Below are 57,087 nucleotides of genomic sequence, written 5' to 3'. Positions count from 1 at the left end.
TGCGAGAGTTCGCAGCCAAGGTAACGGTGATGCATGAAGGGAAACTGCTGAAGGAAGGTACGATGGCGGAAGTGCAGGCAGATCCGAAAGTGGCAGAAGTTTATCTGGGCAAAAGGAGGGATGACCATGCTGTCGCTGCAACGAATTGAATCCGGCTACGGGGAGAGCAATGTACTTCGTGGTGTGAACCTGGATGTACAGCCTGGACAGGTGGTGTGTCTGATGGGCCGTAACGGTGTAGGGAAAACAACATTGATGAAAACATTGATGGGGCTGCTCAAAACACGTAAGGGCAGTATTCAGTGGCAAAATCAGGAGTTATCCACCTTGGACACTGCCAAGCGGGCAAGGGCAGGGATTGGTTATGTACCGCAGGGGCGGGAGATTTTCCCGCAGCTTACGGTGAAAGAAAATTTGTTGCTTGGTCTGGAGACAAGTGCGCCAGGTGTTAAAACGTTCCCGGAAGATGTGCTGGGGATGTTTCCAGTGCTTGCTACGATGTATGGACGGCAGGGCGGGGATCTGAGTGGTGGACAGCAGCAACAGTTGGCGTTCGCTCGGGCGTTGGCTTCGCGTCCAGGGTTGTTGCTGCTTGATGAGCCGACAGAAGGCATCCAGCCTTCGATCGTGGAGGACATTCGACAGGTTATTTTGCAGCTTAAGGCAAAGGGAGATCTCTCGGTTCTGCTGGTAGAGCAGAGTATTGATTTTGTACGCAGTGCCGCAGATTATATCTATATCATGGACAAAGGGGCCATTACCTTGCATGGGACACCGCAAGAACTGGATATGTCGCAGTTTGAACATCATCTGTCCGTGTAATTGCAGTAAGCGTGTTGATAGGAGAGCGGTTTCAGGAACGCTTGTCCAGGATATTCGAGTATTTCGGATATAACCGCCGGATACATTCCGGGCAGATGTCATGGGTGAATTCGGCGTGGGTATGCTTCTCCAGATAACTCTCAACGGAGGTCCAGTGCTCCTCTTCGTCCTTGATTTGCTTGCAGACAGCGCAAATAGGCAGTAGTCCGCGCAATGTGCGCACTTCAGACAATGCCTTCTTCAATTGGCGTTCTGTCTGTTTCTGTTCGGTAATATCCATGTGTGCAATCAGAGCGAGATCGGTATCCAGAATTGAATTCGCATGAGATAGAGGGGTGAGTTCCACACGAAACCACCTCTCTTCGTTGTATGCAGTGTCCACGCAGATGTCATATGTATGATTTCGGTTAAAGGGTATTCCGCGTTCTTTCAAATTCTGTGCGACAAGTGCCATATTTGCGTTCTTGCTTCGTATTGCCCAAGCTTCCGTCAGATGCAGGTAATGTTTATGATTACTGTTTGCATCAGGGTTAGGTAATGGTTGGCCGAGTCCATGTTGCCAGGCACGGTTACAACTGTGGATAATCCAATTGTGATCAACGATGATAAGCTGGTGACGTATGGACTGGAACGACAGCCTCTCCAGATCGGATGTAACATGTCTCATGGATGGGACCCTCCTTTGGCAGAAATCTTATCTCAGTTCATCTGGAATATCCAAAATATCAGCGACCATGTGCCTGAATCGGGTTGCTTTGCGTGTGCCGTGAATGAGATTGGATAAACGATAGGGAGGGATGCCGTGCTGTTCACAAAAGGTCTTCTGATCCACTTCAAGTTCAGTTAGCCGTCGTTTGATGGCCCATCCAAACGGAGTAACTGGTTTTTTCTTATTCTTGTTCTTGTTCAAAAGGGTTCACCCCTAGTTAGAATGTAGTATTCAGTCGCCCCTTCTTCAGGTAAAATATATAGAAATGCGAGCTGTATATTTCATTATATACGTAAATGCGTCATCTAACAATTAAAAAAGACGGAAAAAAGTGTATTTTGTGATGTTATATGGCGTAAATGCGTTAAATAAGTAAATAAAATGACAAAAAACACGTCGGCAAGGAGGTTGCCGCGTGTTTTTTGGTTGGTCTGAATGAAGGGGTCAGGCTTGAGGAGGAAGAGGATTAGGCCCTGTAGGCATGAAGTCCAGCTCCAAGCATATGGAAACTGGGGAAAAATGATTTCATGGACATCGAGGTTGGCTGTGCCAGTCCATCCGCAGCAGAGGCGCTGACGGTATTCCATTCATTCTCCAGATCTGCGGCCAGGCGGACCGTCAGATCTTTGGTTGTATCGGTGTTTAGAGGAATGACTTTGGAGGCTTCGGTTATGCAGGCATTCATGGCTGAATGCAGGTAACCAAGAACCGCCTCCTGGGCCGGGATGTCGAGGTGGTGGTTAATCCAGGCGTGAACAGTGGAGAGGCAGCCAACCGAATCGTATTTGGCGAAGATCTGTTCGAGCTGACTGAAATCAATCCAGGGGTGCAGAGCACGTGCGAGTCTGATCAATCGTTTACCCATGGCGGCAGCTTGTTCTCTGAGATCTCCAGGGGTTCGCTGAACATGGACCAGCTTATCGATCAGAGCTATCCGCCATGTATCCTTGTGATCTGCTGCGGTATAGATACCTTTAATGGCCATGCCTTCAAGACGAACCATGCTGGGATGCAACTGACAACGCATGAATGATTCGAGATCTTCGGCATTACGAATGGTACCCTCACTGAGATGGATATCCATGCCAAAGCAATGGGTGAACCCTCCAACCTGAATAGAGGAATCAAGCAGTTTGACATAATCGAGCAGCTTATTCCCACGGTTCACAATCATTCGCCTCCTGTGTTCGTTAAATGTCACTTTAAGTGACATTTATATTCCTTTTTGTTTACTTTATGTTTGAAAATCCGAATTATATGATAGTTATCATCCCATGAATGTCCGCTTTTTGTCAATAGTGCTTGTGAAATTTAATGTATTAAACCTAAAATTTAAAAACATGTGTCATATTAAATATCATTTAATGTTATGTGAGTGGAAAGTCGAAGGGAGAACTATATATTAATGAATCAACAAGATGGGCTTTAGCCAGAAAAGAAGGGATCGAATCTAATGATATGCATTTCATGGATAAACATGACGAGAATCTGCGTTTTTTGAGGAAAATGCATAGCTGAAAAAGAAGGTTTAAAAAAGACTTTACTTTTATTTCTGAACCCGGTATAATCAATTCTGTTGCCGATTATTTACGACATGCGGTCGTGGTGGAATGGCAGACACGCTATCTTGAGGGGGTAGTGGGCGTATGCCCGTGGAGGTTCGAGTCCTCTCGACCGCATCTTATGAACGTTTAAGAAGAAGCTTTCCATTAATGGAGAGCTTCTTTTTTTGTCTTTTTTTGCACACTCTGAAATCAAGGTTTGAGAAAAAAAGGCCATCCATTACCGGGGGCAACGGTGCTCTACCTTCCGGCTACGGGTGGCCAATGTACTATTTTTGGAGCAAATTCTTGATATCTTCTTCAATCTTGTCAGGTGTTGTTTTGGGAGCATAACGTTTGATGACCTGTCCGTTCTGATCCACAAGGAATTTGGTGAAATTCCATTTGATGGCTTTGGAGCCAAGCAGGCCCGGTGCTTCTTTGCTAAGGTGTTGAAAGAGAGGGTGAGCGCTTGAGCCGTTCACATCAATTTTCTCAAACATAGGGAAGCTCACGCCATAATTCATCTGACAGAACTCGGCGATCTCGTCGGAAGATCCTTTTTCCTGTGCAAACTGGTTGCTTGGAAAACCAAGGACTTCAAATGGCGCATCCTTGAACTTGTCTTGCAATTCTTGCAGACCTTTGAATTGAGGTGTAAGTCCGCATGAGCTTGCCGTATTTACAATCAGTAACACTTTATCGCGGTAGTTGGACATTTCAACTTCTTGACCGCGAAGGGTGTTCACTTTGTAATCGTAAACTGTCATCTAAATCGCCTCCATCATATCATCTGATATCTCTCATTATATTGGTTACAATTAAATAATGCAAAACTAATATAGTGTTAAAAGAATCAAAACAGTCAAGTTGTGCAGAATACGTGAATGAATTGCGAAGTGATTTTCGTCAGAGTGAGAATTAGATAGATTTAAAGAGATGGATAGAGTATGACCTTGTTGTAAGCGCTATTATATGTGAGTATTGGCGAAAATCTGTCGATTCGGTGATCTGTACGGACTTTACACCGTCATGGCACGGGTGTATGATTCATAACGTAATTTCAATTTAAACTAATATTGTACCTGAAAAACGAAACAAACGATAATATCGCTCGATCTTATTTTAAGATATACGAACGATGTTTTAATCGCTGAGTTTCCATTCATTCATGAGTGGAAAACGGGGGAACCAACAGAATGCGCTGTCCAGGACAGCAGGCATTCATGGGGTGAATTTTCCGGTGACAGCCGGAAATAGGGCGACTCTCGCGCCCGAATCCGTCAGCTAACCTCGTAAGCGTTAAAGGGAGAGGCAACAAGCCGTACGCTGGTTCATGGCGTTTTCGCCATGGGTTCTTTAAGAAGCGTTCGGGAGGCCTTGGTCCCCCACGCTTCTTTTTTGTTGTCTTTTCACGCCAAGGGAGGAACGAATGATGGATACTGAGATGATCTTAGTGACTGCTCCAAATGAAGCAGGACGCAAATTTATCAAATTGCTGATGTACAAAAAAATGCCGTTTGCCGTTCTAACCAACAGTGCAGGGGAAGAGCGCAGACTCCGTAGAATCGGAGTAGAACATGTCATTCGCATGAATACGGCTGCAGCTCAAAAATGGTTTTTGCCGCAGGGCAGCGTAGGCAACGTGTTTATTTTCGAGAACAGCCTGAATCTGACCTGTCGTTATTTACAGATCTGCCGTTCATGGACATCGAAATCCCTGTGCGTCATTACAGAGCAGAGTCATCCTAAGGGCATCTATCGGGGCATGGGCGCAGACCGGATTGTATATTCGCTCAATGGGGAAGTTGGCTTTCTCCTCAATGGGTAATGCCATAGCTTGTGATTGCTCAGGTGTAAGGTGCCTGTTATAATTGAATGTATTAGAATCAATTTCAGAATTGACTCAAGGTATTATGAATTTGATTCATCGATAAACGGAAATCTGAGGAGACTCATGCAAGATGGTGGGTCTTCTTTTTTATGGTTACAAGGAGGAATTGGCGTGCCGGATGTAGGTGAATTAAAGTGGTTGTTTTTTGATGTTGGAGATACGCTGGTGGACGAATGGGAGCCGGTTGATGATATTATCGGACAGTTCGTCCGCGAAGCCTGTGCTTTGGGTTATCCGGTGAAGATTGAGGCGGTGCGTGAACTGTTTGCGAATTGTTATCAGAAATACGAGCAATGGCCTATGAGAGTGGCGATTCGCACATTCGTTGAAGACGGGGGACACCAGAAACAGATTCAGGACAAGCTGAAGTTTCAAAAAGATCTTGAACGTCCTTTTCCTTCAGCGGATTCCGTTCTTCAGCAGTTGTCACGGTATTATCGTATTGGCATTATTGCCAATCAGAGTCCTGGAACGGAAGAAAGACTGGAGAGCTACGGCTTGCGGAAGTATGTTGATGTTCTGGCGTGTTCGGCTGAAGAAGGAGTGTCCAAGCCAGACCCTGAGTTATACGCTGTGGCCTTGAAGCAGGCCGGTTGTGAACCGGAGGAAGCCGTCATGATCGGCGATCGGATCGATAACGACATTATACCTGCTCGGAAGCTGGGCATGCGTACAATTCGGATTATGCAGGGTTACGGAAGATTCCAGCCAGACCGATCGGATGACGAACGTGCGGATTGGACTGTTAATTCATTGGATGAACTCCTGCCATTACTGGTGCCCAATCAGGATTAGATAATTGTTTATTAGAGTTTAGCGTTTTATTATAAAAGGAAACATGTTGCTGTATTGCAACAATAAAGGCTGATCAACTTGGGTATAGAATACCGCAGTTGATCAGCCTTTTTAGTATTTAGTCGATAAGAACGAGATTAGAATAACCGAATCGTCTGAATGATCAGATATACATTCAGCACAACGATAATCGCGGCAATGACCCATGAGATGATTTTGAGCCACAATTTGTTGGCGAATGCACCCATGCTTTTTTTATCACTCGTGAACATCACCAGGGGAATTACAGCAAAGGGTAATTGAAGAGACAGCACGACCTGGCTCAAAATGAGCAGTTCTTCTGTGCCATGTTCTCCTGCAATGGCTGTGACAATTACCGCCGGGATGATGGCGATCAGACGTGTGACCAGTCTGCGCAGCCAAGCCGGAATTCGAATGTTCAGGAAACCTTCCATAACGATCTGCCCAGCGAGTGTACCTGTAAGGGTGGAGTTCTGACCTGATGCTAACAGCGCCACACCGAACAGAATACTTGCAACCGTAGTACCCAATAGAGGTGTCAGCAGATGGTACGCATCTGCGATCTCGGCAACCTGTGTCATACCAGCACTGTGGAATACAGCAGCAGATACAATCAGGATGGCTGCATTGATGAACAGGGCCAGTGTCAGCGCGATTGTCGAGTCCATGGTCGAGTACCGAATAGCTTCTTTTTTACCCTGTGGTGTCTGTTCGATCTGACGGGTCTGCACAATGGAAGAATGCAGGTACAGATTATGAGGCATAACGGTTGCCCCTATAATACCAATCGCGATATAGAGCATAGCCGGGTTTTGCAGAATCTCAACATTGGGTACAAAACCATGGAGAACACCGCCCATATCCGGTTTTGCCAGGAACAGGTCAATCCCGAAGCAGAGGGCGATGGTCGCCATCAGTACAATGACAAGTGTTTCCAAGGCGCGGAAGCCTTTGTTTTGCAGTACAAGAATCAGGAGTACATCAACTGCAGTGATGATTACGCCGTATAACATGGGGATGTTAAATAACAGCTTTAACGCGATGGCAGAACCAATGACCTCAGCCAGATCGGTAGCTGCAATGGCAAGCTCACACAGTATCCATAACATCATGACAACAGGCATGCTGAAGCGTTCGCGACAGGCTTGGGCCAGATCCCGTCCAGTGACGATTCCAAGCTTTCCAGCCAACGATTGAAGTACAACGGCCATCAGGTTTGAGAGCAGGATAACAGATAACAAGGTATAGCCAAACTGCGAACCGCCTGCGATATCTGTTGCCCAGTTCCCGGGGTCCATGTAACCTACGGCAACAAGGTATCCTGGGCCTACAAAGGCGAGGAATTTTTTCCACCATGCAGCATTCTGCGGGACTTTCATGGAACTATGGGCTTCTCCAAGGGAAGGGGCCATGCCCGCTGTAGCCAATGATTCTCTTGAAGGAGCGTTGAACGGATTTTTTTTACTCATACGATAATCACCTGACTTTGGAATATTGATGCGGGACAAACCGCGCATGATATATCTAAATTTTTATGTTTATTGTTACATTGTACTCCTTCAATAATTTTTGTCTAGTGCAACTTTTATGTAGTAACACAAAATTTCGGTTCTAATTTGAAAATGCCCCTTCGTATATTACCCAACCTTGGGAAAAATACAGCCATGGCGTTGAAATGCATGAAAATAATAAAGTTGTAAAAGCTTATAAAGAACTAAAATGCGTTTCAAAATGAGCCAGAAGTTTATATTGAAAGGAAGGCAGTTAAAACTATATGGATAAGGGAGAGATTCTTAATGGAAGCTTTATATACAGCAGTAGCGACAGTTAAAGGTGGACGTACAGGTTCAGTAACTTCTTCGGATGGCGTGCTCAAACATGATCTGAAAATGCCAAAAGAGCTTGGAGGTTCCGGTGGTGAAGGTACCAACCCTGAACAGCTCTTCGCAGCTGGATATGGAGCATGTTATGAAAGTGCCCTTGCCAATGTTGCACGTAAAGCAGGTGTGAAATTGGAGAATGTGGTAGTTACAAGTAATGTATCCATTGGTAAAGACCCTGCGGATGACGGTTTTCAATTATCTGTTCGCCTGGACGTGAGTATGCCTGGTGTGGATCACAGTCAAGCAGAAGATCTGGCCCGCAAGGCACATGATTTCTGTCCGTATTCCAAAGCGACACGTGGCAACATTGATGTGGTACTAAACGTGGTCTAAGATTTGACTCCCGGCAAGTAAAGGGAACATATAGAGCAGGGTATCCCAGATACCTGATGTTCGACTACAAAGCCCTGCTGGCAATCGGCAGGGTTTTGTGTTGATTATAATTTAAGAACAGGATGCAGGAGATCAGATGCCGGATCGCGTACTATTTTACATAATTGCACTCCCACTTCATGTTACACATTCCATAAAGGGGGAACGAAGATGAGTATCGAAGAGATGATCGAGCGCCGATTTGTATGTACAAAATGCAGGGGCACGGATTGTAACATTAAGGAAGTTTCCATGTCAGGAGCAGGCCTGAGCAAGATGTTCGATATACAACATAACCACTACCTGTTTGTGGCTTGTGCTTCCTGTGGCTATGTTGAAGTATTTGATCCGGATGTTTTGAAAGGTAAAAAACAAGGGCAGGTAGGGACGATTCTGGATATTCTGTTTGGCGGGTAGACATGCGCGAGTTGACATTGAACTGAATTTTCTTTAATATAACTTAGTACTGAGTAGTGTCATTGCATGAACCAAATTTGAATTAAACAGGTGATATCCATGTCTTATAGACCGCGTATTGCAGATTTAGAATTAGCTTATGGTAACAAGGAAGACGGATTGTATGAATTCAAAATGAATTTGGTAGACGGTACAAAATGCCGTGTATTCTACTCCCGTTCTCCCGAATGGAAGATGACCAATATCAGCCGTCTGCAGAAAACGCCTTGTCCAGTATGTCGCAAAGATTTCATTTGCAAATGTATGGACCAGTGGGCAAGTGACCTGCATCAACAAATGATCGATGACCAATGGATGGAAAAGGCAATTGCTGAGTAATTGCCGGACAGATACGAGCGTGGGCACAATGCCTGCGCTCTTTTTCTTTTATTTTCCCATTAATGCGTGTTCAAAAAGAGCGGTTTTCAGTCTTTTTGAACTACCTCTAGAAATAAATTTAAAATTAGTGAACAAGAAGGCTCAGATTGGGTAAGTTACTCTAACCGCAACAATAGGAGGCAGCCAATATGACAGCAAATCAAACAGATGTGCATCAGGGACATCCGATCGTACTGGTGGATGGTGTCTGTCACTTCTGCCAGGGCTTAACAAAATGGATTATCAAGCGTGACCCGGAAGGGAAATATCATTTTGCTTCACTTCAATCCGATGTAGCCAAGGAATTGCTGGAGAAGGGAAATCTGTCAACAGACAGTATGGATACCTTTGTGCTGATTGAAAATGGAAATTGCTATACACGTTCCACCGCCGCACTGCGATTGGCTAAAGGTCTGAAGTTTCCTTATCCATTGTTATATGCGTTCATTATTGTACCGAAATTTATTCGTAATGCAGTCTATAACTGGGTTGCTCGCAACCGTTATCGCTGGTTTGGCAAGGATGAAGCGTGCATGTTGCCTACCCCGGAGATCAAAGATCGATTTTTATGATTAATAACGGTAATAATTGGGTAATGACTACAGATCATATCTATTTTGGGAGGACAACAACTTGAAGAAGTGGACTACAGTACTTATCGGGGCATTATTAGCAGTAAGCTTGGCAGCATGTAACGACACAGATAATACGGCAACGCCGCCAGCGACTAACAACGAAACATCTAACGAGGGCAATACACCTGCGGAGCAGGAAACAAAGATCCCTACCTTGGACGAATTGATTACCAAAACCAATGCAGCAACAAAAGAAATGAAAAGCTTCACAACAGAAGCAAATATTGATCAGAATCTGAAACTGGATGCTGGTGAACAGTCACAGGATCAACAGGTTAAAACATCGCTCAAGATGGATATTATCAAAGATCCAATGATGATTTATCAAGAGATGAATATGGAAATGTCGGGACAGGAAGCTCAGAACGTGAAGCAATATATCACGTCGGATAAAATCTACTCCCAAGTTGGGGATCAATGGGTTGCGATTCCTGAAGCTCAAACTGCTGCATTGATTGAGCAGATGAAAGCAAGCATGAATCCGGAAGGTGAATTGGAGCAATTCAAAAAGATTGAAGAAGATACTGAAGTGACCGAAGAAGGCGACAATTATGTGATTAACGCTGACGTATCCGGTGATAATGTGAAGGAACTGGCCAAAGCCGTGATGGAGCAGAACGGATCGGATGCCCAGATGCAAGCCATGCTTGATCAGATGAATATCACCAGCATGAAGATGAAATACATGATCAACAAAGAAACCTATTTGCCTGCAAGTACGGACGTAACCATGGTCATGGAGATGGAACAGAATGGACAGAAAATGACGATGGATATGAAGATGACCAGTACGTTCTCCAACCAGGATCAAGTGGAAGAGATCAAGATTCCACAAGAAGCATTGGATAGCGCTAAGTAAATTGGCTAGGGCAAATGATCTCAAGTGATATGTTGAAGATGAATTCAATGCGGTAAGGGATCATTGATGTATGCTGTTAGCAGCACCTCTGAACTGAATCTGTGTGAGCCGTGAGGCTTGGCGGATCAGAGTCAGGGGTGTTTTTCTTTTTGGAGGAGAATATGTTCAGGATCCAGGGTGTTATAGTATAGTCATATTGAAGTAGAGAGGGGAGATAAAAGATGATCGAATATGCACACATTCACCATGTTAGTCTGGCTGTGCGTGATCTGGAAATCGCGAAGAAATTTTATTCGGGGTTACTGGGAATGCAGGAGATTGAACGTCCGGCTTTCCGCTCCACAGGTACATGGTATGCCGTCGGTAGCCAGCAGCTTCATCTGTTACAGCACCCTGAGGGTCATACGTTGCGTGAGGCTGGGATTGATACAACAGACGGCCACTTTGCGATCTGGGTGACCAGTTATTCAGGGACTATAGCTTGGTTGGAGCAGCAGGGAATTGAGTATGAAGCGAGACCTGATAGTGTGGCTGGATTCGCACAGATTTTTGTACTTGATCCTGATCGTAACATTATTGAGTTTGATTCACCATATCAATCCTAAGGGTGAAGAGTTAGAATAAATCCCTTGCTCCCCCAGGAATTGTATGCTATATTATCCATACATTCATAGCACGTGACGGAAGCACCGTCCATATACTGCATATTCATGCGGTTATTGGACGGTGTTTTTTTTGTGCTTTTTGACAGGGAGGGAAAGAAAAATTGATTGTACTGAAGGTAGTTCTGGTTTCAAAAGATAGAGATTACATTAGCGCCTGGCTTGATTATGTACAGGGAAATTCGTCGGGTCTCCATGTTCGCTTTACGGCATTCTCTCGAGGAGATTCGTTCAGGGATCATATGAATGAGCAAGAAGGTCGGGAATTGCCAGATCTGGTTATTGCGGAACCGGAGTTTCTGAATGACTGGCTGAGTAACGGGGGAGAAGCAGCAGGTGTACCTTGGCTAATGCTTAGTGAAGGGATGGAAGTGGTGGATGAGGCCAAGCGGCTGATGAAATACCAACCCTTGCCTGCTTTGCTGGATGCTGTGATGCATGCTTGCCGGCAGCCACGCCGCAAGAAGATGCATCATCCGGGGCAAGAGACACTCTCCATCGGTGTCGTATCCGCTTCGGGTGGAAGTGGCAAAACGGCAGTAGCCCTGCATATGGCGAAGCAATTGGGACTTGCAGGTTATGCTGTTCTCTATCTGAATCTGGAGACGATGGACAGTACGCTCCCTTTTCTGGAAAAAGGACTAACCAGAAGCGGGCAGCGTAACCCGGATGCGGAAACGGGATTGTCGCGCCTGTTATACGATCTGAAGGTGGGCAGGAAAGAATCCGGCAAGCAGTTACAGGTGCAATCGAAGGGCGTAGATGGATATGTACTCCGGCATGAAGCGCTGAAATCTGATATGTTCTGGCCATTATTGAATCGGAAAGAACTGTTGCAAATGACTCGTGAAGATACGTCGAATCTGCTTCGTTTTTTAACGGATTGCGGACAATATGACGTGCTGATTCTGGACGGGGATTCCGGTTGGGATGGGCGCAGTGAAGGGGTACTGGATGCAGCAGATGCATTTGTCTGGCTGGTTGAGGATGATATATCTGCCATGCATCGCTGGGGACAATGGTTGCAGCATGCTGAGCGTACGAAGCCAGATTTGTATGAAAGTATGCTGGACCGTTCACGCTTTGTGGTTAACAAATATCGGGACAATGTCGTCAATGCACTCCCGCGCCCTGATCTGCATCTGGATGCAGTGTTACCCTATATCCCTTCCTGGAAGCAGCTCAGTCAGGAGGAAGTCATGCTTAGTTCTCCGATCTTCCAACGTGAAGTGAAGAGATTATGTGCCATGCTGGTACAAGATGGCGAAGAAGAATTGAAGCAGACGGGACGAATTCAGAAGCAGGATCGGTGGGCACTATGATGGATGAATCCAATCGAATATTGGATCGTGAAGAACAGTTTCAGATGATGCGCAGGGAGGTCAGGGCTGGCCTTGATTTAACCTCTTCAGCAGGAGATGATGAACTGTGGCAGGGGATAGAACGCAAAGTTCTCACTGACCCGAAGCTGGATGATCTGACCTCAGGAGAGCGTCATACGCTGGTGCAGCGATTGTTTGACTCCTTTCGTGGATTGGATATTTTGCAGCCACTCGTGGATCATCCCGATATTACGGAGATTATGATCAATAGTCACAAGGAGATTTTTGTGGAGAAGGAAGGTAAGGTCAGCCAGATCACCCTCGAATTTGAGTCCAGGGAACGGCTCGAGGATATTATCCAGATGATCGTGTCCGGGGTAAACCGGATTGTGAATGAGTCTTCTCCAATCGTAGATGCCCGTTTAAAGGATGGTTCACGGGTCAATATCGTGTTGCCTCCTATTGCCTTGAAAGGTCCTACGATGACGATTCGTAAATTCCCCAGTGAACCGATGAACATGTCCGATCTGATTGAAAAGGGAGCCCTGCATGAAGAAGCGGCAGAATTATTGCAGCAGTTGGTGCGGAGCAAATACAACATCTTCATTGGAGGTGGGACCGGATCGGGAAAAACGACCTTTCTGAATGCATTATCCCAGTTTATCCCTGCTGATGAACGGATTATAACGATTGAGGATTCGGCTGAGCTACAGATTGTTACGGTACCGAATCTGGTATCACTGGAGACGCGGAATGCCAACACCGAAGGCAAGGGGCAGATATCCATTCGGGATCTGATCAAGTCTTCCTTACGGATGCGTCCGAACCGAATTGTGATTGGTGAGGTAAGGGGCGCAGAAGCGCTGGATATGTTACAGGCCATGAACACAGGTCATGATGGATCTTTGTCAACTGGGCATGCGAATACCATCTCGGACATGATTAGCAGACTGGAAACGATGGTACTCAGCGGTGCGGATCTTCCCATTGCGGTTGTAAGGCAGCAGATTAGTTCAGCAATCGATATTTTTGTACATCTGTCCCGGCTGCGAGATCGTTCACGGAGGGTGACAGAGATTAGTGAAGTAATTGGCATGCAGAACGGTGCGGTTTTGCTGAATCCACTGTTTCGTTTCCAGGAACAAGAAGAGCGTGAAGGCAAAATTATTGGTGGACTAGTACAGGTTGGAAAGTTGAATCAGGTGGATAAAATTCAGATGGCTGGGCTTGGGGAATGGCTGGATGGATACATAGAACAATATAGTGTTGAAGTAAATTCATCAGATAACAACGTGAATTAAAGTCATTGGAAGGTGATTACTGTTGGGTGAAGCCAGACAGATGTTGACGGATTACACCGTATATACGCTTTCCCGGAGACAACGAATGGTCTGTATGCTGATTAGCGGTCTGCTGTTTTTTGGCATCGGAATTCTGTTCTACCATCACTGGTTGGCTGGAGCAATCCTCGCTGCGGGTTGCATATGGGTACCAAAACATTGGACTAAAGTGCTGTTGGAACGAAAAAGAATGACACTCAGTTTACATTTTAAGCAAGCGTTATATGCATTATCTTCAGCACTTGCCGCAGGAAAATCGGTGGAAAATGGATTCAAGGAATCTGTGGAGGATCTGCGGATGTTGAACCCGGAAGCAGATACCGATCTGATTCGTGAGTTCACGATATTGCGGACACGGATGGAGTATGGACAACCGATTGAAGAGGCATTACAGGATTTTTCGGATCGGGCGCAGATTGAGGATATTACGAACTTTGCAGATGTGTTTATTACTTGTAAACGAACGGGCGGGGATTTGGTTGAGGTCGTGCGTCGTACCTCTGCGGTGATTGGTGAGAAATTGGATATTCAGCAGGATATTATGGTCGCGGTATCGCAGAAAAAGTTCGAATCAAAGGTGATGTTTGCAGCACCATTTATTTTTCTGATATTCCTCAATCTGACCGCCAAGGACTTTATGGAGCCGTTATATAGCGGGATGGGTTACCTCATCTCTAGCGGTGCCTTGGCAGTACTTGCCTGCTGTTATCTGTGGATTAATCGCATTATGGATATCAAAGTATAAGGAGCTGAAACGATGCTGCTTCCCGTTATAGTCGCAGGGATGCTCGGAGCGGGATGGCTGGTGCTGGATCGAACCCGGGGGCAGACCTACAGGCATTTGCGCAAGCTGGATATGGAAGGATTGCGATTGAAAAAATTGCATGGACCTTTCCTGTTTATATTGGACAGGTTCGAGATTGGACGCAGATTGCCTGTGCTTATGTTTCGGATGCAACATGCCATTCAGAAAATGTATGGGATACAGCACAGTGGGGAGAAAACGATGCTCTATTGCGCTGAAATGTTGACCTATACGTGGCTTATGCTGCTGGTGGGCTGCCTGTTATCACTCGTTGGAGATATGGGCATCGGAGGTATGGTGGGTGGTCTCGCGTTAGGAATAGCTTTACCTTTTGCACTCTACAAAGACCTCAATACCAAGGTTCAGCGGAGAGATCAGGACATCCTTATGGAGCTGCCCGAGTTGTTAAATCGAATTGTTCTGCTGGTTGGTGCAGGAGAGACCGTTCAGCGTGCCATCGTTCACTGTGTCACAAGCCAGGGGGAACGGGATCATCCGCTGTACAACGAACTCAGAAAGACCGTGGGAGATTGGAATAACGGTTACTCGTTTCAACAATCACTTGAACAGTTCAGCCGCCGCTGCGGTGTACAGGAAGTGACCATTTTTACAACAACGGTGCTGCTGAATTTCCGGCGTGGGGGAGGTGACTTTGTATTGGCGCTGCGGGATCTTTCACATGTGTTGTGGGAGAAACGCAAGGCCGTCAGTCGGGCGAAGGGAGAACAAGCTTCTTCCAAACTGGTGTTTCCGATGGTACTGATCTTTTTTACGATTGTGGTCATGATCGGGGCACCTGCTTTTATGATGATGAATATGTAGGAGGAATTGGGATGATGGAAGTATTGAAAAACAAGGGTAACGCATTTTGGAAGGAAGAGGATGGTCTCGGCACGTTGGAGTTGATTCTGATTATCGGGGTTATTATCATTATTGCTTTGATATTTAAAAACCAAATTAAGACGTTAGTAGAGAGACTTTTGAAGAATGTTAGCGATAAAAGTAATGAGTTTTTCGAATAACAAATTCAAAAAGGAAGAAGGGAGCTTCACCGTTGAAGCCTCCCTGATCTTCCCTGTCGTGCTGTTTATTCTTGTGTTATTGCTCTTTTTTACCATGTACATGTATCAAAAGACCTTCCTGAATCAACATGCCTATGCAGCTTCCGAACGTGCAGCTTATAGCTGGGACAACAGTCACAAACAGGCGATGACAGGTGAATTTGTCGCTGGAGAACATGACAATCTGTATTGGAGACTGACGGATGATCGGATGCTTGGAGCGCTGTTTGGCTGGGCGGGAGCGGATAATCAGGTTAGCGTATCTGTACCTGCTGGTGAAGGCGGAAGTCTCCCGGAACAGAAATTAGCACTAGCGGTGCAGCATATGCCTTCAGCCATGAAAGGAACGATTGAGTATCAGAACTCTCTAATTCAGCGGAAGATAACGACCAAGCTGGATCAGGTAATCTCTTTGCCTCTTCCTTCTTTTTTATTCGATTCAGGTAACCGTGTTCTCACTCAAGGATCTTCCGCAGTTGTTGAACCGGTGGAATTCATTCGAACGGTAGATCTGGTGCGTTATTACGCAGCCAAGTTTAAAGGCAAGGGTGGTGCGGCGACCAGTACAGCGGCAGAGGCTGGACAGGTTGTGCAGCATTTTGGCAAAAGCAAAAAGTGAGAAAAGGAGGAGGGCGGAGCTGTTTAGAAAAAAAGACGGTGAGTTGGGGGCCGTAACCCTTTTTTTAATATTAATATTGGCCGGAGTTTATATGTTTGTCGCTATATTTATTGATTACGCTCGTATAGCGGCATTCAAGGTGCAGACCGAACGCATGACTCATGCTGCGATGAGATCCGTCATGTCAGCCTATGACACCTCCCTGCGGGAGTATGGTTTATTCGGGTATGGTGACAGCAGTGGGGATGCGATTATGGCGAAAGTGCTAAACGATAGTGTGAAGCCTTCGTCTGTAAAAGACAGATTCCCCATTCTGGATATCCAGTGGGATACCACTACGCTGAGCATGGAGCGTGAACTGGGCAGATACGATATATTTAATCGCCAGATTCAGGAGGATATGAAATATCGGGCTCCGGTTGATTTTACCCTTGAAGTGATCAATAAGTTCAAACCGATGTCGGATGAGATGAAGGAAGCTGCCCACACGGTAGACTTGCTGAAGAAATTACAAAAGTTATATGACAAACGTGAAGAGTTGCTGGATGAGGTCATTGCCAATCAGACGGAATCCGCCGAGAAGCTGAAGAATCTTCCGAAGTTAATCATGGACCCGCCCTCACAGGCCATGTACGATGAGATGCTGGAAGATACACCAGAGACAGCTGCAGAGGCAGCGGCACGTTACGCAGATTATCTGAATAAGCAAAGGTCAGATGAGGGACTGCCGTTCAGAGAGCAACAATACATATTGGAACTGGCTCGTTATCGGACGGGTGTTGGGAATGTGGTCACAGGCATCAGCATGATCATACAGCCCGCTTTACAGGCCCACCAAACGAAGCTGGAGGAAGCACAGTCCAAGATCGAGGAAGCACGCAAGATCAATGAGGAAATGAAACGTGTGATCGCGGAGGGGGAGAACCGTTCGGAGAATGCCAGTTACGACAACGTCGGCAACTCGAATCTGCCTGGAACGAGTCCTGCATCTACAGGATCAGGCACGGAAGCCAAAAGTACACGATCTCTTGCTTCGGAGCTTGTGAGGGCAGATAGCCTGTTTGATCAGTTGAAGGCACGAGTGCTTTCCCAGAATTCGGACTTCTCTAACGTTAGAAGAGACAACATGGAATTGAATACACAGCTTCGCAGCGTCACGGGTATGATTGGTGTTCCGATTAAACCGGCGGTCAGACAGGCAAGTCAGATTACGGAACGATATATGGACACCTATGTGCGCAGCGGTCCTGCCAACCTCATCGAACAGAGTAAGCAACAGCTGGAGAGTGGTCGCGGGTCGGATGCACAACGTAAAGCAAATGATAAGGAATCCAAAGGAAAATTAAAGGAAGTCAAACGAATCTTGTCGCAGATTCAGAATGGAAGTTCAGGTTCCATGGACGCTTTCAAACAGCTGGAGGAATATTACAACGCTAACATTGCGTTTAACGAGGCTAGTCGTGAGGAAACCAAAAAAGCAGAGATTGCTGGTGATCCCTATGACTCTGGTGGCGATGCCATGAAGGGAATGGACAGTTTGTTTGGCGGGATGTCAGGTCTGCTGGATAGCCTGGGTGACGAATTGTTCCAGAATGAATACGCTCTAGCCTATTTCAATTCCATGGATTTTGGTCAGCTATTTACCTGGACTGAAGGTGGTGGAGATGCTGGTGATGTCTTCAAACTGGAGAATCAGGAATTAGAGTATATCGTTTACGGATTTCATAATTCTTCAGGTAACATCGCTGCGGCGTATGCGGAAATCTTCGGGATGCGCCTGGCTATTCGAACCGCAGAAGGATTGATTGAGCACAGCAAGCTGGGGAATCCACTTTTGGTATTGTCGGCAGCCATCTTATATGGAATTACAAACGCTATTGCGGATATGGTGAAACTTGCAAAAGAGGGCAGTGTGGAATTGTCCAAATATATCAAAGTCAAATTGACATACAGGGACCATCTTCGATTGTTCCTCTTGATGCACAGCAACAATGAACGCAAAATGTCCAGAATGCTGGCGTTAATTCGATTGAATACGGGTGTGAACCCAGATGAGAAACAGACATACGCTTCGGGTAACATGCGCAGCAGCATCAAGCTGTGGTTTTTGCCAGGGGTGGTTAGAAGCATCGGTGCAGTGATGGGTAGTGCGGACCAGGTTGAAGATGGACGATTTTTCATTGAGCGGAAGGCGGATTATTCCTATTGAATGATCAGGATCGTTTCGGTGGAGGGATTATGGATAAGCAGCAACGATATGAAAAAGAAAGCGCACAAATGCAGATTCGTTTAACCAGAATAATCAGATTGCAACGTTTGAAGTCTCTGAATAAGCGGATATGTTCTCCGAAAAAGGAACAGGGAAGCATGGTTTTGGAAGCTTCACTGGTGTTACCTGTTTTTCTGTTCTTTATCATGTTTCTCATCTTCATTGTGCAAATGACTCTAATTTCCACAGCGCTACAGAGCACAGCAGGGGAAGCGGTGAAGCAATTATCAACGAAAATATATCCCGTTTCCCTTGCATTCACACCTTCTGATTCTGCTGGAGGCGAAGGCTCGGGAGAAGGGTGGAAGATACCGGAGTTGTCTCTGACGGAATGGGCAGAAGATTATGCTTCTTCTCTACCCGAGCCACTAAGTGATTGGGTACGTTCAGCGGCGGCCAGTGGTGAACAACCACTACAGGAGATCAAAACATCCGTCTTGGAAACTGTACTTGATCCCACGGTAAAACCGCTGCTTCAACCATTTATCGAGCCAACTCTGCTGAATATGGAGCGTGTTCATGTGAATGGTATTTCGATACCTGATCTCAAAAACAAAACAAATCCATATTTCCGACTTGAACTGAGTTATGAATTGCCGGTAAAAGTCCCCTTTCTCAGTAAACCGCTTCGGATTCAGGCTGCTGCGGCAGAACGGGTATGGATTGGAGATACCGGAGAAGGGTCAGATGGCAGCGCAGGAGACGGGGATACTTCGGGTTCAGCAACGGTACTGTCGAAGCCTGACCCGGCTTACATAGGCAACAATGCAACGATTAAGGTGAAGGTAGAACCAGGAGCGACAGCCAACTTAACGATATTTTACAAGTCAGGTGAAAGTTCTGCGAAGCACATTGGCTGGGCCACCGCAGATGAGAATGGCATGATTGAATGGACCTGGTTTGTTGGTACTCGGACAACAGAAGGAACATGGAGTTTTGTTGTCGAGACAGGGGATGGTGCCATGACGGAGACTACGTTTACCGTGGCCTCCAGAAAATAAGGAAGGGGACGATGGAGATGGAGTGGTTTTACATAGCCTGTGGCATTTACATTCTTGCAGCTTTTATTACTGACATTCGATCCATGAAAATTCCAAATCGATTAACTTTACCCGTGACTGTTGCAGGTGTACTGGCCCATATCATATGGGGAGGTTGGGATGGCTTCTTGTTCTCCGGTGCTGGATTTGCAGCAGGTTTTGGTATTTTGTTTCTGATGTATGCGATTGGCGCAGTAGGGGCAGGGGATGTGAAATTGTTTGGTGGGATTGGCGCATGGACGGGAATTGCTTTTGGCATTCATGTGATTATTTACTCCGTTTTGTATGCAGGAGCCATTGGTTTAGTGATACTTCTATTCCGGAAGGACTCAGCACAACGGATTCGAGGCATGGCAGGCAATCTTGCCGGGTTCTTCATGCTTGGTTCCCTCAAACTGCTGAATACAGAGAAGACATTGAAGTTTCCATTTATGCTTGCCGTCTTGCCTGGGTTTATCACAGTGCTTATCCCAGGACTGTTCCCTTAAGTGAAGGAGTAAAGAAATATGAGAGTAACAATGGAAAGAGAGGATTGGCATGTATGGATTAACGAGAGATTTTATTCGTAACGGCGGAGCGTTCATGGTTTTGGAGAAAGAGGACGGTATAAGAATGGAGGAGTTGAGCCGGGTACAAATGGGGATGTTGTCCTCCAATCAGATTCCGCGACTTCTTCCTGTTCATATTCGGGAGGTAGATCGAAATGTAACTTTGCAGTACGACATATCAGGATACAAGATGTTATCCCAGATGTTAAAGTCAAGCAAAATCAAGTTGCGCGTTCTGTATGGTCTGTTGTTCCAGCTAGCCGATGCCTTCATGGAATGCCGGCAATATATGCTGGAGCCTCGTAAATTATTGATCCAGGAAGAGTACTTGTTCATCAACGGTTCATTCGAACAGGGTGAGCTTGGGATGGTCTATGTACCAATTGTAGATACGGTTGAAGCTGATCCAACGCCGCAGCAATTCCGTGAGCTTGTGATCAGGCTGATGGCTCAGGTGCAGGAACTTCAAGGAGAAGGCATTCAGCGTGTTCTGCAGTTATGTGACAACGAACGCTGGGATATCAGACAGTTGCGTGAGCTCCTGCTGGAGTTATACGCAGACGAACATGAGAGTGGAGGTGGCGCAGCATTTCTCTCGTCCAGAACTTCGGAAACACTTGATGAGTCAAGAGGTAGCCTGCATTCGTCAATTTCTGAGCGGGATAGCAGACAAGCCATTGGTAATTCACGGCCATATCAACCCAGTGCTCCCGTTCAAAATGCTGCTTTGGAGCCTGTGCTGAATTTTCGTCAGACGCAGAAAACAAGTGAATCCGTAGGGGAAGACATTCCGGTGAGATCTCGAACCATTTCAGGCAGGCGCTCGCCTGAGCAATCTTCATTGGAGAGCTCAAACACCATGGATAAGAGACGAAGTAACCCGTATGATTCTGATTCGAAAGAGCCTGATGATATGGAAGTAGGGGAAAAGCCCGGAACTTCCAAAGTGACTTATATCATACTGGGCTGCATGGTTGCCATGGCATTGGTATGGAGGTTTATTTACATGGAGCAACCGGGACAGACGCAGATGATCTTGTGCATGGTACTAAGCCTTGGCTTGCTTGGTGTAGCAGGATGGACGTGGAAGCGTAAGGGAAACCCTCATAATGAATCAGAGACAAAGCGATCTTTTTCATTCAATTTAGGTAAGCACAAAGGGAAGCAAACGGAAGATGAAGAGGAACAATTTCAGGAAAGTTGGCGTTGGAATATAGCTGACAGGAAAGAGGAACGTGTAAAACAAGCGACTGAATCGGTTTTAGAAGGAAGTGCGCATTCCCGTTATCAACCTCTGCATAGGGCACCTGAACATTCCGAACCACCGTTCATTCAGCATCATGTGGAAACAATAGCTTCAACTTCAGGACTAATCCGACATGATGCAGTTGCAGAAGCAACCGTGAATTTGCAGAATCTGGCTAAAGGTAGCTTTACAGGGGAAGGCCCGGTGATTGCGTCTCATTATCTTGAGCGAAGATCGGGAAGCAGTGAGCAACATGAACGGATGGATGTGCAAGGTGCATCTTTTGTCATCGGAAGATCAGCAGACATGGTTCAGTGGGTGGACACAGCGACCGGGGTGTCCCGTGCTCATGTGGAATTGAGCCGGAACAAATCGGGCTATGTCATTAAGGATCTGGGTTCCGTCAATGGAACCATTCTTCAGGGCAATATTCTTGCTCCGTATAAGGAGTACCCATTGGCGGATGGAGACACATTTACACTAGCGGAATCAGTCTACACTTATCGGTCAATTGGATAGCTCTAGTTCAATCAGTCAGATAAACCGCGATGCTTCAGATCTTCCAGGGCCTGGGTTAAGGTAGGGAAGGTGAATTGGAATCCGTGGTCGAGTGCTTTTTGCGGAATGACTCTCTGCCCTTGAAGCAGAACAACGGATAGTTCACCAACTAAGGTTTTAATTAAGAAACCGGGTACGGGGAACCAGTGAGGGCGATGATACACCTTGCCTACTGTACGACCAAATTCATCATTGGTGACAGGGTTCGGTGAGGAAGCATTGACCGGACCTGACACCTGTTTATTTTGAATGCTAAAATCAATGAGTCTTACGATATCCATAATGTGAATCCAGCTAGTCCATTGCTTACCACTGCCGATCTTGCCACCAAAACCCAGCATGTAAGGGAGTTTCATCAATGGAAAAGCCCCTCTTTTATGTCCAAGAACCAGACTTACCCGAATTTTAACGAGTCTTACATTTTTGATTGCATCTGCAGCAACTTCCCATTGTTCCGAGACCCGGGACGGGAAGTTCATGGATTTTTGCGGACTGCTCTCGTCGAAGGTTTCATTAGGGGAGGTTCCATAGATGGCCATGGCAGAAGCCTGAACAACTACTTCCGGCTTTTGTTCCAGAGATTCCACCAATCGGGCTACCCGTGCTACGGTTGTTACTCTGGATTCAACAATCTCCAGCTTCGCCTTGGTTGTCCAACGTTGATTCAGCGTTTCTCCGGCAAGGTTAACGAGAGCATCCATACCTTCCAGCAAGTGAGGTTGTTCTTCGACTTGTTCCCACGATATATATGTAAGATTTTTACTTGGATTATGCAAGTCAGGCAGTTTTCGTGTAATAACTTTCACATGGTGCCCGGCTTGCAGCCAGTAATCTACAAGTGCTCCTCCCACAAATCCGGTACCTCCACAAATGGCAATTTTCATATCAAACATCCTCTCTGTATTTTCACTGCCCTGATATACACCCGTGAATCGACAAACAGCCCCGGACGGTAAGCAATGCCTGTTGGGAACGACTTACCTGACGGAGCATATCTGTAAATTAACCAAATCTATATATGGCTTAACTCATCTTTGAATTTTATTTAATCAAATGTTGATAAGGGGAATAATCGATTTTGTTTTTCTCCAAAAATTTCACCAAAAACTTATTATCCCGTTTTGGTGTGGCAATAATGTATCCTTTAATGCAATGATCTCTCGATACTTCCGTCGCGTTGTCTTCAACTGCAATTTTACCGATCTCTGCAGCAATGGAATGTTTGGCGATGTCACGAAATGGCCCAGGTACAGGCTCCACGAGTTGATCCAAAAAAGCTTTGGCTTCATCCGTCCACAAGTGACGGCTGGCTTCGACCCAATAATTCTGCCAATCCAGTTTGGACTTTCCGTCTGCTTTTGGCAGTACTTTTAAAAACTTGCGCATCATGAAAAATCCACCGATACACATGCTGCCAAGCAATAAAAAAGTCCAGAATGCGATCGTATTCATAAACCAATTGCTGGGGGAACTGCTGGTCAGTATCATCGCGTAGGAGTCGAAAATCATTGCGGAGTCACCTCGGTTCATTGATTTTCACGGAAAGACGGATCCGCCTACCCATGTTTCACATAGTAGCTGTCAAAAATAGCCTCTATCCCGAATTATAGCGCATTTCTAGATTTATTTCGATAATCGCGTTAGAATAAGGGATAATTCAGATTAAGGGGGATCAATAATGCTGAAAATCGGCTCCCACGTGTCCTTTTCGGACAAGGGATTATTGAGTGCAACGAAGGAAGCGTCCTCGTACGGTTCCAGTTCGTTTATGATATATACGGGTGCACCACAGAATACACGTCGCAAGCCAATTGAATCCATGTATATTGAAGAAGGCAAACTTGCCATGCAAGAGGGTGGAATGGAAGATATCGTTGTCCATGCCCCGTACATTATTAATCTCGGCTCTTACAAAGATAATACGTATAGACTTGCTGTAGATTTTCTTCAGGAAGAGATTCGTCGTACACATGCCATTGGTGTCAAAAACATCGTATTACATCCCGGCGCTTTTACAGATAAAGATGCCCACTATGGGATCGGACGGATCGCAGAAGGGTTGAATGAAGTGCTGGAAGGTGTGAAAGAGACAGATGTGAACATCGCTCTGGAAACCATGGCTGGCAAAGGTACGGAGATGGGTCGCAGTTTCGAAGAAATCGCTCAGATTATTGAGAAAGTAACGTATAACGAACGTCTGACTGTGTGTATGGATACATGCCACATTCATGATGCCGGATACGATATTGTTAACGATTTTGACGGTGTATTGGAGCAATTCGATCGCACTGTAGGACTTGACCGCATTGCCGTAATGCATATTAATGATAGTAAGAATGCGGTGGGTGCGCACAAGGACCGTCATACACCAATTGGCTCTGGCTGGATCGGGTTTGAGGCGATTAACCGCATCGTTAACCATGAGAAGCTTCAAGGCCGTCCATTTATTCTGGAGACACCTTGGATTGGCAAAGAGGCCAAAACACAGCGTCCAATGTATGAAGTGGAGATTGCGCTTCTTCGTGGGGATGTTGCTGGTCGATTCGGTCAGGAATTCCTAACAGAAGTAGAACAGTTGCAACACTTTTTCAAAGGTAAAGAGATTGAGTCCCGTTCGTATATTCTGGATGTGTGGACATTGCTCAAAAATGATGCCAAAGCCAAAAAGGCAGATCCGCGCGAACCGCTGGAGCGCCTCTATGACATGGTGACTGAAGCTGCTTTGTTCCCGCATTTGAATGAAGAACAACTGAATCATCGCTTGATTGCCTGGCTTGCGGGTTAACCCCCGTAGGTCATGGCTTAATTGAAGGAGGAAGAATAACCCGATGGAGATCCACGCTAAACAAGTACGCCCTGATTCTAAAAACCGCGCCAATCGTGCGCGCATGCTCATTTCCTGTCCGGATGGTCCAGGAATTGTTGCTGCCGTATCTCATTTCCTGCACCAGCATGGTGCAAACATTGTTCAGTCGGACCAGTACACCATGGACCCTGCTGGCGGCATGTTCTTTATGCGGATTGAGTTTGATCTTCCGGAATTGCTCCACAACCTGCCGAAACTGGAAGCTGATTTTGCAGAAGTGGCAAGCCGTTTCCAGATGGAATGGACGTTATCTGCGGTCAGCCGCAAGAAGAAACTGGCTATCTTTGTATCCAAAGAAGATCACTGTCTGGTTGAATTATTGTGGCAATGGCAGGCAGGCGACCTGGATGCCGATATTGCGCTTGTGGTCAGCAACCATCTGGACATGAAGGATTATGTAGAATCATTTGGCATTCCATATCATCATATTCCGGTTACAGCGGATACCAAGAAAGAAGCAGAACAGCGTCAACTGGACGTCATTGGCAATGATGTGGATGTGATCATTCTGGCTCGTTACATGCAGATCATCTCTCCCATGTTCATTGAGCACTATCGTAATCGAATCATTAATATCCACCATTCGTTCCTGCCAGCCTTTGTGGGTGGTAAACCGTATGCGCAGGCGTACAACCGTGGTGTCAAAATTATTGGTGCGACAGCGCACTATGTTACGGAAGAACTGGATGGCGGCCCGATTATTGAACAGGATGTGCAGCGTGTAAGCCACGGGGACGATGTAACCGAGTTGAAGCGTATTGGACGTACCATTGAGCGTGTTGTGCTTGCACGTGCCGTGAAATGGCATGTCGAAGACCGTGTTCTTGTTCATGAAAATAAAACCGTTGTATTTTAAGCTCATGCTTTAATACTGTGCAAGGTTGATTCGGAACCACATAATAGACTAACAAAAAGGCGACCCCAATTCGTTTACGAAGCGGGAGTCGCTTTTTTTGCATTCATAATATACTTTCCGCACAAGCCAAGCACGATACCAAACAGCAGATGACCAACAATCCAATAGATGATGGCGGCCACATCGTACAGGTCTGGTACACGTGATGACAATGGAGAGAGTGGAATGTATAGCAGGGATGAAGCGGCACCGAGTAAGACTCCTTTGAACATGGGATGCCCTGTGCGCCGTATCCACCACACATAGAAGATGCCGATCAAAACGGACACAACTAGATGCAGAGAAAATTCAATCCATTCGGGCAAGGTTGGTGGAAGAACAGGGACAAAATCGATATTCAGCAGCAGGGTATACACTTGTTCACCTGTGTTGGCCTGAATCACTTTAAGGAAAAATCCCAGGATAACTCCCGAGAGAACCCCCGTTAAAATACCGGATATCCAGGGTAATGAGTGTTTTACCGATGTTGATGGGTGAGCTGCAGGATCTGGCATGATCGCAACCTCCTATGATTGACGTATGTACATCTGAAAAGTAAACCATAGCCCAACTTTCGAATCCATATTCAGGAACATTATATGTGAATTGAGGATGAATATCTAAAAAATGCATGGTTTTCAGGTTAAAGGTTATACTTCATGCGATGGATTTGTGAGGCTCCTTAAGTCTGCTTTTGGAATTTAGTACCTTTTAAAGTACGATTTTTGCTTGATTGGCCAAGGATTATTCATCACAAACAACCGATTTTTCATGAACTTCTCAAAGAAGGTTATGGAAAAGCTTCACGCCAAGTGATACAATACAAAAGTGAATAAGTCAAAATGAAACACTCAAGCGGATTCACTTATTGTGAAATTCGGTTTGCTTGTATGATGAGAGGGATTCGCTTGCGCACCCGACTTATCTAAAGACATGAGGAGGACAAACCATGACTGACAAGAACGAAGCGATTCAAAAGGACGAGAACAGCACGATCGACAACCTGTCGATTACTACCGTACGTACTTTGGCGATTGATGCAATTGAGAAGGCAAATTCCGGACATCCGGGTATGCCTATGGGCTCCGCTCCAATGGGGTACCAACTTTTTGCAAAAACGATGACTCATAACCCGGACCACCCAACTTGGGTTAACCGGGACCGTTTTGTCCTGTCTGCAGGACATGGCTCCATGTTGCTGTACAGCTTGCTGCACCTGAGCGGATATGATCTTCCAATGGAAGAACTGAAACAGTTCCGTCAATGGGGAAGCAAAACACCGGGTCACCCGGAATTCGGACATACTGCAGGTGTTGATGCAACTACCGGCCCACTGGGTCAAGGTATTGCAATGGCTGTAGGTATGGCGATGGCTGAAGCTCAACTGGGCGCAACATACAATAAAGACAAGTTCAACGTTGTTGACCACTACACTTACGCAATCTGTGGTGATGGCGACTTGATGGAAGGCGTATCGCATGAATCTGCTTCCCTGGCTGGACGTTTGCACTTGGGCAAATTGATCATGTTGTTCGACTCCAATGACATCACACTCGATGGTAAATTGGATCTGTCTTCTTCCGAAAGCATCGCGAAGCGTTTTGAAGCTTATGGCTGGCAAGTGCTGCGTGTTGAAGATGGTAACGATCTGCCTGCAATCGAAAAAGCAATTCAGGAAGGTCAAGCAGATACATTGCGTCCTACACTGATTGAAGTTAAAACGGTTATCGGTTATGGTAGCCCGAACAAACAAGGTAAAGGCGGCCACGGCGGTACTCACGGATCTCCACTGGGTGCAGACGAAGCCAAATTGACTAAAGAGTATTACAAATGGGTATATGAAGAAAACTTCCACGTACCAGCTGAAGTTCGCGATCACTTTGCTCAAGTGAAAGATCGCGGTATCTCTGCTAACAAAGCTTGGGACGAGAAATTTGCCGAATACAAAAAAGCATACCCTGAGCTGGCAGCTCAATTCGAAACAGCGATTAACGGCGACCTTCCAGAAGGTTGGGACCGTGATCTTCCTAAATATGCAGCAACAGACAAAGCGCTCTCCACTCGTGTAGCATCTGGTAACGCTCTGAACGGTTTGGCACACAACGTGCCACAACTGACAGGTGGATCTGCTGACTTGGAAAGCTCCACAATGACTCACTTGAACAACCTGGAGAACTTCACACCTGAAGATTACTCCGGCCGTAACATCTACTTCGGTATCCGTGAATTCGGTATGGCTGGAGCAATGAACGGTATGGCACTGCACAGCGGTGTGAAAGTATTCGGAGGTACGTTCTTCGTATTTACCGATTACCTGCGTCCGGCTGTTCGTCTGGCTGCCCTGATGGGATTGCCTGTAACGTATGTTCTGACTCACGACAGTATCGCTGTTGGTGAAGATGGTCCTACACACGAACCGATCGAGCAACTGGCATCCCTGCGTATCATTCCTAACCTGACGGTGATTCGTCCGGCTGACGGTAATGAAACTTCGGCTGCTTGGGCTTACGCGCTTGAGAACAAGAGCAACCCGGTTGCACTCGTACTCACTCGTCAAAACCTGCCGATCCTCGAAGGTACCGTTGAAGGTTCACGTGAGAACGTGAAACGTGGTGCTTATGTTGTCTCTGATGCAAAAGATGGCAAAGCGGTAGCACAAATCATCGCTACAGGTTCTGAAGTGCAATTGGCTGTTAAAGCTCAAGCAGCACTTGCAGAGCAAGGCATCCAAGTTCGCGTAATCAGCATGCCAAGCTGGGATCTGTTCGAGAAACAAGACAAAGCTTACAGAGAGTCCGTTCTTCTTCCGGATGTTAAAGCTCGTCTTGCGATTGAAATGGCTTATCCAATGGGCTGGGAGAAATATGTTGGAGATCAAGGTGACATTCTCGGAATCAGCACATTCGGTGCTTCCGCGCCTGGCGACCGTGTTATCCAAGAGTACGGCTTTACAGTGGATAACGTGGTTAGCCGCGTAAAAGCATTGCTGTAATAGAGGTTGTTCAAAAAGTCTGCATTTGATTACGAAGGATGCCTCACGGCATCATCAGTGTCGAAGATGGGATTCAGCCGAAAAGCACTGAAAACCTTGACTTTTTGAACACGCACTTATAGCTTCATAAACGCTGCTATGGTTGGGAGGGCATCATGCTGTCCTGATCCATGGCAGCAAGTTATTTCCGCAGAACATGGGCGGTGATTCGTTATCGCCCTGATCTGTTTTGCCTTTTGTTTTCATTAACTTCAGGGGAGCGGGTACGCATGTCACAATTCGATCAAGTCAGTGTAGTGAAAGAGGCCAACATTTATTATGATGGTCAAGTAACCAGCAGAACGGTTATTTTGGGGGATGGCAGCAAAGTGACTCTGGGCATCATGCTTCCAGGCAGTTATGAGTTCGGTACGGATTCTCGTGAAATTATGGAGATTCTGTCCGGAGATCTGAAAGTATTGCTTCCCGGAGAAGAAGAGTGGCAAGAGATTCAAGGTCAAGCTACGTTCCACGTGCCTGCCGAATCCAAATTTAAACTGGAGATACGCAGCGTTACTGACTACGTCTGCTCGTACCCGGCGGAATAACATAAGAAGGGTAAGCAGAACCGCAACCTGCGGATTCGGTTTACCCTTTTTACTTCTTGAATTCTAACGACAAAGTTCGAGCTGCAAGCTTGTCAGCCCCGTGGATTTGAAGTATCCTTAAGGCAAGTTGTTTAGAATGGAATACGGACATAATATAAGATGTTGTTCAAGAAGTCCGCTTTTGATTACAAAGTTTGAACACGCACTATAATCGAAATCAGGAGGTTTTTGAGATCATGGCAAAAAAAGTGACATTTGACTATAGCACGGCATTGCAATTTGTAAATCAGCACGAAGTGGACTATTTCGCTGAACCGATTCGTCTGGCTCACGAGCAGCTTCACAACGGAACAGGAACAGGCTCCGATTATCTGGGCTGGATTGACCTGCCAACAGCTTATGACAAAGAAGAGTTCGCCCGCATTCAAAAAGCGGCTGCCAAAATCCAAAGCGACTCCGAAGTACTGATTGTGATCGGTATCGGTGGATCATACCTGGGTGCACGTGCAGCGATTGAAATGTTGACACATTCTTTCTATAACAATCTGCCAAAAGACAAACGCAAAACGCCTGAAATCTATTTTGCAGGAAACAATATCAGTTCCACATATGTAACTCATTTGCTGGATCTGGTTGAAGGCAAAGATTTCTCCGTAAACGTCATCTCCAAATCCGGTACAACAACAGAGCCGGCTATTGCTTTCCGTATCTTCCGTGCAGCTCTGGAAGAGAAATATGGCAAAGAAGAAGCTCGTAAACGCATCTATGCTACAACTGACAAAGCACGTGGTGCACTGAAAGAATTGGCGAATGCCGAAGGATATGAATCTTTCATTATCCCGGATGATGTAGGTGGACGTTACTCCGTTCTGACAGCTGTAGGTTTGCTGCCAATCGCAGCAGCGGGTATCAGCATCGAAGAAATGATGCAAGGTGCGGCTGATGCATCCAAAGAATACAGCAACCCGAACGTAGCAGAGAATGAGGCTTATCAATATGCTGCTGTTCGTAACGCTTTGTATCGCAAAGGCAAAGGCACGGAGATTCTTGTAAACTATGAGCCTTCCCTGCACTTCGTGTCCGAGTGGTGGAAACAGTTATTCGGAGAGAGTGAAGGTAAAGACTACAAAGGGATCTATCCTGCATCTGTTGATTTCTCTACAGACTTGCACTCCATGGGTCAATTCATCCAGGAAGGTAGCCGAAATATCTTCGAAACTGTTATCCAGGTTACTGAAGTTGCTGAGCATATCTCAATCAAATCCGATCCGGACGATCTGGATGGTTTGAACTTCCTTGAAGGCAAAACTATGGACTTTGTAAACAAAAAAGCGTTCCAGGGAACACTGCTTGCACATACGGATGGTCAAGTACCAAACCTGATTGTGAACATTCCAGATATGACTCCATATTCTTTCGGATATCTGGTATACTTCTTTGAAAAAGCATGCGGTATCAGTGGCTACTTGCTGGGCGTCAATCCATTTGACCAACCAGGCGTGGAAGCTTACAAGAAAAATATGTTCGCATTGCTGGGCAAACCAGGCTTTGAAGAAGAGAAAGCAGCGCTCGAAGCGAGACTTTCCGAATAATTCATCGGTCTGCTCATATAGTTGAATAAGGTAATGTAAATCTAACCGGGAATCACTGTTCAAGTAAGATGCAGGGTTTCCCCGGATGTAGATAACCAGGGCAGTTCGTCCGCGTTCGCGCGGTGAACTGCTTTCTTGTAAAATGGACTCAGGAAAAGATAAGAAAGTTGGATTTGGGATGATTGAACGTTATCGCACGGTTCGAGGACCGGGCAATCTGGAAATTGTAATCAAGAAGTCGCGATTTATCGGTCATATTATGCCGGTCACGACAGAGGAAGAAGCTGTTGCTTTTATCGATGAGATCAAGAAAAAACATTGGAATGCGACTCACAACTGCTCTGCGTACATGATTGGGGAGCGGGATGAGATCCAGAAGCAATCCGATGACGGGGAACCCAGCGGAACAGCAGGGAAACCCATTCTTGAAGTGATCAAAAATCAGAAATTAAAAAATGTGGCAATTGTAGTTACGCGATACTTTGGGGGAATTATGCTTGGAGCCGGTGGGTTAATTCGTGCTTATACGGATGGTGCTGTAGCAGCCATTGAAGCCGGAGAAGCCATTACCAACGTGCTGCATCGTGAAGTGTTTGTTGAACTGGATTATACGTGGCTGGGTAAAGTGGAAAATGAGTTAAGAAGCCGGGAAGTCCGTACAGGTGAAACTGGATTCACCGATAAGGTTACGTTGACTTGTCTTCCGCCGGATAGTGAAACCGAGGCATTTATAGCCTGGATCACGGATTTGACGCAAGGGCAATCCCGGATCACGGAGGGACAGCGGCTTTATTTTATTGAAGGGGAATAAAATATATGGCTAGAAGAGCAGTCGAACAGGAGTTGTCGAGGGAGCGGATACTGGAGGCGGCGAGGCACCTTTTTATTACCAAAGGATACCGCGCCATTTCGATGCGAAGCATCGGCCAGCATCTGGGCTATAGTCATGGGTCGCTGTATTATCACTTTAAGGAAAAGGCAGAGCTGTTCTATGCCATCGTGGTTGAAGATTTTAATCATCTGGGGCATTTGCTGCTGCAAGCTATGGTCAGGCCGGTTCGTGATGATGTGAGCAAGGTAGAGCACATTATGATGGAGTTTATTCGTTTTGGTCTGGAGAACCCATATCAATACGAAATTATGTTTATGATCAGGGACGAAGAACTGTTGTCTTATTGTCGTACCGAACAGGGACGCTGCTTCGAATTGTTTGCATCGATTATAAGGCAGTATATGAATGAAGAGAACTGTACGGAAGAGGATATTCAAAGGGTACCGCGTACGCTATTTTTGGCTATGCACGGATTCATTTCTTATTACATTCAGGACCGTTTAACGTTTGTGGAGATTGAATCTTCTGCGCTGTCTCATGTCAAAGTGCTGTGCCGCAATTTGGGTCAGCAGCCTGGCGTCCAATAATGGCGCTATTGTTGCACCCCTACACTTCAGGGCGGTGATTTGTCATAACTTTAATTCTTTATAACGTTATCTCGCGAAAGTTAATATGCGCAGCTGACCAAGTCAGGCGGCTCCGACCCGGAATGAGGGTGGACCGCCTGTTTGTGTTGTCAAAAATGAATGAGTAGGCGGCAGGTCTATTGGACCCAACTAACCTTCCATGATTTTGAGAAAATATTCCCGCTCACGTGGTCCATCGAATTCGCAAAAGTAAATGCCTTGCCAGCGGCCAAGCAGCAGTCTGCCTTCATGAATAATCACCGTCTGTGATGGCCCTGTTGTGATCGATTTGAGGTGAGAGGCTGTATTGCCTTCAGCATGTCGATACTCGGGATGCTCCCAAGGGTACACTTCGTCCAGGCGCAACAAGACATCGTGTTTTACATCCGGATCTGCATTTTCATTGATGGCAATACCTGCTGTCGTATGTGGACAGTAGATGAGTACCGTCCCGTTCTGAACCCCGCTACGCTGGACAACCTGCTTCACGTCCCATGTGATATCCTTCATTTCATCTCGTGTGGACGTGGATATATTCTTCGTATATAACATGTTTAGATCGCTCCTTATCATCTCTGTTCTTACCCTCGATTGTACCTTAACCACTACATACCAAACAAACCACATATGCAAATAAAAGAGCAAATCGCATGATAACGGAGAGGACAGAAATAACCTGAAGAAGCGGAAGCTCAAAGCTTTCTGTAAGAAAGCTGCTTCGGAAGCATAAGCTTCGCCTTTATCACCGGATTTCCCATTAAAAAAGGGGATCAAAGAAATCTGGGGATAACAGTGACCGGAAGGTTGTTCTGGCCGCGCAGTGTGCAGTGCGATTTTTAGAAATCGATCTCATATGTGCCCCAATTTTATTCAATAAAAGCATTGACGATTAGCACTGCAAACTGGTAAAGTATCAGAAAAGCAAAACCAAGTAGACTAATGGGAATAATGTTAAAGAAATATCATCCAACTTAGGAAAAATGTCGTATTGAAACCAGGAAGACTGCCGACCGGAGCTAAAGCCGGAGGCTGGGAGGGAACGCAGCAATGAATACCGTTCTTCGTCACAAGGGATGGACTTGGGGATTTCGCAGTACCGTATTGTTATATTTTATCGTACTTATTGTACTTCCAATCATCGGTGTATACGTCAATTCCTTCTCCGAAGGATGGAGCAATTTTGCTCAGAGCATTATGGACCCCATCGCGTGGAAAGCCGTACTGCTGACGATTCGATTGGCCGTCATTGCCACGCTGATCAATGTGGTTCTGGGCACGATGATCGCTTGGGTGTTGACCAGGTATCGCTTTGTGGGTCGATCGTTTCTTAACAGTCTGGTTGATCTCCCGTTTGCACTGCCAACAGCGGTGGGCGGCTTGATGATTATGCTGCTTTTGGGTCCGGTCAGTGCTATCGGGAAATTGGCAGAATCCATGGGATTTGAGATTGTATTTCACCAGCCCGCAATTGTTATCGCGATGACCTTTGTGACGTTTCCGTTTGTGATCCGTGCAGTGCAGCCTTTGCTGGAAGAAATCGATCCTTCTGAGGAAGAGGCCTCGTACACGATGGGGGCATCCAAGGCTCGCACGTTCATGCAGGTTATTCTGCCGTCCATGGCACCTGGCATGATCAGTGGGGGGATGCTCGCTTTCTCCAGAGGACTGGCTGAATTCGGGGCTGTTGTGCTGGTGGCTGGTAACATTCCGGGAAGAACACTGACCGCTTCCGTATTTATCTACGGGGAGATTGAAAGTGATAACCCAACGGGAGCCGCTGCTGTATCCGTGTTGCTCCTGACGCTCTCCTTCCTGATCCTCTGGTTGATCAATCTGGTGCAGATGCGGGGGAGAAGACGATGAGACGACTCTTAATCGGACTGACGTTTGCGGTATTTATTGTACTGTTGATCATCCCGCTTGGACGCATTTTTATTGGCGCATTTGAAGACGGGGCAGGTGGATTCCTGAAAGGTCTGATGCGCCCTGAGGCGTTACACGCTTTGATGATGACCGGACTGGTGGTCCTGGTAGTCACCCTGTTAAATACATTGTTTGGCATCATGATGGCTCTGTATCTGGTTCGTGCCGGATGGCTGAGTGAACGGATAAAAGGGCTGCTGAACAGCATTGTAGACCTGCCTTATGCCGTATCTCCTGTCATTGGCGGTTTAATGATTGTATTGATGTTGGGACCTAACAGCATTATGGGCGCTTTTTTTGAAGGAATTGGATTCAATGTGGTCTATGCCTTCCCGGGTATGGTGATTGCAACGTTATTTGTTACTTTTCCACTGATGGTCAGAGAGGTTATGCCTGTCCTGCAGGAACTCGGTTCACAGCAAGAGGAGGCCGCATCTACACTTGGCGCCTACGGCTGGAGAACGTTCTGGAGTGTGACATGGCCTTCGATCCGGTGGGCGGTAGTGTATGGTCTGGTGTTGACGGTTGCGCGCTCACTGGGGGAATTCGGTGCAGTGCTGGTTGTATCCGGTAATATTATGAACAAAACGCAGACGGCAACAACGCTGGTGTATCAGGATGTTGAGAATTTTAATGTCGCTGCCGCAAATGGTGTGGCATTGGTGCTGGTCACCTTCTCCGTCGGGCTGCTGCTCATGATGGAATGGGCCAAGAAGCGAAAGGAAGTGCATTGATATGCATGTAGAAGTCCGTGATCTGAACAAACATTTCGGTGATTTTCATGCGGTAAAAGATGTCTCATTCGATATTGCCAAAGGCCATCTGATCGGTCTGCTTGGACCCAGCGGAGGCGGGAAGACGTCCATTCTGCGGATGCTTGCGGGTCTGGAAAATCCAGGTTCCGGAGAGATTCGCTTTCACGGAAAAGTCGTGAACCATCTGCCTCCACAGGAGCGGGGCATCGGATTTGTATTCCAGAACTATGCCTTGTTCAAACATATGACGGTATTTGAGAATATCGCTTTTGGACTTAAGGTCAAGAAGACGCCAAAAGCCCAGATCCGTGATCGGGTTATGGAGCTTGTTGAACTGACCGGGTTAAAAGGTTTTGAACAGCGTTATCCACATCAGTTGTCTGGTGGGCAGCGTCAGCGTGTTGCTTTTGCCAGAGCACTCGCCCCGGAGCCGCAACTGTTATTGCTGGATGAACCGTTTGCGGCTATTGATGCCAAGATTCGTCAGGAACTGCGTTCATGGTTGCGAGAGCTAATCGAGCGTGTGGGAATCACTTCGATCTTTGTAACGCATGACCAGGATGAAGCAATTGAAGTCGCGGACGAGATTATGATTATCAGCCAAGGTCGTCTGGAACAGAAGGGCACACCTTGGGATATCTACAAAAACCCGCAGACACCGTTTGTTGCTACATTTATCGGGGAGTCTACGGTTGTGGAGGATGCTTCCCAGCTGAAAGGATTTGAACATGCCGTCGAGGGTGAACATACCAAAGCGCTTATTCGACCGGAGTATATTGAGATCGGCTTGAAAAACGAGTTCACCATGCTGTCTGCAACGGAAAAAGGGACCGTCAAACATCTTCATTTCCGCGGCAGTGAATGGATGGTGGAGGTGGACGTACAGGGGCATAAGTTAATCACCTATCGTTCCCTGGAGAAAACGACCTTGGAGATTGGTCAACAAATTCGCGTCCTTGTACACCGTGCATACCTGTTCAATGACTCCAACAGTTGGGTGGTTGAGAACCGACTGAAGGAAGATCCGATGCCGGTGATGATTTAGATCAAGTGGAAGAAGGGGGCTGCCCATGCAGACGAGGAAGAAGAAAGTCAACCTGTTATATGTCGCCCTCATGCTTCTGCTCGTCTGCATGACCGTTGGATGCAGCAAGCAGGAGGAGTCAAGCCAACAGAATGAGCCTGCTGGTACCGATTCATCCAATACACTGGTGATTGGTGCTTATAGTGTAGCAAAAGACGCTGTAGGCGAATTGCTGCCCAAGTTCCAGGAGGAATGGAAGGCGAAGACCGGACAGACGATCAACTTCCAGGAGTCCTATGAAGCTTCGGGTACACAGGCAAGAGCCATCGTGGGTGGATTCGAGGCGGATGTGGCCTTGCTCGCGATGGAGAGTGATATCGACAAGCTGGTCAAAGCCGATCTGGTTAGCCCCGATTGGAAACAGACCCCTCATGAGGGCATGATCACCCGTTCGATTGTTGTTCTGGGCACCAGAGCTGGCAACCCGCTTGGAATTCATGATTTTCAGGATTTAACCAAGCCGGGAGTGAAGGTACTTTACCCTAATCCTAAGACATCCGGGGGCGCACAATGGGACATTAATGCCATTTACGGTGCCGGATTGAAGCTGTCGGAGGAGCAAGAGGGAAAGAAAGATCCTGCCGCAGCCAAGGCTTTTCTTGAACAGGTACATCGTAACGTTGAATCATTGGACAAGAGTGGCCGTTCTTCAATGGCGGCATTTGAATATGGTGTGGGTGATGTAATCGTCACGTATGAAAATGAATTGCTTGCCCGGATTGCCAAAGGTGTAGATTATGATATCGTCATTCCGAAAAATACGATCTTGATTGAGAACCCGGCAGTTGTGGTGAATAAGTATGCCGATAAACATGGGAATCGTGAACTGGCGGAAGCTTTTGTCGCATATCTGCGTACACCGGAAGCACAGCGAATTTTTGCCAAGCATGGTTTTCGTTCCGTAGATCCGGATGTATTTGCACAGACCGAGTCCACATTCCCAACGCCTGAAGGACTGTTTGATATCAACTATCTGGGTGGATGGGACGAGGTACGCAGTACGTTGTACTCCAAACGCGGCGTGTGGTATCAGGTGCTCGCAGGAATATGATATGAGTATTGCTGGAGCAATCGAATAGGTAACCGAACATGTGGATACTAAACCTTCATTTCAATAGAAGTAGAGATGGAGGTTTTTTACTGCCAAAAGGATATAATAGAGGTATACTAAATCATGATTGTTACATAGTACTAGCAGGAAGGTGTGAGTTGGATGAGTGCAGAGATCAAATTATCCCAAAGTACAGCGATTCGACTGGAGCAGGCCCGCGGTAAGGGGATGCCTGAGGAAGAACTTTTAAAAGCCATTCAAGCCAAAGACGTTTCCGCTTTTGACGCCGTGTCTGAAGAGGAATACAGATATAACGAATTTTTCTCGTATGCGGACGAGCATGGTGAAAATCTGGAGGCAGCAGTAAAAGACGGCTACCGGATTACCTTTAACACACGTGGTGGACTCGGAATCTGGTTGGAAAAGGCATTTAAGGTGCAGCCGGAGAAAGACTTCACGGTGGGTGAAGGAATCGTTACCGGGTTGCAATTGAAACCGGAGCAGGCAGAAGTGCTGGCGAAGCGGCTTGCATCCAACTGGGTGATTACGGATTCGAAGGATGTACCTGCGGGGCAGGAATTGACATTGAAACTGCGAGCACTGGTGTAAATTGAGCCTACGCTCCCGAATGGAGCGAGCATGGCGATGAAGGTCTGACGGTGAACAGTCAGACCATGGACTGTCCCGAATTGCAGTGAGAACTGCAGCGGGATGGTCTTTTTTTTGCAAAAACAGGGGTGGACGATTACAATTTACATATTATTCATTCAGGGGGAATGCAGATTGAATCAGCTAACATTTCTGGGCACGGGCGATGCGATGGGCGTTCCACGTGTATATTGTGATTGCGACGTATGTACAGAGGCGAGGCTTACGGGAGAGAATAAACGGAAACGCTCTTCTGTTCTGATTGACAGTGGTGACGATGGTGCGAGTGAACAGTTCATGATTGACTGCGGGCCGGACTGGAGATCACAGATGGAGGATCAGGGATTGCGTATGGTGCATACGCTACTCATCACGCATGCCCATTTTGACCATATTGGCGGATTACCGGAATGGGCAGATGCGTGCCGCTGGTTGGGTGTAAAGGGACGTTTGTATGCACCGCGTGAAGTGATTGCGACCATTCAGGGACAGTTTCCATGGTTGGGGCGTCATATGGACTTTCTGGAAACGGATGATGATATTGAACTCAGTGGCTGGAAGGTTCATTCCTGGAAAGTATGCCATGGGCATAACGGGTATTCGTACGCGTATCGGCTGGATCGGGTTGGGTATAGCTGGGCGTACTGTTCAGATGCCATTGACCTGAAAACATCCGAGAAAGAGCCGTTGCACGGATTGGATCTGTTGGTGCTCGGAACAAGCTTTGTGCATGAACTTGCGGAATTCTCAACACGTTCCGTGTATGATATGCGCGAGGCGCAGGAGCTGTTGCGAGAATTGAAACCGGGTCATACCTATTTTACACATATGTCTCATGACGTTGATGTAAGGCAGAAGTATAATTTGGATCACGACATTACGATTGCCCTTACTGGGATGAAGGTGCCGCTTGGAACCTTATAGTTTGAAACGAATGTGTAACTCAACTTGAAGAATTGTAATAAAAATAAATGAAGAAGAGCGTATCCTTTACAAGGGGTTCTTCGTTTACATAGTGTAAGTCAAAATCAATCAGGAACCAACAAAGGGGGGCCCCCAAGATGGCCTTTGTGAAGTCCGTGGATTGCAGAATCAACAGACCACATGATGATGGTAAACCAAATAAATCCTATACTGAAACCGGTGGTAACGCCGGAACAAACCAATTGAACCAAAGCATTCATGCGCGATTACCCGAACTGATGGGTTCGTTGTATGCGTACTGTTTATCGCTGACGAAATCCGTTCCAGAGACGGAGGATCTGGTTCAGGAGACCTGTCTCAAAGTATTGTCGTCGAATGTGGTTGGATCTTCCGGGATGAATAAAGATATAAACTGGGAAGCTTATCTGATCCGTATTGCACGCAACAGCTGGATTGATATTTTACGTCAGCGGGAGAGATTGGCCTATAAACTGGACAGCTTGAAGCCGCTCCTGCATGAAATGGAGGAAGAAGGGCGATTCGAGGAATTGGAGTCTGCCGTTCAACTTCTTGTAGATAAGCTACCACCTTGGCAGCGAGTGATATATGTATTACGTGAATTAATGGGTTATAAGGCGGCTGAGACTGCGGAAATGTTGGATACGACTGAAGGCGCTGTGAAAGCGGCGTTAAGTCGTGCCCGCTCTGCGATAGCCGAGGTGAGGCACAAGATGGAACAATCGGACGGTGAATTGCAGTATGAAGAGGGCGCAGTGGAGGACAATCGGGAGGAACTGCGCAGTTATCTGCTGGCATTTCGTAATGGAGATACAGCCCGAATTATTGATCTGTGCCTGAATCGGTCGGATGATCCGATGGCTGTGGCGGGGACGATTTTGCAGCAAACTTTGCCGTCTCCATCCATGCAGCCAATGATGTACGGGTACTCCACTTCTGGTATGAACTCGATGTCGTATGGAGGCGGGTACACGGTCACCATGGTTGCCTAAACCGAGGAGGCGACATATATGAATGTAGTGCCGTATGTAGTGGAACAAACCGCTCGCGGAGAGCGGAGTTATGATATTTATTCCCGTTTGCTCAAAGACCGGATCATCATGGTGTCTGGAGAGATTGAGGATCAGATGGCAAATGCCATTGTGGCCCAGTTATTGTTCTTGACAGCAGAAGACCCGGATAAGGACATCCAGATGTACATCAACAGCCCAGGTGGTTCGGTGACCGCGGGATTCTCAATCTATGATACGATGCAATTCGTGAAGCCGGATATCTCCACGATCTGTACAGGTATGGCGGCAAGTTTTGGCACGATATTGTTGGTAGGTGGAACAAAAGGCAAGCGTATGGCTCTGCCTAACAGTGAGATCATGATCCATCAGCCACATGGCGGTACGCGGGGGCAGGCGTCAGATATGCTGATTCATGCTAACCGCATTATTCAGCATCGTCAGCGTCTTAACAAGCTGTTAGCCGACCATACAGGACAGTCGATTGAGCGGATTGAGAAGGACTCAGATCGAGACTATTTCCTGACCGCTGCTGAAGCAGTTGAATATGGATTGGTGGATAAGGTTATATCCAGCTCATAACAGTAGCCCGGAAGGTCGTGTGACCTTTCGGGCTATTTCGATTGATAACCAACCTTACATTTCTTTCGCCAGCGTAATGAGTCTGCTCATGCCTTCGCGAATCTGCTGCTCATGTGCATAAGAGAAGGAAAGGCGCAGCTTGCGACTGGCTGAATCATCCGAGGAATCAAATACGGTTCCGGGTACAAAGGCAACGGATTGTTCCATGCATCGGTGAAGCAGTATTCCGGTATCCACACCCTTTGGAAGCTCCACCCAAAAGTTAAGTCCGCCCTCGGGGCGGGTCCACGTCCAGTCCGTTTCCAGCAGAGATTGTTCCATCACTTCCATCCGTAGCTGGATGGCGGTCCGTAGCTTGGACAGATGCTGATGCATACGTTCTGACTGAAAATAACGGAGAAAAAGCTTCTGGTTCAGAAGGGGTGATCCGTTATCTGTCAGTGATTTGACAGCCTGTAGTCCTGGCATGAAACGCTGACGGCATATGATGGCTGCAATCCGCAGCCCGGGTGCAACATACTTGCTATAACTGCGAATGTACAGGGTGTGTCCTGTGGTGTCGTAGGTGAAGATGGGTGCAGGAGGTTTTTCCTTAAAATAGATATCGTAGGTGCTGTCGTCTTCGAGCAGAAAACAACCATACTGTTCTGCAAGTTCGGGTAACTGCTTGCGCTGTTCTACTGGAACATTCATGCCGGTTGGATTCTGAAAGGTCGGTGTCATATAAAAGAGGCGTGGCTTTTCACTCTTCATCAGATGTTCGATCTGCTCCAGATCATAACCCTCGGGATGAATGTCGGTGAAGATGAGCCGAGCACCTTGTTTGCGGAAAATTTCCATTGCCGGTCCATACGTAGGCCGTTCCATCAAGACCCGATCCCCGGGCTTGACCAGCGTCCGCGAGATGACGTCAATCGCTTGCTGGGCACCCGATGTAATTAACACCTCGTCTGCGGAGAGGTAGAAGCGTTCCTTGGTGGTCAGATGGCTTGCCATCGCACTGCGCAACTCCAGATCTCCTTGAATCGTGGAGTACGTTCCGAGCAGACGTGGATATTGATCCAGCAGATCACGCATCAGTTCTCCCCAATACCGATTGGGAAGCAGGGCGGGGTCAATCAGTGATTTGGAAAACTGGAATTCGGCTTCAAGGGACTGCACACGTGCGAGGGAGTCCCAATGCAGCCAGGCAGACACGGCGGGATCATCCGCCTGATCGGTTACTGAAAATGGCGTTGCTGGACTGACATAATAGCCGGACTTGTCCTTCACATAAACATTACCGCGTTCCTTTAACTCCTGATAGGCTTTGAAAACGGTCAGCCGATGTACGCCGAGTAGCTCGGACAGGCTTCGTACAGATGGCAGTTTTTCATGTTCGGCCCACTCTCCCGCTTCGATACGTACAACGAGATAATGGATGACTTGCTCATATAATTTCAGGCTGTTATCTGTCATCTTCAAGGTTTTGCCCACCCGGCTCACACTCCTTTTGAACTCTATTGTAACAGCAAATAGTGACAACTGTTCTGTTTTGTTCGTTCTGTTCTGTAGACCATGAGATATGATGAAGAACAGATAAAGGAGTGGTTATCATGGTGGGTATTGCATTTACGGTCATGTGTCTTATTTTCGGTACAACGTTTTTGGCTATTAAAATTGGAGTGGAGGCAGGCATGCCGCCTTTTCTGTCAGCCGGACTGCGATTTGTAATCGCGGGAGCGCTGATGTTTGCATGGATGTGGATGAAGGGCAAAGTGAGTTGGTCGCTCCTGTTCCGCAAGGAGATGCTGCTGACGGGAGCAGGTCTGACCTTCGGCACCTTTGCCACATTATATTGGGCTGAACAGCATGTGAGCTCGGGTGTGGGTGCCATTCTGTCAGCGACAGGACCGCTTATGATTATGTTGATGCAGACGGCGCTGTTACGGCAAAAAACATCTGCCCGTATGATTACAGGCTGCCTGATCGGGTTCAGCGGTGTAGTTCTGGTTGTACTGCCAGGTGTATCGCTTGGTGCGGGTTCCCTGTTCATGTGGGGCTGTATTGCGGTATTGGTGGGGGAAGTCTGTTATTCGGCAGGTGCATTGTACTCCAAAAAGGTCATTCATCAGTTCAAGGAGGCTAGTCCTGTAGCGATCAATGCGGTGCAGATGATGTATGGGGGATTACTGTTATCCCTGCTCTCAGCTGGAACGGAATCGTGGAAAATGTCTGCTCTGGATTGGGTGCCTGCCGTCTCGTCGGTCATCTATCTGACTGTCATTGGCTCCATGGTGGGGCATAGTCTGTTCTATTGGATTATGTCGCGTACCAATCCGTTATTCCCGGCAACCTGGTTATACATTTCACCACCCATTGCCGTGGGGCTTGGCGCTGTAGTTTATGGTGAGCATGTCAGCTGGGTTACATGGATCGGTGTGGTACTAGTCGTTTCAGGACTGCTCGCGATGAATGAGAAGGTGAGCGGCTGGTTGAAGAAAGGAAAGCGTGCGAGGATGACAGTGCAGGCTTCCGAAACTGTCTTAAAATAGGTAAAGTTGGATGGCATGCAGCTCAATCTCAAAATCAGCCCTGATTTTAGATTGAGCTGTTTGTTATTCCAACATAATGTTCTCGTTAACCAGTTGGTAGTAATATTCATCCATCTGTTCTGCCGTAATATTTTCTTCAAAATGTTGTATCCACCACGTCACAAGTAAACGAATCACCCCCGAGTGAAACTCGGCTACCAGTTCTATGGGAAGTGAAAATTGTTTACCTCTTCTCTTCAATTCCAGAAAATCTCGTCTGAATATCTCTCCGATATAATGTATGAAAAAGTTGTTAAACCCCTCATCCTTCTGCTGGTTCTGCACGATGGTCTCCAGTACATTTCCAAATAGAATTTTAGATACGCTTTGCAAAGGCTGCTGTAGCCGCTCTTCTACATTCATGTGTAAATAATCCCGAAGGACCCAAGTTAGGGTGGAGGACAGCAGAGCAAATTTATCCTTGAAATGTTTGTAAAACGTTGTTCGGTGAACCATAGCTTTGTCACATATTTCATTAATTGTGATATTGCTGAATAGCTGACCTTTCTCACATAACAGATTGAGAAGCGCCATCGTTAACAATTTATGAGTTCGGGTAACTCTCAAATCCACCTTTTTACCAACCATTTTCATCTACATCATTTCCTTATTGTAGTTTAGCTATATAGTATCCTGATATTGATTCTTACTTGATGCGAGATTGAAAGCGTATATTGGTATTATAAGTAATTTTTTTGATAGGGCTACAAGTGTAGATAAAATATGATGGATTAGAGAGGATGAAGTGGCGATGCCCGACATGAAAAAAGCTGTGGTAATTGGGGCAGGTATTGCAGGGTTAATCACTGCAAGGATGTTATCTGATTATTATGATGAGGTATGTATCATTGAGCGAGATGAATTGCCTTCTGAGCCGGCGAATCGGCAGGGTGTGCCTCAATCCTTTCATCCACATCGTGTATTACCGCGCGGTGGACTGATTCTGGAACAGTACTTTCCCGGATACAATGACGAATTGGTCGCACTTGGCGCCATTCCTTCACATGAAGAGAAATTTGTGATTGTCAATCGCTACGGTACATTAGTTAATAAGGCAAATGCTGATTCCTCATTCAAAATTGCATCAAGCAGTAGAGCTCTGCTGGAATGGGTACTGCGTCAGCGCGTCCAGAACATCGATCATATAAGCTTTTTAACGAGTACGGAAGTTACCGGGTTAATGGCATCCGAAGATCGGCGTTCGATCATAGGGGTGTATACCCAAGAAAGGGGCCGGGATAATCGGGAGGAGATGCTTGCGGCGGATATGGTTATCGATGCCGCAGGACGTTCTTCCAAATTAATCAGATGGCTTGATAAAATAGGGGTGTCCGTGCCTGAGCCGGAAGTGCTGAAGGTGTCTCTAGGTTACAGTACCCGCTACTATAAGATACCATCCTCTATTCAAAATGACTGGGGAACGGTGATCACTGAGTCCGATCCTGTGCAAGGAATTCGTGCAGGCATGTTGTGGCGTATTGAAAATGAGATCGCTGGACTATTACTATTCAACGCAGGAGGAGATGAATATCCCTCAACCCATCCGGATGAGTTCCAAGAGCAAATTAAACATCTGTTTGCTTCGGATGAAATCGTAGCGTTGGCAGACCAGCTGGAGCCTTATCAAGGGCCGCGGGGATACCGTATTTCCGAGTCTGTCCGTCAACATTTTGAACTCATGGAGAATTGGCCCTCCGGATTACTCGTCCTTGGCGATGCATTTTGCAGCTTCGATCCGATCCATGGCCAAGGCATGACGGTCGCTGCAATTGAAGCCGAGACCATAGGAAAATGTTTGGATGAGCAGCGAATACATCCTGAGCCGCAGTTTGAGCGTCAAGTACTGCTTCGTATGCAGCAGGCGATCGAGCCGGCCTGGTGGCTTAGTTCTGTGGCTGATCTGCGTTGGAAAGGGGTCGAACATGTTGGGCCTTCCCGAATGAAAGGGGTTGCGTTTGCTCAGAAGTATATAAACTTGTTTACTAAGCAGGCGATGAAAAAGGCGAGTCAGGAACATAATAAACATCTCTTTTTTACCCAGTTCCTGATGAATGCTCTAATCCTTCCTCCAAGTGAATACTTTAAAGGTGAAATCCTGAACATGATCCTGGACGACAATGGTTCCGAAGAAGAAATGGAGTTAAGGGCAGAGCTTGGCGTCCAAGATCCGGAGCTGTTCCAGCAAAGAATAGATGAGATCATTCCGCCATTTCAACTGGAATTTGATGGGCAAATCAAGAAACTGCTGGAGTCTTTCCAGCATGCCATGAGCAGGTAAAACAATGAATCGTGGTGCGTGAAAGTAGGCAAAACATGAAACAAATCATTCTTAATTTCTTAGCTAGCATTGCAATCTCATTCATTGTATTTTTTATTATTTTGTTTTTTGCCGATGTCCCAGATACAAATCGTGTCATCTTATCTATGGTGATTACAATTTCACTACAATTATCCTTAATCACTGCATTGTTGCTTTCAAAACATAAAAAATAACAGAGAAATATACCTACTATAATCGTTCACACAGAAAAATGAAAATGTCTTTAAAATCAAAAAAACAGCCCTGTACAGCGAAATTCGCCGACTGGGCTGTTCGTTGATCTTAATTACTCTGCGTTCAGCACAAACTTCTCAATAACCTCTTTTACACCGTCTTCGTTATTACTTGCCGTAATGTAGTCCGCCAGCTCTTTCAGCGCAGGAATGGCATTCCCCATCGCTACACCAAGACCAGCAACTTCGAGCATCTCATGGTCATTCCAGGAGTCGCCGATGGCAATACACTCGCTGAGTTGGTGACCGAAATGGTCTGCCAGGAAGGTCAGGGCATGGCCTTTGGTCCCTTCATTGTGCATGATCTCCAGGAAGTAAGGTTTGGACTTGGTGATATGCACTTGAGGTCCGAGCAATTCACGCAGGTCAACGGCAACCTTATCCAGGTAGTCCGGCTCATCGATAATAAGCAGCTTCGGCGTTTTTTGTTCGATGACTTTGATAAAATCAGATTCGATGTAATATTGGGTGCCGTTTAATTTGGCGTAATCACGCAGCTTGTCGTTTTCCTCACGGGCATATAACTTGTCGTCAATGTATGTTTGAAGGTGGAGGTTATTCTCCAGGCAGTAATCATACAATTTGCGGGAAGCTTCCTGTGGAACGTAACGTTCATAAAGTACTTTTTCGTCCAGCAGGTTTTTCACCAATGCGCCTTGATACGTAATGATGGGTACGTTAAGTCCGGTTTGACGAGCAAGCGCTTGTGCGGAAGCATAAGCACGTCCAGTCGCCAGCGTTACAGTTACACCATGGGCAACCGCTTGTTCCAGTGCAGTCTGTGTAGCAGGGGTTACTTCCTTGTTGTCGTTGATCAGTGTGTCATCAATGTCGATTGCGATTAATTTGTAGGTCATCTGTATTTCTCTCCTTTTTTATCTGTATCTATACCCGACTTAATCTATATCAGTTCAAATAAACGTTTTACACGAGAACGGAGAGGACAGAAAAAACCTGAAGAAGCGGAGCGTTCGCCTTTATCACCGGATTTTCCCTTTGAAGAAGGGAATCAAAAAAATCTGGGGATAACAGCGATCGGAAGGTTATTCTGTCATCGGAGTGGCAGGTGTAAACATTTTAGGGTTGAACTTTTATACCTACTCTTCCAGAAAAACAAGGCCGATAAAGTCTTCCAGCTCAAGGTTGCCGAAATAATGTTTTACATCCAGGCCTTCAAGAGCAGTACGCACCTCGGATTCCTCATACCGCTTGCCGCGCAGCATATTTTCGATATCAGCTACATCGCCTACACCGAAGAAGTCGCCGAAGATTTTGATATCTTCGATGCGTCCATCCTTGATGTTCATGCGCAGATCGATGATGCCTACAGGGAATTTGCGAGTGTGCTTCACATTGCTTTCCGGAGACAATCCATAGTTCCAGTCCCAGTTGTTATAACGCTCAGCGGAGATTTCCTTGATTTTGTCCCAGTCTTTGTCAGTCAGCTTGTATTGAGGGACGTCTTGTGGCTCCATTCTGAAAATATGACGTAACAGCTCATCGCGGAACTGCTCAATCGTCAGGTTGGTGTCAATCAGGTCCCGTATGTTGGCGACCCGGCTGCGCACGGATTTGGTGCTCTTGGATTTGAATTTCTCTGGATTGACGTTCAGGGAAGCCTGAACATGCTCCAGGTTCAGATCAAACATCAATGTGCCATGACTGAACATGCGCCCACGTGTGGAGAACTGGGCATTGCCCGAAATTTTCTTTTCGCCCACTTGCAGATCATTACGCCCGGTCAACTCGGCATTTACACCAAGCTCGTGCAAAGCTTCAACCACAGGTTGGGTAAACTTGCGGAAGTTATGGAAGGATTGACCGTCATCCGCTGTAATAAAACTGAAATTCAGGTTGCCCAGATCATGATATACCGCTCCGCCTCCCGAAAGACGACGAACCACCTGCACACCGTTATCCTGAACGTACTCGATATTAATTTCCTCAATCGTATTTTGATGCTTACCGATGATGATCGACGGACGGTTGATGTAGAACAGCAGATAGCTGTCGTCCTCCATCGGCAGATGTTTCAGAATGTACTCCTCAATCGCCAGGTTTACAGAAGGATCTGTAATACCCTGGTTGTCTACAAACAGCATGGTCATTCCTCCATTAATGTATGTGAGGGATTGTTAGTCCCTTATGTAGTGAATCTTGTATATCAAAAGGAACCGAAATTCCTCTTCTATTGTAAACGAATTATGGTTGGGACACAAAGAAAACAGGATTGACCCACACCTCCCGTGCCATCCATAATAAAAAGGACATACAGAAAGGATGACGGAAGAATGACCGGTTATATCGAAGTGTTCGGACATGGCGGGGACGTGGAGACGGCTGCGTCACGATTTGAAAGGGAAGCCGCTGATTTTCTGGATTTCAGTGCCAACATTAATCCACTTGGTCCGCCCAGAGGGGTGCTGGAGGCTATACAGCAAGGATTGCAGTCGGTGATTCGGTATCCCGATCCGGGGCATCGGGGATTCAAGGCACTGCTGAGCGAGCGTCTTGGTGTAATGCAGGAGCAGATTTCCGTGGGCAACGGTGCAGCCGAAAGTATGGCACTTATTCTGCTGGGACTTGCCCCGCGCAAGGTGGGTACGGTGGAACCGGGATTCTCGGAGTACCGCGCGTTGGCACGACAATTCGGTGCTGAGGTTATGCATACAGAGGGCAGAGAAGAGCTGGCGTGGCGAGCGGAACCCGAGGAGATCGAGCAACTTATGGAAAAGGTAGACCTGCTCTTTCTCGGCCAGCCGAACAATCCAAACGGTGTACAATATCCGCTTGAGGTATTGCAGAGGCTTGCCCGCAAAGCAGAAGTAACGGGAACCGTATTTGTCATTGATGAGGCGTTTCTGGATTTTATTCCGGTAACCCGGCGCCAGTCCCTTGCAGCACATCTGAATGACTATCTCAATGTGATCATCATTCGCTCGATGACGAAGTTTTATGCCATTCCGGGCTTGCGTCTCGGATATGCTTTGGGCCGTGCGGAATACATCCAGGCGATGACGAAGAAACAGGTGACGTGGAGTGTCAACGGCCTGGCGCTCATGGCAGGTGAAACCTGTCTGCGCAGCGGAGAACGGTACGAACAGGAGACCATATCACAGATAACGCGGGAACGGGAGCATCTTATCACAGGGCTGCAGGCGTATGGATGTGCGGTGACACCGGGAGAGGCGAACTTTATTTTGGCACGTGTGCCGGCCCCTTGGACAGCAGCATCCATGCAGGAGGCGCTGGGCCGAAGGGGCATCCTGATTCGCAGCTGTGCCATGTATCCGGGGCTTGACGACAGGCATGTACGTTTCGCGGTCAAGGATGCCGATGCCAACTCTACATTACTCGAAGTGCTGGGCAGCGTGCTGGAAACCAAGGGATATCCGAATGTTGATCAGTTCTCCATTCATGAATCAAGTCAGCAGGAGCAGACAAAAGATTCGGAACAGGCACAGGAAAAGCAAAAGCAAAAGGGAGGGAAGCGGCAATGACTCTCCCGTTTTATAACTACTTTGCGAATGGTGAAACAGGCGAGAATGAATATGCGGCCTCTTCCTGGCCGGGACTGAACCTATCTGCACATGAACGACATATCAAAGCACAGAGCCTAGAGGCTGCCCAAGCGCTGTCGAGTGCGGTATATGGCGGCGGGATGTTTGAACTGGATCGCATATTTAACATCTATGTGGACAGGCATTACCGCTGTGATGATCCGCCGCGTGATATCGAACAAGCGCTGAACGAATGGCATGAGCCGCGGGATCAATGTGCCGGATTATTAACAGCCGTAAGGCTGGAGCATACCTCCATTCAGGAATATACAAGTGATGAGTTTGGTCTTCTGTGCTGCACTACTGCGGGTGTATCGAATGCAGCACGTGCGGGTTCGGAGAGAACGGTATTTGATGCAGCGGGAAATAAGATCATGTCTTCCGACATGGATCGCTCTGCTCCTTCAGCACGGAATCTGACGATTCCTTCCTATGTCCCGGGTACAATTAACATCATGCTCTGGTTGAATGGACGGATGACCACCGGGGCGATGGTGAATGCGGTACAGACAGCAGTGGAAGCCAAGTCAGCCGCACTGGCGGATGCAGGTGTTCTGGATTCGGAGAACGGCTTGCCCGCTACCGGCACCACAACCGACGCCATTGTGATCGCGGTACGACAGCGAGTGGAAGAACCTAAGCCGATAATCACTTATACCGGGACAGCGACTATGACAGGGGCGGCGATTGGCAGATTGGTATACGACACGGTGACGGAGAGCCTTCGGGCCGGACTGTTATGGAAAGAGAGGGTCAGGCAGAAATGACTTTTGAGGTGCAGCATCTATGGACCTGGACGTTCTGGACAGGTATGGCGGGAGCCTGGATTATTATACTGGCGTACCTGTTGGACCGATGTATTGGCGATCCGCGCTGGATCCCCCACCCGGTGATTGGCATGGGAAAAGGCATCACGGCGTTGGAGCGTGTCATTCGCTTGCGTGTGAACACAGATTCGGGGCTGAAGAGAGCAGGGCTGTTGTTCCCGATTGTGATTGCAGGGGGGTCTTTTGCCATTACGTGGGCATTCGTATATGTGCTTGGACTGATTCATCCTGTTATTGCAGCGGCAGCTGAAGTGGTGCTCATTGCAACGACCATTGCTTCAAAAGGGCTCAAGGATGCAGGTATGGAAGTGCATCGTCATCTGAAGCAGCAGGATTGGCCGGCGGCCAGACGTTCACTGGGCATGATTGTAGGCCGTGATACGGCGCATCTGGATGAACCGGAGGTTGTGCGGGGAACGGTAGAGACGGTTGCCGAAAATATTGTGGATGCCATTGTATCACCTTTATTCTATGCGCTCATTGGAGGCGCTCCACTAGCCATGGCTTATCGCGCCGTCAACACGCTGGATTCCATGGTCGGCTATAAAAATGACAAGTATCTGCACCTTGGATGGGCCTCGGCCCGTCTGGATGATGTGGCGAACTGGATCCCTGCCCGGCTGACCGCGTTGCTGTTAATCGTGGGTGCCTGGGTCATGAGGCTCGACGCCAAAGGAGCAGCACGCATGATCGCACGGGATGCAAGACTGCATCCAAGTCCGAATAGCGGTTTTCCCGAATCAGCGGTGGCTGGAGCACTGGGCATCCGGCTTGGCGGACATAACGTGTATCACGGCGTTGCTTCGTTTCGTGCCTACATGGGCGAGGCCACACGACCGATGGAAGCCGAGGATATTGTGCGAACATCACGTCTAATGTTCTGGTCGGCAGGGGCTTTTGTGGTACTGTGTGTGATCATAACGCTAGGTGTGTGGCTGGCAGGAGGGACGCTGTTATGGCCGTAAATGAAGGGAATGCAGGCAAGGACGTACATACGGATCAACCTCACTCAGTGAAACGAAACATTCTGTGGGTTCGTCACGGGACAACGCTTTGGAATGTGGAAAAAAGATACCTGGGGCATACCGACATCGGTCTGCTGCCAGATGCCAAAGAAGAACTGACTCCGCTTCATGAACAATTGAGCCGTGTTTCGTGGCACGAGGTATATTGCAGTGATCTGCTGCGCTGCCGGCAGACGCTGGAACAGATTCTTCCTAATGCCATCGAACAGGTGAAATTCGACTCACGCCTGCGAGAGAATGATTTTGGACAGTGGGAGGGGCTGACGTATGATCAGCTCAAGGATAACCCTGTGTACCGAAGCTGGATTGATGCGCCGCAGGAGGTCACTCCGCCCGGAGGGGAATCGTGGCAGGAGTTTACCGGACGGTTGGATTCCTTTCTCCAAGAGATGTTATTGGAGGGGCGTCCTTCGATGCACGTTGGTGAGGGGCAAGTGCCAACCATAGTTGTGGTTACGCATGGTGGTGTCATCCGGTATGCCTTATCCCGTCTGATTGCCGGGCTTGGGTTCTGGGATACACATGTCGTCCCGGGACAGGCGATTCAGGTTCAGCTTGATCAACAGGGGAATCAATGGTTTGGCAGCAGAGTGACTTTTCCGCCAATCGGGTTGTAAGGATGTACAATATACCCTATAATCACAACAGAAGTGTGACTACAGCATGGATACAGATACGTTGCAGGTGGTAAAGCCTGAAAGGGTATGCAACATGCAGAATTACACGACAATGGTTTACCATATCAACGACCAAGGGTCCCGCGTGTGAAGGCTGTTTTCATGGCAGATTAGTACGAGTCATGAAATTAGCAAGAGTTATGAACACACACGGGTGAAATGGGGAAGCCGGTGCAAATCCGGCACGGTCCCGCCACTGTAAAACAGGATGATTCCTGTAAGTCAGGTTACCTGCCCTGGACGTACAAACCGGTGTTCCTTCGAGGAAAGGACAGCGTTTCGGGCTATTCTATGCGCATGGACAACCCTTGGTTGAACATGTACAGATTGCCATATGCGAGACGTCATCCCTGATCCTGGACGTAAGGATTGGGGATTTTTTATTGTTCATGTAAGATGAACCGAGACCAATTTTACACGAGGTCACTCCGATTGCAGTACCATCTTCCGATCGCTGTTATCCCCAGATTTTTTGATTCCCTTTTTTGAAAGGGAAAATCCTGTGATAAAGGCGAACACTTCGTTTCTTCAGATTGGTTCTGCACTCTCCGTTAGCGTGTAAATGTTGCAGTTCAAACCTTACACAGGAACACCAAGGCATGGGGAATAAGAGTTCGAGCACGATGCAAGAAAATAGTACAAATAGAGAAGGGGAGAATAACAGAATGAATTTCAAGAATTGGAAAAGCGTAGCGTCCCTGCTAAGTGCAGCGGCACTCGCACTGGCTTTGGCCGGATGTGGCAATGCAACAACGAATGAGGGCGCAGGTACTTCACAACAACCGGCACAGGAGCAGTCCCAAAGCCAAGCGCAGACGGACCTCAAAACACAATATCCACTGACCGTTACGGATGCAACGGGTGAATCGTTCACCTTTGAAAAGGCACCAGCCAAAATTGTATCCGTGTCTCCAGCTGAGACGGAATCCCTGTTTGCCCTGGGATTGGACGATCAGATCGTTGGTGTATCAGACTATGATGATTATCCTGAAGCAGCAACAACCAAAGCGAAAATGGGTGGGATCACCAAGCCCAACGAAGAGTCCATCATTGCATCTGAAGCTGACATTGTCTTTACAGGTATCTCGATGAGTGAGGATGCCGTGAAGAAGCTGCGCGAACTCGGTATTACCATTTTCAAAACGGATCCTAAATCCATTGACGATGTGATGAACAATATCGAAACCTTCGGTAAAATCACCGATCATCAGGAAAAAGCACAAGAAATCATCACTCAGATGAAACAGGACGTGACGGATGTAACCGAAGCGGTGAAGGCCGTTAAACCGGAAGAGAAGAAAAAAGTATACGTTGAATTCTCCCCAGGTTGGTCGGTAGGTAAAGGTGAGTTCATGGACGAACTGATCACTGTAGCCGGAGGAACCAATATCGCTTCAAACGAAGAAGGCTGGTACCAAATCAATGAAGAAAACGTGATTGCCTCCAACCCCGATGTAATCTTGTATGCCAACGATGTAATTGATGAAAACTCCAAAACACTGGATCAGATCATCAAGGCGCGTAGCGGCTGGGATCAAATTACGGCTGTGAAAAATAACGCGGTTATTGGCTTGGATGCCAACCTGCTGAGCCGTCCGGGTCCACGTGTAACTCAAGGGTTGAAAGAAGTAGCCAAAGCGATCTACCCTGACTTGTTCCAATGAGTAAAAAGCTGATCCTGTTCGGAACGACGGGCATGGTGCTGCTGGTGCTCACCGTGCTCATCTGCACGGGCATTGGTTCAGTAGCTTTGCCAATTCGGGATATTGCCGGCATCCTGATTCACAAAATTCCCTGGGTGGGCGACTGGATTACACCGGATTGGAATAAGGCAGCCGAACAGATTATCTGGAAAGTCCGTTTTCCGCGTGTACTGCTTGCTGTGCTTGTGGGTGCTTCACTAGCCATTGCGGGTGCGGGCTTCCAGGGTGTGCTGCGTAATCCACTGGCCGATCCGTTTACACTTGGTGTATCATCCGGTGCATCAGTGGGGGCTGCTTTCCTGATTTTCTTCGGATTGCAGTATGCACTGATTGGAATCTGGACGTTACCTTTGATTGCGTTTTTGACGGGTGTACTCACGTTATGGTTTGTTATGGCGCTGGCTCGTGAAGGGCGTAAAATACCAACACACAGCCTCATTCTGGCTGGTGTGGTCATGCAAAGTTTCCTGGGCGCAGTGGTTTCCTTCCTGTCGACCATGTCGAAACAGACGATTAATGAAATTATATACTGGACGATGGGAAGTCTGGCATTACGCGGGTGGTCGTATACGGCCATCCTTTTCCCGTATTTTCTGCTCGGGCTAATCTTTCTCTGGAGTCGCGCACGCTCGTTGAATGTGCTTGCGCTGGGAGAACGTCAAGCGGCACATATCGGGATCGGAGTGGACAGGCTTAAGCTGTCCGTGCTGGCAGTTGGCACACTGTTGACCGCCGGGGCTGTCTCGGTATCAGGTGTCATCGGATTCGTTGGATTGGTGATCCCACATATGTTGCGGCTGCTGGTGGGGCCGGATTACCGACTGCTGGTACCTTTGTCTGCCATTGGTGGAGCAATCTTCATGGTGTGGGCCGATACCATCGCAAGATCGTTGCTGGCTCCAACTGAAATTCCACTCGGGGTGGTCACCGCCTTTGTTGGTGCACCGTTCTTTGCTTACCTGCTGCACCGGAACAAAAAGTTGCGGAAGGGGATGATGCCATGAGTGAAGAGAAGGAGAGTCGTACGAATCAACTTCGGGGCATGGTTTCGGCATCCAGCACCACTTCCAATGCCAGTACCAACTTCAACCCCAACTCCAACTTGACTTCACTTATCTCCATTAAGGGAGCAGGAAAGTCATATGGTAATCACCAGGCATTGCGTAGTCTGGACTGGCATGTTGGTGAAGGTGACTGGTGGGGAGTTGTCGGTCCAAACGGCAGCGGCAAGTCCACTCTGATCCAGCTTATTGCCGGAACGGAACAGTTAAGCGAAGGTCAGATTCATATCGATGGTCGAGATATCGGCTCTTACAGCCGTAAGGACCTGTCGCGCATGATTGCTGTATTGCAGCAGGACGGCTTGCCAGCCATCTCCTATCCCGTGCGAGACGTGGTGGAGATGGGGCGATATCCATACCAGAACTGGCTGGGGCGGGAAACGGGTGATGGGGCACTTGTGGTAGATAGGGTACTTGAAGAGTTAGGACTTACGGAACTGGCGGATCGGTCCCTGGATTCCCTGAGTGGCGGACAACGGCAACGGGTCGCACTAGCCAAAGTGATGGCACAGGAGCCGAGGTTGCTGTTGCTGGACGAGCCGACCACGTTTCTGGATATTAAATATCAATTGCAATTCATGGAATTGTTATCGGCATGGCGACAGAGAAATCACATTACAATTGTGGCTGTGCTGCATGATCTGAATCTGGCCGCATTATTTTGCGATCACATTCTGGCGCTGCGTGAAGGCATGGCAGTTGGAAAGGGCACGCCTCATACGTTGATCAACGATGAGAATATCCAGGACATATTTCGCGTCAAACCCGCGATTGTCTCTCATCCCGACCATGCCATACCACAACTGTTGCTGCGGCGGGACAACGATTAAAGGAAGCGGGGCAACCCATATTTTGATGAAGGAAGTGCTGGTTGTATGAATAATGAACAGGTGTTGGAGCAATTAACGAAAAAGATTACCGCTCCCGACCAGGATGTGGCGGCAGAAACCTCTGCGCATGTGGATTCGTTGACAAAGCCGCCGGGAAGTCTGGGCAAATTGGAAGAGCTGGTGATCCGCCTGGCAGGTATGACGGGCAATGCACGTCCGCGTTTTGATCACAGAGCGGTCATTGTCATGGCCGCAGATCACGGCGTAGTGGAAGAAGGTATCAGTGCTTTTCCTGCTGAAGTGACCCCGCAGATGGTCCTGAATTTCCTGGCTGGGGGCGCAGCCGTGAATGTGCTTGCCCGTCACGCTGGGGCTGATGTGATCTGTGTGGATATCGGCGTGAATGCCGATCTTGAACATCCGGACCTGCTTTCCCGTAAAATTCGCAAAGGCACAGCCAACATGGCCCGAGGGGCAGCGATGACCCGGGATGAGGCAGTTCGGGCGATCCTTGCAGGAGCCGAAGTTGTATCGGCAGAGGTGGCGAAGGGAACACAGCTGTTTGTCACCGGGGAGATGGGAATTGGCAACACCACTGCAAGTGCTGCGGTAATGAGCGCGTTAACCGGGGTTGCACCTGCTGCCGCCGTAGGGCGAGGCACCGGCATTGATGATGCAGGCTTGCAGCGCAAGGCTGCTGTAGTCAGCCGGGCACTTAGCGTAAACGCACCGAACCCGGAAGATGCACTGGATGTTCTGTGTAAAGTGGGGGGACTGGAGATTGCCGGACTCACGGGGGTTATCCTCGCAGCAGCTGCCCATCGTTGCCCGGTCGTTGTAGACGGGTTCATCTCTACCGCGGCAGCACTGGTCGCAAGACAACTTGCACCTCTGAGTACAGCTTATATGATCGCTTCTCATACGTCACATGAAAATGGACATGGAGCGCTTTTGCGTGAACTGGACCTGAAATCGATGCTGGATCTGGACATGCGCCTGGGTGAAGGCACAGGCGGCGTGCTTAGTCTTCATCTGATTGATGCAGCATGCCTTATTCTGAACGAGATGGCGACCTTTGCAAGCGCGGGTGTCTCGGATGGGACAAGCCGTACTCCAGATTCCACAACGTTGGTTGACTCATCCCTTCAAGGAGAGAATTCCCGATGAGCGTATTGGTGACAGGCGGCGCACGCAGTGGCAAAAGCTCCTTTGCCGAACGTCTTTGCATGCAACGTTCCTCAGAGGCATGGTATGTGGCGACAGCTCAGGCGTACGATGATGAAATGCGTGAACGTATCGCCTTGCATCAGCAACAGCGCGAAGCATCGGGGTATCTGTGGCATACGATGGAAGAGCCGATACATCTGCCTGCACTGATAAGCCGCATGGGTGAAGGGCATACAGGTACTTCTGCACCCACCATTCTGGTGGATTGCCTGACGCTGTGGCTGACCAATGTTTTGTTAGCGCATGAGCATGACGAGAAGCACGTGTTACAGGGACATTTGGACGCACTGGTTGAAGCGATTCGAGCCTATCCCGGTTTACTTGTTCTGGTTACAAATGAAGTGGGGGACGGGATTGTACCGGAGTATGCCCTTGGCAGGAGATATCGGGATTTGGCAGGTGTACTGAATCAGCGCATTGCGGCGATATGCGGTGAAGTGTTCCTGGTGACCGTAGGCATTGCGATTGAACTAAAAAGCAAGGAGTATCGCTTATGAAGGATGGCACGCCTGCTCCTCAGCGCAAACACGCGGCGGCAGCTGCTTTTCAATTTTTGTCCCGTTTCCCTGTCAAAATGCAAATCGATTTTGTCCCGCCGCTGCTGCGGGAAAGTGTGGTCTTTTATCCATTGGTCGGTGCTGCAATCGGTCTGTGTGTCTGGCTCTTGGGAGCCTTAAGTGGTGCAGTGCTTCCAGCCTTTCCGGCTGCCGTCCTAACTTTGACGTTATGGGTATGGCTCACCGGAGGACTCCATCTTGACGGGTGGATGGATACGGCGGATGGTTTGCTCAGTTATCGTACCCGTGAACGGATGCTGGAAATTATGAAAGA

General features: G+C 47.5%; 60 protein-coding genes, 1 tRNA gene and 2 riboswitches (1 of these 63 only partly in view). Of the genes, 48 read left to right on the top strand and 13 right to left on the bottom strand.

Annotated elements, in window-relative coordinates:
• Together urtD and urtE are read left to right on the top strand one after the other, a co-directional pair.
• A protein-coding gene (gene urtD, locus ACE3K2_RS04035; protein WP_101314094.1) for an urea ABC transporter ATP-binding protein UrtD crosses the window boundary here: on the top strand, positions 1 to 149 show its 3' end. 661 nt of this gene lie to the left of the window's left edge; only the last 149 of its 810 coding nucleotides appear in the window; the start codon falls outside the window, past its left edge; the stop codon is at positions 147 to 149.
• Positions 127 to 822, top strand: coding sequence for an urea ABC transporter ATP-binding subunit UrtE (gene urtE / locus ACE3K2_RS04030; RefSeq protein WP_421887012.1), 696 nt, complete (start codon positions 127 to 129; stop codon positions 820 to 822). The genes urtD and urtE overlap by 23 nt, the downstream gene beginning before the upstream one ends.
• A 31-nt stretch (positions 823 to 853) precedes the next feature.
• Here the strand turns inward: urtE and ACE3K2_RS04025 are convergent, their stop codons facing one another.
• The 3 genes from ACE3K2_RS04025 to ACE3K2_RS04015 form a co-directional block, all read right to left on the bottom strand.
• Positions 854 to 1,489 carry a hypothetical protein gene (locus ACE3K2_RS04025; protein ID WP_421887009.1) on the bottom strand — a complete coding sequence of 212 codons (636 nt, stop codon included), beginning with the start codon at positions 1,487 to 1,489 and terminating at the stop codon, positions 854 to 856.
• 27 nt (positions 1,490 to 1,516) lie between these two features.
• A complete protein-coding gene (locus ACE3K2_RS04020; RefSeq protein WP_421887007.1) occupies positions 1,517 to 1,732 on the bottom strand; it encodes an XRE family transcriptional regulator in 216 nt (71 codons plus the stop codon).
• 265 nt (positions 1,733 to 1,997) lie between these two features.
• Positions 1,998 to 2,699 (bottom strand): urease accessory protein UreF, encoded by a 702-nt coding sequence (locus tag ACE3K2_RS04015; protein WP_421887004.1) that lies wholly within the window; start codon positions 2,697 to 2,699, stop codon positions 1,998 to 2,000.
• 428 nt (positions 2,700 to 3,127) lie between these two features.
• Between ACE3K2_RS04015 and ACE3K2_RS04010 the strand changes: the two genes are divergently transcribed.
• Positions 3,128 to 3,210 (top strand) — tRNA-Leu (locus tag ACE3K2_RS04010).
• 152 nt (positions 3,211 to 3,362) lie between these two features.
• Here ACE3K2_RS04010 and ACE3K2_RS04005 read toward each other — a convergent pair.
• The gene (locus ACE3K2_RS04005) at positions 3,363 to 3,842 is read right to left on the bottom strand and encodes a glutathione peroxidase (RefSeq protein ID WP_421887001.1); all 480 of its coding nucleotides are present in this window, start codon (positions 3,840 to 3,842) and stop codon (positions 3,363 to 3,365) included.
• 371 nt (positions 3,843 to 4,213) lie between these two features.
• Positions 4,214 to 4,389, top strand: a riboswitch (cyclic di-AMP (ydaO/yuaA leader).
• 115 nt (positions 4,390 to 4,504) lie between these two features.
• On the opposite strand from ACE3K2_RS04005, the gene ACE3K2_RS04000 reads away from it, so the two are divergent.
• Together ACE3K2_RS04000 and ACE3K2_RS03995 are read left to right on the top strand one after the other, a co-directional pair.
• The gene (locus ACE3K2_RS04000; protein ID WP_235193755.1) at positions 4,505 to 4,903 is read left to right on the top strand and encodes a hypothetical protein; all 399 of its coding nucleotides are present in this window, start codon (positions 4,505 to 4,507) and stop codon (positions 4,901 to 4,903) included.
• Between the two features lie 174 nt (positions 4,904 to 5,077).
• Complete coding sequence (locus tag ACE3K2_RS03995) at positions 5,078 to 5,761, top strand: HAD family hydrolase (protein ID WP_421886998.1); 684 nt, start codon at positions 5,078 to 5,080, stop codon at positions 5,759 to 5,761.
• A gap of 137 nt (positions 5,762 to 5,898) precedes the next feature.
• Here ACE3K2_RS03995 and ACE3K2_RS03990 read toward each other — a convergent pair whose 3' ends face one another.
• Entirely contained in the window at positions 5,899 to 7,194 is a 1,296-nt protein-coding gene (locus ACE3K2_RS03990; protein WP_036669231.1) for an Nramp family divalent metal transporter, read from the bottom strand.
• Positions 7,195 to 7,578: 384 nt separating this feature from the next.
• Between ACE3K2_RS03990 and ACE3K2_RS03985 the strand changes: the two genes are divergently transcribed.
• From ACE3K2_RS03985 to ACE3K2_RS03910, 16 genes are all read left to right on the top strand, one after another.
• Entirely contained in the window at positions 7,579 to 7,998 is a 420-nt protein-coding gene (locus ACE3K2_RS03985) for an organic hydroperoxide resistance protein (protein WP_017690005.1), read from the top strand.
• A gap of 210 nt (positions 7,999 to 8,208) precedes the next feature.
• Positions 8,209 to 8,454, top strand: a complete 246-nt coding sequence (locus ACE3K2_RS03980; RefSeq protein ID WP_036610816.1) for a zinc ribbon domain-containing protein — start codon at positions 8,209 to 8,211, stop codon at positions 8,452 to 8,454.
• Positions 8,455 to 8,553: 99 nt separating this feature from the next.
• On the top strand, positions 8,554 to 8,832 hold the full coding sequence (locus ACE3K2_RS03975) for a hypothetical protein (protein ID WP_253431871.1): 279 nt from the start codon (positions 8,554 to 8,556) through the stop codon (positions 8,830 to 8,832).
• A gap of 188 nt (positions 8,833 to 9,020) precedes the next feature.
• The gene (locus ACE3K2_RS03970) at positions 9,021 to 9,443 is read left to right on the top strand and encodes a thiol-disulfide oxidoreductase DCC family protein (protein WP_421886993.1); all 423 of its coding nucleotides are present in this window, start codon (positions 9,021 to 9,023) and stop codon (positions 9,441 to 9,443) included.
• Between the two features lie 61 nt (positions 9,444 to 9,504).
• Entirely contained in the window at positions 9,505 to 10,365 is an 861-nt protein-coding gene (locus tag ACE3K2_RS03965) for a DUF6612 family protein (RefSeq protein ID WP_421886990.1), read from the top strand.
• 221 nt (positions 10,366 to 10,586) lie between these two features.
• Complete coding sequence (locus ACE3K2_RS03960) at positions 10,587 to 10,970, top strand: VOC family protein (protein ID WP_421886987.1); 384 nt, start codon at positions 10,587 to 10,589, stop codon at positions 10,968 to 10,970.
• A 161-nt stretch (positions 10,971 to 11,131) separates the two neighbouring features.
• Positions 11,132 to 12,349 carry a ParA family protein gene (locus ACE3K2_RS03955; RefSeq protein ID WP_421886984.1) on the top strand — a complete coding sequence of 406 codons (1,218 nt, stop codon included), beginning with the start codon at positions 11,132 to 11,134 and terminating at the stop codon, positions 12,347 to 12,349.
• Entirely contained in the window at positions 12,346 to 13,650 is a 1,305-nt protein-coding gene (locus tag ACE3K2_RS03950) for a CpaF family protein (RefSeq protein WP_421888328.1), read from the top strand. Before ACE3K2_RS03955 ends, ACE3K2_RS03950 begins: the two co-directional genes overlap by 4 nt.
• Before the next feature lie 40 nt (positions 13,651 to 13,690).
• Positions 13,691 to 14,434 (top strand): type II secretion system F family protein, encoded by a 744-nt coding sequence (locus tag ACE3K2_RS03945; RefSeq protein WP_091016179.1) that lies wholly within the window; start codon positions 13,691 to 13,693, stop codon positions 14,432 to 14,434.
• Positions 14,435 to 14,446: 12 nt separating this feature from the next.
• A complete protein-coding gene (locus tag ACE3K2_RS03940; RefSeq protein WP_421886981.1) occupies positions 14,447 to 15,316 on the top strand; it encodes a type II secretion system F family protein in 870 nt (289 codons plus the stop codon).
• A gap of 11 nt (positions 15,317 to 15,327) precedes the next feature.
• Positions 15,328 to 15,516: a Flp1 family type IVb pilin gene (locus ACE3K2_RS03935; protein WP_421886978.1), complete on the top strand. Its 189-nt coding sequence runs from the start codon at positions 15,328 to 15,330 to the stop codon at positions 15,514 to 15,516.
• Positions 15,482 to 16,174: a TadE/TadG family type IV pilus assembly protein gene (locus ACE3K2_RS03930; protein WP_421886975.1), complete on the top strand. Its 693-nt coding sequence runs from the start codon at positions 15,482 to 15,484 to the stop codon at positions 16,172 to 16,174. The genes ACE3K2_RS03935 and ACE3K2_RS03930 overlap by 35 nt, the downstream gene beginning before the upstream one ends.
• Positions 16,175 to 16,265: 91 nt before the next feature.
• Positions 16,266 to 18,383: a hypothetical protein gene (locus tag ACE3K2_RS03925; protein WP_421886972.1), complete on the top strand. Its 2,118-nt coding sequence runs from the start codon at positions 16,266 to 16,268 to the stop codon at positions 18,381 to 18,383.
• 29 nt (positions 18,384 to 18,412) lie between these two features.
• Positions 18,413 to 19,444: a pilus assembly protein gene (locus ACE3K2_RS03920; protein ID WP_421888325.1), complete on the top strand. Its 1,032-nt coding sequence runs from the start codon at positions 18,413 to 18,415 to the stop codon at positions 19,442 to 19,444.
• Positions 19,445 to 19,461: 17 nt separating this feature from the next.
• A complete protein-coding gene (locus ACE3K2_RS03915; protein WP_421888322.1) occupies positions 19,462 to 19,971 on the top strand; it encodes an A24 family peptidase in 510 nt (169 codons plus the stop codon).
• Positions 19,972 to 20,020: 49 nt separating this feature from the next.
• Complete coding sequence (locus tag ACE3K2_RS03910) at positions 20,021 to 21,796, top strand: DUF6382 domain-containing protein (protein WP_421886969.1); 1,776 nt, start codon at positions 20,021 to 20,023, stop codon at positions 21,794 to 21,796.
• A gap of 11 nt (positions 21,797 to 21,807) precedes the next feature.
• Here the strand turns inward: ACE3K2_RS03910 and ACE3K2_RS03905 are convergent, their stop codons facing one another.
• Together ACE3K2_RS03905 and ACE3K2_RS03900 are read right to left on the bottom strand one after the other, a co-directional pair.
• Complete coding sequence (locus ACE3K2_RS03905) at positions 21,808 to 22,719, bottom strand: TIGR01777 family oxidoreductase (protein WP_421886966.1); 912 nt, start codon at positions 22,717 to 22,719, stop codon at positions 21,808 to 21,810.
• A 157-nt stretch (positions 22,720 to 22,876) separates the two neighbouring features.
• Positions 22,877 to 23,344: a DUF2621 domain-containing protein gene (locus tag ACE3K2_RS03900; RefSeq protein WP_176872741.1), complete on the bottom strand. Its 468-nt coding sequence runs from the start codon at positions 23,342 to 23,344 to the stop codon at positions 22,877 to 22,879.
• A 169-nt stretch (positions 23,345 to 23,513) separates the two neighbouring features.
• On the opposite strand from ACE3K2_RS03900, the gene ACE3K2_RS03895 reads away from it, so the two are divergent.
• Complete coding sequence (locus ACE3K2_RS03895) at positions 23,514 to 24,620, top strand: deoxyribonuclease IV (RefSeq protein WP_149846393.1); 1,107 nt, start codon at positions 23,514 to 23,516, stop codon at positions 24,618 to 24,620.
• A gap of 43 nt (positions 24,621 to 24,663) precedes the next feature.
• The gene (purU, locus tag ACE3K2_RS03890) at positions 24,664 to 25,557 is read left to right on the top strand and encodes a formyltetrahydrofolate deformylase (RefSeq protein ID WP_421886963.1); all 894 of its coding nucleotides are present in this window, start codon (positions 24,664 to 24,666) and stop codon (positions 25,555 to 25,557) included.
• A gap of 74 nt (positions 25,558 to 25,631) precedes the next feature.
• Here the strand turns inward: purU and ACE3K2_RS03885 are convergent, their stop codons facing one another.
• Positions 25,632 to 26,111 (bottom strand): hypothetical protein, encoded by a 480-nt coding sequence (locus ACE3K2_RS03885; RefSeq protein ID WP_421886960.1) that lies wholly within the window; start codon positions 26,109 to 26,111, stop codon positions 25,632 to 25,634.
• Positions 26,112 to 26,545: 434 nt separating this feature from the next.
• Here ACE3K2_RS03885 and tkt point away from each other — a divergent pair, with 434 nt between their 5' ends.
• From tkt to ACE3K2_RS03860, 5 genes are all read left to right on the top strand, one after another.
• The gene (gene tkt, locus ACE3K2_RS03880; protein ID WP_340966351.1) at positions 26,546 to 28,588 is read left to right on the top strand and encodes a transketolase; all 2,043 of its coding nucleotides are present in this window, start codon (positions 26,546 to 26,548) and stop codon (positions 28,586 to 28,588) included.
• 269 nt (positions 28,589 to 28,857) lie between these two features.
• Positions 28,858 to 29,175, top strand: coding sequence for a pyrimidine/purine nucleoside phosphorylase (locus ACE3K2_RS03875; protein ID WP_017689983.1), 318 nt, complete (start codon positions 28,858 to 28,860; stop codon positions 29,173 to 29,175).
• Between the two features lie 236 nt (positions 29,176 to 29,411).
• Positions 29,412 to 30,767, top strand: coding sequence for a glucose-6-phosphate isomerase (locus ACE3K2_RS03870; RefSeq protein WP_017689982.1), 1,356 nt, complete (start codon positions 29,412 to 29,414; stop codon positions 30,765 to 30,767).
• A gap of 178 nt (positions 30,768 to 30,945) precedes the next feature.
• Positions 30,946 to 31,578: a YigZ family protein gene (locus ACE3K2_RS03865; protein ID WP_036669098.1), complete on the top strand. Its 633-nt coding sequence runs from the start codon at positions 30,946 to 30,948 to the stop codon at positions 31,576 to 31,578.
• A gap of 5 nt (positions 31,579 to 31,583) precedes the next feature.
• Positions 31,584 to 32,186, top strand: coding sequence for a TetR/AcrR family transcriptional regulator (locus ACE3K2_RS03860; protein WP_017689980.1), 603 nt, complete (start codon positions 31,584 to 31,586; stop codon positions 32,184 to 32,186).
• A 189-nt stretch (positions 32,187 to 32,375) separates the two neighbouring features.
• On the opposite strand, the gene ACE3K2_RS03855 is transcribed toward ACE3K2_RS03860, so the two are convergent.
• Positions 32,376 to 32,777 (bottom strand): secondary thiamine-phosphate synthase enzyme YjbQ, encoded by a 402-nt coding sequence (locus ACE3K2_RS03855; protein WP_091033577.1) that lies wholly within the window; start codon positions 32,775 to 32,777, stop codon positions 32,376 to 32,378.
• Between the two features lie 495 nt (positions 32,778 to 33,272).
• On the opposite strand from ACE3K2_RS03855, the gene cysT reads away from it, so the two are divergent.
• The 8 genes from cysT to clpP all read left to right on the top strand — a co-directional run bounded on the left by cysT (position 33,273) and on the right by clpP (position 40,220).
• Complete coding sequence (gene cysT, locus ACE3K2_RS03850) at positions 33,273 to 34,088, top strand: sulfate ABC transporter permease subunit CysT (protein WP_145146488.1); 816 nt, start codon at positions 33,273 to 33,275, stop codon at positions 34,086 to 34,088.
• On the top strand, positions 34,085 to 34,882 hold the full coding sequence (locus ACE3K2_RS03845; protein WP_017689977.1) for a sulfate ABC transporter permease subunit: 798 nt from the start codon (positions 34,085 to 34,087) through the stop codon (positions 34,880 to 34,882). Before cysT ends, ACE3K2_RS03845 begins: the two co-directional genes overlap by 4 nt.
• A 1-nt stretch (position 34,883) precedes the next feature.
• Entirely contained in the window at positions 34,884 to 35,948 is a 1,065-nt protein-coding gene (locus ACE3K2_RS03840; RefSeq protein ID WP_036610770.1) for a sulfate/molybdate ABC transporter ATP-binding protein, read from the top strand.
• Positions 35,949 to 35,973: 25 nt separating this feature from the next.
• Entirely contained in the window at positions 35,974 to 37,038 is a 1,065-nt protein-coding gene (locus ACE3K2_RS03835; protein ID WP_421886953.1) for a sulfate ABC transporter substrate-binding protein, read from the top strand.
• A gap of 162 nt (positions 37,039 to 37,200) precedes the next feature.
• Entirely contained in the window at positions 37,201 to 37,647 is a 447-nt protein-coding gene (locus tag ACE3K2_RS03830) for a hypothetical protein (protein WP_421886950.1), read from the top strand.
• A 174-nt stretch (positions 37,648 to 37,821) separates the two neighbouring features.
• Positions 37,822 to 38,610, top strand: a complete 789-nt coding sequence (locus ACE3K2_RS03825; protein WP_421886946.1) for an MBL fold metallo-hydrolase — start codon at positions 37,822 to 37,824, stop codon at positions 38,608 to 38,610.
• Positions 38,611 to 38,747: 137 nt separating this feature from the next.
• Positions 38,748 to 39,620, top strand: a complete 873-nt coding sequence (locus ACE3K2_RS03820) for an RNA polymerase sigma factor (RefSeq protein WP_421886943.1) — start codon at positions 38,748 to 38,750, stop codon at positions 39,618 to 39,620.
• Positions 39,621 to 39,638: 18 nt separating this feature from the next.
• Positions 39,639 to 40,220: an ATP-dependent Clp endopeptidase proteolytic subunit ClpP gene (clpP, locus tag ACE3K2_RS03815; RefSeq protein ID WP_421886940.1), complete on the top strand. Its 582-nt coding sequence runs from the start codon at positions 39,639 to 39,641 to the stop codon at positions 40,218 to 40,220.
• Between the two features lie 54 nt (positions 40,221 to 40,274).
• On the opposite strand, the gene ACE3K2_RS03810 is transcribed toward clpP, so the two are convergent.
• Entirely contained in the window at positions 40,275 to 41,696 is a 1,422-nt protein-coding gene (locus ACE3K2_RS03810; protein WP_421886937.1) for a PLP-dependent aminotransferase family protein, read from the bottom strand.
• Positions 41,697 to 41,815: 119 nt separating this feature from the next.
• Here ACE3K2_RS03810 and ACE3K2_RS03805 point away from each other — a divergent pair, with 119 nt between their 5' ends.
• Complete coding sequence (locus ACE3K2_RS03805) at positions 41,816 to 42,754, top strand: DMT family transporter (protein ID WP_421886934.1); 939 nt, start codon at positions 41,816 to 41,818, stop codon at positions 42,752 to 42,754.
• 63 nt (positions 42,755 to 42,817) lie between these two features.
• Here ACE3K2_RS03805 and ACE3K2_RS03800 read toward each other — a convergent pair whose 3' ends face one another.
• Complete coding sequence (locus ACE3K2_RS03800) at positions 42,818 to 43,387, bottom strand: TetR/AcrR family transcriptional regulator (RefSeq protein ID WP_421886931.1); 570 nt, start codon at positions 43,385 to 43,387, stop codon at positions 42,818 to 42,820.
• Positions 43,388 to 43,544: 157 nt separating this feature from the next.
• Between ACE3K2_RS03800 and ACE3K2_RS03795 the strand changes: the two genes are divergently transcribed.
• Complete coding sequence (locus ACE3K2_RS03795) at positions 43,545 to 45,071, top strand: NAD(P)/FAD-dependent oxidoreductase (RefSeq protein ID WP_421886928.1); 1,527 nt, start codon at positions 43,545 to 43,547, stop codon at positions 45,069 to 45,071.
• A 328-nt stretch (positions 45,072 to 45,399) separates the two neighbouring features.
• On the opposite strand, the gene ACE3K2_RS03790 is transcribed toward ACE3K2_RS03795, so the two are convergent.
• Positions 45,400 to 46,203 (bottom strand): Cof-type HAD-IIB family hydrolase, encoded by an 804-nt coding sequence (locus tag ACE3K2_RS03790; RefSeq protein WP_062833159.1) that lies wholly within the window; start codon positions 46,201 to 46,203, stop codon positions 45,400 to 45,402.
• Positions 46,204 to 46,443: 240 nt separating this feature from the next.
• Positions 46,444 to 47,448, bottom strand: a complete 1,005-nt coding sequence (locus ACE3K2_RS03785) for a lipoate--protein ligase (protein WP_237176486.1) — start codon at positions 47,446 to 47,448, stop codon at positions 46,444 to 46,446.
• Positions 47,449 to 47,637: 189 nt separating this feature from the next.
• Between ACE3K2_RS03785 and cobD the strand changes: the two genes are divergently transcribed.
• The 10 genes from cobD to ACE3K2_RS03735 all read left to right on the top strand — a co-directional run.
• Positions 47,638 to 48,846, top strand: coding sequence for a threonine-phosphate decarboxylase CobD (gene cobD, locus ACE3K2_RS03780; RefSeq protein WP_421886923.1), 1,209 nt, complete (start codon positions 47,638 to 47,640; stop codon positions 48,844 to 48,846).
• Positions 48,843 to 49,673 carry an adenosylcobinamide amidohydrolase gene (locus tag ACE3K2_RS03775; RefSeq protein WP_421886921.1) on the top strand — a complete coding sequence of 277 codons (831 nt, stop codon included), beginning with the start codon at positions 48,843 to 48,845 and terminating at the stop codon, positions 49,671 to 49,673. The genes cobD and ACE3K2_RS03775 overlap by 4 nt, the downstream gene beginning before the upstream one ends.
• 44 nt (positions 49,674 to 49,717) lie before the next feature.
• Complete coding sequence (gene cbiB, locus ACE3K2_RS03770) at positions 49,718 to 50,698, top strand: adenosylcobinamide-phosphate synthase CbiB (protein ID WP_421888319.1); 981 nt, start codon at positions 49,718 to 49,720, stop codon at positions 50,696 to 50,698.
• On the top strand, positions 50,689 to 51,375 hold the full coding sequence (locus tag ACE3K2_RS03765) for a histidine phosphatase family protein (protein WP_421886919.1): 687 nt from the start codon (positions 50,689 to 50,691) through the stop codon (positions 51,373 to 51,375). The genes cbiB and ACE3K2_RS03765 overlap by 10 nt, the downstream gene beginning before the upstream one ends.
• Before the next feature lie 178 nt (positions 51,376 to 51,553).
• Positions 51,554 to 51,688, top strand: a riboswitch (cobalamin riboswitch).
• Between the two features lie 412 nt (positions 51,689 to 52,100).
• Positions 52,101 to 53,099: an ABC transporter substrate-binding protein gene (locus tag ACE3K2_RS03760; RefSeq protein ID WP_421886916.1), complete on the top strand. Its 999-nt coding sequence runs from the start codon at positions 52,101 to 52,103 to the stop codon at positions 53,097 to 53,099.
• Positions 53,096 to 54,142: a FecCD family ABC transporter permease gene (locus ACE3K2_RS03755; protein ID WP_421886913.1), complete on the top strand. Its 1,047-nt coding sequence runs from the start codon at positions 53,096 to 53,098 to the stop codon at positions 54,140 to 54,142. Before ACE3K2_RS03760 ends, ACE3K2_RS03755 begins: the two co-directional genes overlap by 4 nt.
• Complete coding sequence (locus ACE3K2_RS03750) at positions 54,139 to 55,029, top strand: ABC transporter ATP-binding protein (RefSeq protein WP_421886910.1); 891 nt, start codon at positions 54,139 to 54,141, stop codon at positions 55,027 to 55,029. Before ACE3K2_RS03755 ends, ACE3K2_RS03750 begins: the two co-directional genes overlap by 4 nt.
• Positions 55,030 to 55,074: 45 nt before the next feature.
• The gene (gene cobT, locus ACE3K2_RS03745; protein WP_421886906.1) at positions 55,075 to 56,196 is read left to right on the top strand and encodes a nicotinate-nucleotide--dimethylbenzimidazole phosphoribosyltransferase; all 1,122 of its coding nucleotides are present in this window, start codon (positions 55,075 to 55,077) and stop codon (positions 56,194 to 56,196) included.
• Positions 56,193 to 56,753 carry a bifunctional adenosylcobinamide kinase/adenosylcobinamide-phosphate guanylyltransferase gene (gene cobU / locus ACE3K2_RS03740; protein WP_421886903.1) on the top strand — a complete coding sequence of 187 codons (561 nt, stop codon included), beginning with the start codon at positions 56,193 to 56,195 and terminating at the stop codon, positions 56,751 to 56,753. Before cobT ends, cobU begins: the two co-directional genes overlap by 4 nt.
• A partial coding sequence (locus ACE3K2_RS03735; protein WP_421886900.1) for an adenosylcobinamide-GDP ribazoletransferase occupies positions 56,750 to 57,087 on the top strand: 338 nt, incomplete at its 3' end. The genes cobU and ACE3K2_RS03735, both read left to right, overlap by 4 nt.

The organism is Paenibacillus sp. (genome assembly GCF_048976745.1).
In the GTDB taxonomy this organism is placed as follows: domain Bacteria; phylum Bacillota; class Bacilli; order Paenibacillales; family Paenibacillaceae; genus Paenibacillus.
Note: the sequence above shows the minus strand (reverse complement) of the source record. Positions and strands in the feature narration are given on the sequence as shown.

Coding starts and splice junctions, on each gene's coding strand:
- urtE (WP_421887012.1), top strand. CDS start 127: ATGCTGTCGCTGCAACGAATTGAATCCGGCTACGGGGAGAGCAATGTA.
- ACE3K2_RS04025 (WP_421887009.1), bottom strand. CDS start 1,489: ATGAGACATGTTACATCCGATCTGGAGAGGCTGTCGTTCCAGTCCATA.
- ACE3K2_RS04005 (WP_421887001.1), bottom strand. CDS start 3,842: ATGACAGTTTACGATTACAAAGTGAACACCCTTCGCGGTCAAGAAGTT.
- ACE3K2_RS04000 (WP_235193755.1), top strand. CDS start 4,505: ATGATGGATACTGAGATGATCTTAGTGACTGCTCCAAATGAAGCAGGA.
- ACE3K2_RS03990 (WP_036669231.1), bottom strand. CDS start 7,194: ATGGCCCCTTCCCTTGGAGAAGCCCATAGTTCCATGAAAGTCCCGCAG.
- ACE3K2_RS03985 (WP_017690005.1), top strand. CDS start 7,579: ATGGAAGCTTTATATACAGCAGTAGCGACAGTTAAAGGTGGACGTACA.
- ACE3K2_RS03980 (WP_036610816.1), top strand. CDS start 8,209: ATGAGTATCGAAGAGATGATCGAGCGCCGATTTGTATGTACAAAATGC.
- ACE3K2_RS03975 (WP_253431871.1), top strand. CDS start 8,554: ATGTCTTATAGACCGCGTATTGCAGATTTAGAATTAGCTTATGGTAAC.
- ACE3K2_RS03970 (WP_421886993.1), top strand. CDS start 9,021: ATGACAGCAAATCAAACAGATGTGCATCAGGGACATCCGATCGTACTG.
- ACE3K2_RS03960 (WP_421886987.1), top strand. CDS start 10,587: ATGATCGAATATGCACACATTCACCATGTTAGTCTGGCTGTGCGTGAT.
- ACE3K2_RS03950 (WP_421888328.1), top strand. CDS start 12,346: ATGATGGATGAATCCAATCGAATATTGGATCGTGAAGAACAGTTTCAG.
- ACE3K2_RS03945 (WP_091016179.1), top strand. CDS start 13,691: ATGTTGACGGATTACACCGTATATACGCTTTCCCGGAGACAACGAATG.
- ACE3K2_RS03940 (WP_421886981.1), top strand. CDS start 14,447: ATGCTGCTTCCCGTTATAGTCGCAGGGATGCTCGGAGCGGGATGGCTG.
- ACE3K2_RS03935 (WP_421886978.1), top strand. CDS start 15,328: ATGATGGAAGTATTGAAAAACAAGGGTAACGCATTTTGGAAGGAAGAG.
- ACE3K2_RS03930 (WP_421886975.1), top strand. CDS start 15,482: ATGTTAGCGATAAAAGTAATGAGTTTTTCGAATAACAAATTCAAAAAG.
- ACE3K2_RS03925 (WP_421886972.1), top strand. CDS start 16,266: ATGTTTGTCGCTATATTTATTGATTACGCTCGTATAGCGGCATTCAAG.
- ACE3K2_RS03920 (WP_421888325.1), top strand. CDS start 18,413: ATGGATAAGCAGCAACGATATGAAAAAGAAAGCGCACAAATGCAGATT.
- ACE3K2_RS03915 (WP_421888322.1), top strand. CDS start 19,462: ATGGAGTGGTTTTACATAGCCTGTGGCATTTACATTCTTGCAGCTTTT.
- ACE3K2_RS03910 (WP_421886969.1), top strand. CDS start 20,021: ATGTATGGATTAACGAGAGATTTTATTCGTAACGGCGGAGCGTTCATG.
- ACE3K2_RS03905 (WP_421886966.1), bottom strand. CDS start 22,719: ATGAAAATTGCCATTTGTGGAGGTACCGGATTTGTGGGAGGAGCACTT.
- ACE3K2_RS03900 (WP_176872741.1), bottom strand. CDS start 23,344: ATGATTTTCGACTCCTACGCGATGATACTGACCAGCAGTTCCCCCAGC.
- ACE3K2_RS03895 (WP_149846393.1), top strand. CDS start 23,514: ATGCTGAAAATCGGCTCCCACGTGTCCTTTTCGGACAAGGGATTATTG.
- purU (WP_421886963.1), top strand. CDS start 24,664: ATGGAGATCCACGCTAAACAAGTACGCCCTGATTCTAAAAACCGCGCC.
- ACE3K2_RS03885 (WP_421886960.1), bottom strand. CDS start 26,111: ATGCCAGATCCTGCAGCTCACCCATCAACATCGGTAAAACACTCATTA.
- tkt (WP_340966351.1), top strand. CDS start 26,546: ATGACTGACAAGAACGAAGCGATTCAAAAGGACGAGAACAGCACGATC.
- ACE3K2_RS03875 (WP_017689983.1), top strand. CDS start 28,858: ATGTCACAATTCGATCAAGTCAGTGTAGTGAAAGAGGCCAACATTTAT.
- ACE3K2_RS03870 (WP_017689982.1), top strand. CDS start 29,412: ATGGCAAAAAAAGTGACATTTGACTATAGCACGGCATTGCAATTTGTA.
- ACE3K2_RS03865 (WP_036669098.1), top strand. CDS start 30,946: ATGATTGAACGTTATCGCACGGTTCGAGGACCGGGCAATCTGGAAATT.
- ACE3K2_RS03860 (WP_017689980.1), top strand. CDS start 31,584: ATGGCTAGAAGAGCAGTCGAACAGGAGTTGTCGAGGGAGCGGATACTG.
- ACE3K2_RS03855 (WP_091033577.1), bottom strand. CDS start 32,777: ATGTTATATACGAAGAATATATCCACGTCCACACGAGATGAAATGAAG.
- cysT (WP_145146488.1), top strand. CDS start 33,273: ATGAATACCGTTCTTCGTCACAAGGGATGGACTTGGGGATTTCGCAGT.
- ACE3K2_RS03845 (WP_017689977.1), top strand. CDS start 34,085: ATGAGACGACTCTTAATCGGACTGACGTTTGCGGTATTTATTGTACTG.
- ACE3K2_RS03840 (WP_036610770.1), top strand. CDS start 34,884: ATGCATGTAGAAGTCCGTGATCTGAACAAACATTTCGGTGATTTTCAT.
- ACE3K2_RS03835 (WP_421886953.1), top strand. CDS start 35,974: ATGCAGACGAGGAAGAAGAAAGTCAACCTGTTATATGTCGCCCTCATG.
- ACE3K2_RS03830 (WP_421886950.1), top strand. CDS start 37,201: ATGAGTGCAGAGATCAAATTATCCCAAAGTACAGCGATTCGACTGGAG.
- ACE3K2_RS03820 (WP_421886943.1), top strand. CDS start 38,748: ATGGCCTTTGTGAAGTCCGTGGATTGCAGAATCAACAGACCACATGAT.
- clpP (WP_421886940.1), top strand. CDS start 39,639: ATGAATGTAGTGCCGTATGTAGTGGAACAAACCGCTCGCGGAGAGCGG.
- ACE3K2_RS03805 (WP_421886934.1), top strand. CDS start 41,816: ATGGTGGGTATTGCATTTACGGTCATGTGTCTTATTTTCGGTACAACG.
- ACE3K2_RS03800 (WP_421886931.1), bottom strand. CDS start 43,387: ATGAAAATGGTTGGTAAAAAGGTGGATTTGAGAGTTACCCGAACTCAT.
- ACE3K2_RS03795 (WP_421886928.1), top strand. CDS start 43,545: ATGCCCGACATGAAAAAAGCTGTGGTAATTGGGGCAGGTATTGCAGGG.
- ACE3K2_RS03790 (WP_062833159.1), bottom strand. CDS start 46,203: ATGACCTACAAATTAATCGCAATCGACATTGATGACACACTGATCAAC.
- ACE3K2_RS03785 (WP_237176486.1), bottom strand. CDS start 47,448: ATGCTGTTTGTAGACAACCAGGGTATTACAGATCCTTCTGTAAACCTG.
- cobD (WP_421886923.1), top strand. CDS start 47,638: ATGACCGGTTATATCGAAGTGTTCGGACATGGCGGGGACGTGGAGACG.
- ACE3K2_RS03775 (WP_421886921.1), top strand. CDS start 48,843: ATGACTCTCCCGTTTTATAACTACTTTGCGAATGGTGAAACAGGCGAG.
- cbiB (WP_421888319.1), top strand. CDS start 49,718: ATGGCGGGAGCCTGGATTATTATACTGGCGTACCTGTTGGACCGATGT.
- ACE3K2_RS03765 (WP_421886919.1), top strand. CDS start 50,689: ATGGCCGTAAATGAAGGGAATGCAGGCAAGGACGTACATACGGATCAA.
- ACE3K2_RS03760 (WP_421886916.1), top strand. CDS start 52,101: ATGAATTTCAAGAATTGGAAAAGCGTAGCGTCCCTGCTAAGTGCAGCG.
- ACE3K2_RS03755 (WP_421886913.1), top strand. CDS start 53,096: ATGAGTAAAAAGCTGATCCTGTTCGGAACGACGGGCATGGTGCTGCTG.
- ACE3K2_RS03750 (WP_421886910.1), top strand. CDS start 54,139: ATGAGTGAAGAGAAGGAGAGTCGTACGAATCAACTTCGGGGCATGGTT.
- cobT (WP_421886906.1), top strand. CDS start 55,075: ATGAATAATGAACAGGTGTTGGAGCAATTAACGAAAAAGATTACCGCT.
- cobU (WP_421886903.1), top strand. CDS start 56,193: ATGAGCGTATTGGTGACAGGCGGCGCACGCAGTGGCAAAAGCTCCTTT.